Origin of the sequence: Tenacibaculum discolor, from assembly GCF_003664185.1 — a bacterium.
GTDB lineage: Bacteria > Bacteroidota > Bacteroidia > Flavobacteriales > Flavobacteriaceae > Polaribacter > Polaribacter discolor.
The window spans coordinates 288,356-346,026 of the sequence record NZ_RCCS01000008.1 but is presented as its reverse complement, the minus strand read 5'-3'; the positions used below and the strand labels follow the sequence as shown (position 1 = coordinate 346,026).

Here is a 57,671-nt window from a genome sequence, read left to right as displayed (position 1 = left end):
AATATCTCCAGTTTTTGTATCAACGACCCCTGTAATAATTCCAATATCACCAGTTTTAATAGTAGCGTCAATATGTTTGGTATGATGGAAGACCTTTGATTGGTTTATTTTAGTTTCTAAGGCTTGGGTGTGGTTGTAAATAACCGATTTAGAAGATAACTCACCAGAAAATACTTTTACATATGCCATAACACCATGAACTTTATGATGCTCTATTTTGTATACATAAGCAGAGGCTTCTTGAGAAGTATTGTTTTTGTTGGGTTTGATAAAACTTGTTAATCCGTCTAGTAATTCTTTTACACCGATGTTATTTTTAGCAATTCCTGTAAATACCGCTGAAATTAAAGCTTTAGAAGTGTTTTTTATGATAGCTTTGATGTAGGTTTCATCAGTAATAGTATTGCCATTTAAGTATTGTTCAAGCAAGTCTTCATTAGTTTCAATTAACTCTTCTAAAATGGTTTCTTTTTGTTCTTTGGTAACTGAACTATTATGAAAAACAGGACTAATACATGCGGAATCTAACCCTTCATTATGAGCAGTATAAATTGGGGCAGTTTTAAATTGAAGCTCATTTTTTATTTGTTCTAAAACACTCTCTGTATCTGCACCTTGTCGATCAATTTTATTAATGAAAATTATTGTTGGAATTTTCAGTTTTTCCAAAGCGTCTACAATAGTTAGGGTGTGAGCTTGTACACCTTCAACAGCCGAAATAACTAAAACAACTGCATCTACCACACATAATGTTCTTGCAACTTCACTAGAAAAATCTACGTGCCCAGGAGTATCAATTAAGTTAACTTTGGTGTCATTCCAAATAAAAGAAGTGGTTGCAGCTTTTATGGAAATTCCACGTTCTTTCTCAAGTACTAAACTATCAGTAACAGTAGAACCTTTATCTACACTTCCTATATTTCTTATAGCTCCTGTATGATATAGTAAATGTTCTGTCAAGGTAGTTTTACCAGCATCAACATGTGCTAAAATACCTATGTTAAGAATGTTGGAATATTCCATTAATCAATAATGTGTTATAGAAAAGAGAGGAGTAACTTATTAAAATTTCTCTTTTACTTTTGTTCGTAGTTGTTTTATGTCTTGTTCTTCTTTACGTGGACAAATAACCAAGACATCGTCTTTTTCTACGATAATAAAATCTTGTAAACCTTGAACCACTACTTTCTTGCCATTTTGAGTGCTAATCATATTTCCATTAGCGTTTTTAAAAATAGTATTAGCTCCAACAGTTGCATTTTGATACTTGTCTTTACCTAGTTTGTTGTATAAAGAACCCCAAGTACCTAAATCATCCCAACCAAAATCAACAGGGAGCACATGTACTTTTTCTGAGCGTTCCATAATTCCGAAGTCAATAGAAATGTTTTCACACTTTTCATAATTATTCTTTATAAAATCGCCTTCAAGATCTGTGTTGTATACATTATTTCCATGATCTAAAATGTCAACCATTTCAGGGAGGTACTTTTTAAAAGCAGCTAAAATACTTGAAACTGACCAAACAAAAATGCCGGCATTCCACAGATAATCACCACTTACTAAAAATTGAGTAGCTTTTTCAATGTTTGGTTTTTCGGTAAAGGTTTTTACTTTTTTTATTTCAGAAGAATTTTCTTCAAACTGAATATAACCATACCCTGTATTGGGATGATTTGGTTGAATTCCTAAAGTCATTAACATGTCTTCTTTAGCACAAACCTTAAAAGAAGTCTCAATATTCTTAATAAATTCAGTTTCGTTTTCTATCCAATGATCCGATGGAGCAACTAACATCACTGCATTTTTATTTTGCTGATGAATTTTTAAAGCAGCATATAAAATACAAGGAGCAGTATTACGCATTACAGGTTCAAGTAATAGCTGTTTGTTGCTAATTTCAGGAAGTTGTTCTAATACTAATTCTTCGTAACGTTTATTAGTGGCAATTAAAATATTTTCTGCTGGAATTAATTGATTAATTCTGTTAAAGGTTTTTTGTAACAAAGACTCTCCAGTTCCTAATAAATCATGAAATTGCTTAGGGTACTTTTCAGTACTTACAGGCCAAAGGCGAGAACCTACGCCACCCGCCATAATTACTGCGTAATAATTAGTATTCATACAAGTATTATTTGTTTAAAGCTACTAGTTTCACTTCTGCATTTTGGTTGAATAAATATACACGCTTGTTTTCTAAATTTAAACATTCATAGCGTGTTCTTCGTTTATCACCTCTTTTGTATAGTTTATCCTTGAATTGAAAAACGCTTCCATTAGGTATTTCAAAGATAAAGTTCTTTCCGTCTTCTGATTTTCCACCTCGCAACGCCAGTGATAAATTTACATCAGCATCGGTACTGGCTTTTGGGTTTTTTAAGTAGTTGGCTAAATATGGTAGAATGTTTTTTGGATAAATTTCGGGTTGTAAAAAAGGGAGCATTAAATGCTGAAATACTGTTTTCCATTCTTTACCGTGGGGTTGTACTCTTCCAAATTTTTGATATGTTACATGGTGTGCAATTTCATGAATTAGTGTTAGTAAAAACTGATATGGATTCAAATTATTGTTGACTGTAATTTGCATGTGTCCATTTGGTAAGCGACGAAAATCACCGTGTTTAGTTTGACGTTCACTTACTATTTTCAAATTGATACGGTGTTCAATAATTAAATATTCAACTAACGGAATTGCTTCTTCAGGAATGTATTTAATCAATGTCTTTTTCAAATGTAATACTTGAATTTAAGGGGTAGAACTAGAAACTTGTAAAACTTTACCGTTGTAATACTTACTACCTGTTAAAGCAAAATCAAAAATGTAGTTAGCCATTTCTTTAGCCGATAATGGAGCTTCATAACCAGGGAAAGCTTCCTCCAGCATTTCTGTTTGTACAGCACCTAAGGCTAAGACGTTAAAAGCTATTTGTTGTTCTTTATATTCTTCGGCTAGTAATTCAGATAAAGTAATTACTGCACCTTTGGCAGAGCTGTAGGCAGCTAATCCAGGGAACTTCATACTTCCTTGAATTCCACCCATGCTACTTACAGTTATTACATGACTTCCTTTTTGCATAAACGGTAAAAGGTTTCTAGTTAATTCAGCAACTGCAAAAACATTTACTTTATATACCTCTTCAAAATCTTGTGTTGTTAATTGTTCAAAAGGTTTATTAATCAATTTTCCTGCGTTATTGATGAGAATATCTACCTTTTTCCATTCGGTAGTAACAAAACTAACCGCTTTTTCTATATCTATTTCGTTAGATAAATCAACAGAAATAGTTGTGATGTTTGAATGATTTATTTGCTCTAAAGGTTTTGTATTTCTAGATAATGCTAATACCTGATGTCCTTGATTAGCAAACTGCTGTGCTAATTCAAAACCAATACCTCTACTGGTTCCTGTAATAACAACGTTCTTCATGTAACTGTTAAAATTTAAAAAGGCAAGCTACATAAAAATCACTACATTTATTGCTTAATCATTCTTAAATTATCATGAAAAAAAGATTTTTTTTAGTACTGTTTTTAACGATGTCGATTGTTTCATTTGCTCAGAATACCTATATATTCTGCGGAAAGTTAATTGATACAGAAAAAGGTAAAATAAATAAAGAGCAAACCATTGTAGTAAATGGAAATAAAATTATTGATGTATTAAAAGGATATGTGAGCCCTGAAAATTCAGAAGATGTTGTTATAGACTTAAAAGATAAGGTAGTAATGCCAGGGTTAATTGATATGCACGTGCATATTGAAAGTGAACATAGTCCGAAATCAAGGTTGGAAAAATATATTTTGAATGAAGCTGATAGAGCGTATAATTCTGTAAAGTTTGCAGAAACAACCTTATTAAATGGTTTTACGACAGTAAGAGACTTGGGAGGAACTGGAGTGAATATATCATTAGCAAAAGCAATTAAAGCTGGAAAAATAACTGGTCCACGAGTGTTTACAGCTGGGAAATCTTTAGCGACTACAGGTGGGCATGCTGATCCAACAAACGGTAGTAGTAGAGAATTAATAGGTAATCCAGGTCCGAAAGAAGGGGTTGTGAATTCGATTGAAGATGCTAAAAAAGCAGTACGTCAACGTTATAAAAATGGAGCTGACTGTATAAAAATTACAGCAACAGGAGGTGTGTTAAGTGTGGCTAAAAGTGGCGATAATCCACAATTTAATATTGATGAAATAAAAGCGATTTGTGAAACAGCAAAAGATTATGGGATGCACGTGGCAGCTCATGCTCATGGAGATGAAGGAATGCAGCGAGCTATTATTGGAGGTGTAAAAACTATAGAGCATGGAACCTATATGAGTGATATTACCATGGAGTTGATGAAAAAACATGATGCATATTTAGTACCAACTATTACAGCAGGAAAAGAGGTTGAAGAGAAAGCAAAAGTAAAAGGATTTTACCCAGAAATTGTAGTGCCTAAAGCATTGGCTGTTGGTCCGCAAATACAAGGAACTTTTAGTAGAGCTTACAAAAGAGGAGTAAAAATAGCTTTTGGTACTGATGCTGGAGTATTTAAACACGGTAAGAATGGAAAAGAATTTGGATATATGGTAGAAGCAGGAATGCCAGCTATGGAAACCATTCAATCTGCTACAGTAACTAATGCAGCATTGTTAGATATGAAAAATGAGTTAGGTCAGATTAAAAAAGGTTTTTTTGCAGATATCGTCGCAGTAGATGAAGATCCTACTCAAAACATCCATACGATGGAAAACGTGGTTTTTGTAATGAAAAATGGAGAAGTATATAAAATGAAATAATTAGCGGAAGAAAGCCTTAATTACAAGTAGCAAAAAAGGAATACTTAAGTATTCCTCTTTTACCCTGTATAGATTCCTCAATCTATTAGTATTGCCCCCCGACAAATATTTTTATATATATTATTTTTCTTCTAAAAAAAAGAGCTATTCATTGCAGTTAAGAAGAATAGCTCTCAACTAACCAAACTAATTAATCTATTTATTTTATTACTATGAATGAAACAAATACATTACAAATATATATTTACTTAGTAGTGTACTTTATTATAATTCGACGAATGGATTGTTTTAATCGTTAAATGGAAGTGTTTTTGTAGATAAACCTTATTAGCTTAAAATTCAGTGTGTTGATAAGCGCCAATATCTGGCATAGAGTTTCGAGGAGTACCTAAAATATCTTCAGAAACAGCGGAAGGTTTTGCTTTATTAATAGCACCACTATTTTTACCAATGATAAATTCATTTTTAGTAACATCTTTAAAGTTAGGTTCTCCGTTTAAAATGTTGTTTTGATAATGTGAAGTGTCATCAAAATTTAATTCATTATTATCTACAAATGAATTATTAAAATCATCAAATTTGATTAAGCAATTTTCAACCATGTAGTTAAAAGTTGTTCCATCTATTTTATCAAGTATAAACTCTATATTGTTATTTCCTTCAATAATGCAGTTTGTAAAATTAGCGCTAACTAAATCATTAACTTCAGTAACTTCTTGGTTACTATCGTTGATATAAGAGATATGGTTATTTACTAAAACTGAAGGTAACTGACGGATACTATTATTCCAAAAATTAGCAAAAGTGGCATGGGTAAAATTATACTTTCCTCCAAAAGTACAAGCTAATGCAGATTGTCCTGCACTACCTATTACTAAGTTCTCTCCTTCAATATGAGTATTTCTACCTAAAACACCATAATTTGAGCTGTTATATATCTCAGTGTTTTTTATAGTTAGCGTAGGAGAGGAAGTATTTTGTCCGTCAACAAGAAGTCCAACAGTTCCATTTTTAATTTGAGTATGATTTAGCTCGTTGTTATAACTACCTTCACGTATCCAAATAGCTCCCCATTGTCCTGGAATTTCACTAAACTGATGTTCTAGTCGGTCACCTTCAAAAATAATTTTTTCATCTAAAGTTCCATTGGTTTTTAAGCTAGCGCCTTTATCAATAATTAATCCAGAATTGTTGTGAAAGTGAATTTTAGCTCCTGCCTCAATTGTTAGTGTTTTACTAGAAGGTACTGCTGCATAACCGTAAATAACATAGGGTTTTTCATTGCTAAAAGTGAGTTCTTCATCAGTTAAAAAGCGACCTTGAATCTTAGTTTCTTTACCATCAATAGTTAATGTCTCAATACCCGAACTGTTTTTAGTAGGAAAAATAAAATGAGCGTCTTGTACTAAAGTAACTAAATCTACATCTTGTTGATTTTCTCCATTATCAAACAATATTTTATCAGTATATAAAGGATCGGTAACGGTGTTAACATCAATAGTAGTTTCTATAAATACATAGATACTATCATTTGCTAAAATATCGATGTTATTAAAGTTATCACCAGCTAAACCATCTACATTTAATCGGTAATTTGAAGTACTTCCATTCTCTAGTTTAATCTCTGGAATAGTAATGGTTTTGTTACTCTTATTATATACTTTTAAGTTATAGGTTGCAGAGCCTATATTACTAAAAATAGTATCTAGAAATACTGTGTCTTTTGAAAATTGTAGCTTCCCATAACTAGGTACTGTAGTGAAGTCTTTTCTACAAGACATTACAATAATAGATAAAATAAGCGCTAGTATGGGAAGGGTATTTTTCATGATTTTAGGTAGTAGATTATTGTTTGATTAATTCTATTTCAAATAATTTTCCCCAATGTTTTCCTGTAACAAATAAACGGTTGTTTTCAGCATCATACGCAATTCCGTTTAATACATCATCTTGAGGTTCTAAAGTTTGATCTTTAGCAACAATATCTCTTAACCCATTTAAGTTAGCTACACCTTCAACAACACCTGTTTCTGGATTGATAATAACTATTGAGTTTTGTTGCCATTTATTTGCGTAAATTTTTCCGTTGATAAGTTCGATTTCATTTAAATTATCAACAGGGTATTTGTTAGTGTATACTTGTACACTTCTTTTTTCTTCTTGGGTGTTTGCATCTAAAAACCAAACCTTGTTACTACCATCTGTTTTAATAAGTTCAGAACCGTTGTGCGTTAAACCCCATCCTTGATTACTATTTGTATAGTTAAAGCTACCAAGTTGTTTAAATGTTTCAAAATCGTAGATAAATCCTTTTCGAGCATGCCATGTTAACCAATAAATTTTATTGTTAAAAATGGTCATTCCTTCACCAAAGTACTTTTCATCCAAATCAGTTTTTTGTAAAACTTTTCCAGTTTCTAATTCAACTTTTCTTAAAGTAGATTCACCATTACGACCTGTACTTTCGTATAAATAACCGTTTTTGTATTCTAACCCTTGAGTGTATGCTCCTTTATCGTGCGGATAAATATTTGCAATTTTATAAGAATATACAGCAGGAGCTTCTTTGGCTAATACCTCAATAGAGTTGTTTAGCTTTTTTGATTTGTTAGGATAAAAAGCTAAAGCAGTAACAGCATGTTTTCCTACACCAAAATCAGCAGTGTTAATAGTAACACTTGTTTCGTTAGTATTTACACGCTTGTTGTTTACGTAAAGTTGTACAGAATCTATCTGTTCACCCTTTAATTGTTCAAACTTAATAGCAGCTTTTTTACCTAGGGTAGTTTTTTTAGTAGTGTCTAGTTTAAATTTGTAATTAGTTTCGCTACAAGAAGTTATAAGTAAAGTAGTTAATCCTAAAGTTAAAAGTTTATAAAAACGCATATATAAAATGTTATTTTCTGTAGTTTATAAAGATGTTGTACAAATTAAAGCAAATTATTTGTTTGCAAATTAAAAAAAAGGGTTAAATTTGCACCCTCAAATAGCCATTGCAGGTTTTTGATATATGAAACAACTATAAAGCTTTACCAACTTTATAATTTTTTCAACAAAAATAAAAGATTTTAAATTTACAAGAGATGAAAAAAGGTATACATCCAGAAAATTATAGAATGGTAGCGTTTAAAGACATGTCTAACGGAGATGTTTTTTTAACACGTTCAACTGCTAACACAAAAGAAACTTTAGAAGTAGAAGGAGTTGAGTATCCATTAATCAAATTAGAAATTTCAAGAACTTCACATCCTTTCTACACTGGTAAGTCTAAGTTAGTAGATACTGCAGGGCGTATTGATAAGTTCAAAAATAAATACGCGAAATTCAAAAAGTAATTTTAAGTATTTAAATATAAAAGAAAGCTCTGGCTATATGTCAGAGCTTTTTTTATGCTAAAATTGTATTTTTGCCAGAAAAACAAAAGAAATGAGAGATACCATTTTATCTGTTATTATTGTAATTAATATATTATGTGGTGTGTTGGTTTATTTCATGCCAGATATGGGAAATTATATTTTGTTAACTGTTGCTTCAGCGGTAACATTATTAGCAATATATGATGCCTTTATTCAAAAAAAGCACTCACTAATGCGTGCTTTTCCTGTAATTGCTCGTTTGCGTTGGGTATTTGAAGAGGAACGAGAAAAAATTCAGCAATATTTTATTGAAGATGATTTAAGCGGTAAACCTATTAACCGTGAGAAAAGAAGTATTGTTTATCAGCGATCGAAAAAAGAAATAGAAACAGTTCCTTTCGGTACACAACACAATGTATATGCAAAAGGATATGAGTTTGTAAAACATTCATTATTCCCTAAAGATCATCATCATATTAATGGTGAAAGAGTACTTATAGGTTCAGATAAGTGTACACAAAAATATAATTCTTCTATCATCAATATTTCAGCAATGTCATTTGGTTCGTTGAGTAAAAATGCAATAATGGCATTGAATCAAGGGGCAAAAATGGGAGGCTTCGCACATAATACAGGTGAAGGAGGTATTTCTCCTTATCATTTGCAAGGTGGAGATTTAATTTTTCAGGTTGGTACAGGGTATTTTGGAGCGGGAAAAAGTGTAAACGGAAAACGTACTTTTGATGCTGAGGTTTTTAAGAAGAATGCAAACAGAGAAGAGGTGAAGATGGTTGAAATAAAGCTTTCACAAGGAGCTAAACCAGGCCACGGTGGAATTCTTCCTGCAAAAAAGAATACAAAAGAAATTGCTGAAATTCGTTCTGTAGAGCCTTTTACAAGAGTAGATTCACCACCGGCACATGATGCATTTTCAAATTTTGATGAAATGGTTGCGTTTATTCAACAAGTAAGAGATCTATCTGGAGGGAAGCCAATAGGAATTAAATTTTGTGTTGGAGACAATGATGAAATTGAAGCGATGATTAAAGCTTTTGCAGATGCTAATAATTATCCTGATTATATAGCTGTTGATGGAGGAGAAGGAGGTACAGGTTCAGCTCCTTTAGAGTTTTCAAACTACATTGGTACACCGTTGCTAGAAGGATTGTCTTTTGTGAATAAGATGTTGAAAAAATACGGACTAAAAGATCAAATAAAAATTATTGCAAGTGGAAAAGCTATTGATGCTTTTGATGTGATTAAATACTTAGCCTTAGGAGCTGATGCAATTGGAATGGCTCGTAGTTTTATGTTAAGTTTAGGGTGTATTCAGGCACGTGAATGTAACTTAGATACCTGTCCTGTAGGTGTTGCAACACAAGAAAAAGATTTGGTTAAGGCGTTGGTAGTTAAGTATAAAAATATGCGTGTAAAGAATTACCATAACAAAACAATTAGTGCAATTAAAGAAATGGTTGCAGCTATGGGTAAAGAGTCAATAGAAGATGTGGAGCCAAAACATATTTTTAGAAGAAATAGAGCTGGGGAAATAACTTCATTAGATGAAATCTACTATGCTAAAGAAAAGACTTTAGTAAATTAAACGTAGGATATTAATTGGATACTACAGTAAAAATACATTCAAAAACATATCAATTAGAGCGTTATCCCAAGACTTCCGACAAAAGTTTACGAGCTTGGAGTAGTGCTGAACTATTAGTATTAGATTATATAGCTGAAAAGAATATAGAGCACTTGCGTCTTTTTAATGACCGTTTTGGGGTGTGGAACTGTGCTTTACAGAATAAAAAAGTAACTACTGTTTGGACGTATGCTAGTCAGCAAAAAGCAATTTGTCAAAATTTGAAATTGAATAATTTTTCTACGGAAGTTGATTTTAAAACTCCAATTGATGATTTGCAGCATGTAGAAGTGGCCTTGATTAAAATTCCTAAGTCTTTAGAGTTATTTGAGTTATTCTTACAACAAATCCATAAAGCTTCACATGAAAAAACTGAGGTTATTTGTGGGTTTATGACTAAGTATTTTTCTCCTTCTTACATAAAGGTTGCCGAAAAATATTTTGAAGAAGTTACTCAGTCAAAAGCATGGAAAAAGGCACGTTTATTAATTTTAAAAGCACCTAAAAAAGAAATTCAAAAGAAAAATCTAATTAATACTATTCAGAGGGAAGACAAAACTTTACAGCAATATTATGGTGTGTTTTCCTCTGGAAGTGTAGATATAGGAACGCAATTTTTTTTAGAAAATTTAGAAGTTAAAACAGAAGAGTTAAAAGTATTAGATGTAGCTTCTGGTAATGGAGTTATAGCTTATGAAGTTACCGAGCAAAATCCACTAGCAGAAGTAACTTTGTTAGATGATTTTAATTTAGCTATTGAGTCATCTAAAATTAACTTAGAAGGGAAAAAAGCAGAATTTTTATGCGATGATACCCTAGAGGAGTTAAAAGAAAATTCTTTTGACTTAGTAGTATCAAACCCACCTTTTCACTTTGAACATGAGAATAATATTGAGATAGCACTAAATCTTTTTAAAGGAATAGAAAATTGTTTGAAAAACAACGGAAGGTTTTTGTTAGTTGCTAATTCACATTTGAATTATAGTACGCACCTAACAAAACTTTTTACTTCGGTAAGTGTGTTACAACAAAATAAAAAGTTTCAAATAATAGAATGTATAAAAAAACGCTAAGAAAATTCTTAGCGTTTTTTATTTGATTTGTAAAGTTTAATACTACCAATAATATGATAAACCGAACATTAAATCAGTTGAGTTTATATTAAATTGAAATGAATCAGATTCTCTGTCAGGAAAACTACTTTCATCTTGGTCTGTTTTAGAATAACCTAAGCTACCTATATTAGCTTCTAAAGCGATGTTTTTATTTAAAAAATAAGTAAGTCCAGGTCTTATCCCTACAAAATATTGGTTGGTGCTTCTTTCGTATGGAGTAGAATTAATATTGCTTGAATAATCAGCATAACTATAACTAAATTCTCCTTGTAACGAAATAGTTAATTTCTTTCCAAGTGGAAAGTGTTTTTTAACATAAGGAAAGATTTGGTAGGAATTACCTTTTCCAATTTGACTCCCTGATTCACTTTTTGAATATCCATATCCTACACCTAAACCTATAATTAAGTTGTCGTTAATAGTGTATCCTACCTTAGGAGAGAAATTAAAGTTAAAATATTTAGAAGTTTCAGGAGAACCCTCAAATTCATTACTATTATGTCCTATGGAAAAATTTGCACTAGTATACCATGTACCTTTTTCAATAGTTAATTTTTCTTTTTTTTCTTGCCCATAAACAAATGACAATGCAAATAGCATTGTACTTAATAATAATTTCTTCATAATTAAATTTTCTTTTAAAGCAATCAAAAGTACTTGTCTTAGATTAATAAAAGGTTAGCTTAATGAAAAATCATAGGAAAATTCCTCTTCAATAATCTGTTCTGTACAATTTTTTAAATCGTTTACAAATTCATCAATTTGAGTCTTTGTTACGTTAGGCATACAAATAACATGAGAAATGTTCCCTTCAGTAGCTAACTGCCATTTATCTTTAATACTTTGTGGAGTTTTTGGTAATACCACAGTAATTGCATTAGGATTTCTCCAAGCATTTACTCCAATTTTTTGTAACTCAGCTTCGCAATATTCAGCTACAGCTAAACTATGTTGGTAACGTTGCTGTAAACCCTCAACACCTAATTGCTTTAAGGCATACCATAAGAATAAAGGAGAATGTCCGTTACGAGAGCCTGTAATAGTAGTATCAAAAGAACCGATGTACGAAATTCCTTTAGCAATTCTGTCTCTGTTCGATCGCTTTGCCATTAATACCCCAGTCGGTATTGGTGAACCGATAAATTTATGTCCACTGATAGAAATACTGTCAGCCCCATCCATAAAATCAAAAGGAAGACGAGGTTGCATAAAGGGTCCAAATGATCCTGCTAAAGCAGCATCGCAGTGAATATAATGATCTTGAATAGCTAGGTTATGTAAGATACCTTTAATTTTACCTATGTCGTCTTTAGCTTCTTTCATAGTAGTACCAAAAGTTGCTAATACTATTACAGGTTTATGACGATTCATACGAACAGTATTTTCAAAATCTTCATAATCCATTTCACCATTTTCTTGCGATTTAATTACAATACTTGGAATATTTAATAAATGGATGTTTTTACGTACACTGTAATGAGTAGATTCAGAATAATATACCATAGCTTTTGGAAACAGCTCACGAGCTATATATAAACCATATAGGTTACTTTCTGAACCACCATTGGTTACATATCCCCAAAAATCTTTTGGGTTAGCTCTAAATAGTTTTGCAAAAAAGGCAATAACCTCACGTTCCATTTCATGGGTTCGTACACGATAAGTGCCTTGTTCAAAAGGATCACCAAGGTTGTTAATTGGATATTGAAAAAACTTATTTAATTCTGAATAATCAAAATCTTTTGATACAGGATACCCTAAAAAAGTATCACGAGCAGAAGCTAATTCTTCTTGTAACTTATCTAGTTTTTGTTGATTTTCTAATGATAATTTCCCTTCGTTAACCATAGTATTAAAATTTAGGCGGGCAAATGTAAACGAAGCAATGTTATTTATCAGTTAAAAAACTAATCTTTGGATTATTTTTCTAATTTAAATTATTTTATAGATAAATAATCTATTTAAGGTTGGTTATTGTAAGGAAAGGGGATATATTTTAGGAATGGTATTTAAGTTAAAAGTAAATAAAAAGCCCATCTAATTTTAGATGAGCTTTTAAACTTTATAATTTAAATTTGATTAGACCTTATTCTGCGGCTTTATCAACCACAACACGATTCTCACGATTCGCAACTTCCCAAGCAGTATGGAAAACCAAACGGGCTCTATTTTCTAACATTTCGTAATTGATTTTGTCAGGAGTATCAGTTGGTCGATGATAGTCGGCATGTGTTCCATTAAAATAAAAAATAATAGGAATGTTGTGCTTAGCAAAATTATAATGGTCAGAACGATAATAAAAACGGTTAGGGTCGTTATCGTCGTTGTATTTATAATCTAAATCGATGTTTGTATATTTTTTATTCATCGCTTCAGAGATATTGTGTAATTCAGTACTTAATTTATCAGAACCAATTAAGTATACGTAATTTGGATTTCCTTTATGACGGTCGTCAACTCTACCAATCATATCAATATTTAAATCAGCAACAGTATTAGCTAATGGGAAAATAGGGTTTTCTGTATAATATTTAGATCCTAATAAGCCTTTTTCTTCACCAGTAACATGTAAGAATAAAATAGAACGCTTAGGGCCTTTGCCAGCATCAGCAGCTTGTTTAAAAGCTTCAGCAATTTCTAAAATGGCTACAGTTCCTGATCCGTCATCATCTGCACCATTGTATATTTCTCCATTTTTAACTCCTTCGTGGTCTAAGTGAGCAGAAATAACCACTATTTCATCTGGTTTTTCTGTTCCTTTGATAAAAGCAACAACATTTTCAGAATCTTTTAAAGTCATTCCTCTACGGTTGTTACTTAAGTATTCAGAAGGTACTTCTTGAAAGTAATCATTTCCTCCTAAAGGTGATGCTATTCCTTGACTAACATAAAAATCTTTTAAATACTTTACCGCTTTCTTTTGTCCAGGTTCACCAGTGTTTCTTCCTTCAAATTCATCAGAAGCATAGATAAATAGATGTTTTCCTAAATCTTTTGCGGTAATGGTTTTTGCATATTTTGCAGCTTGGTCTGTGGTTACATCATTATCTGTATTTGCAGTCTCTTTGCTTGAACCACATGCTACCAGTGCAACTGCACTAGCCATATAAAGTAATTTTCTCATCAATAATTAAGGTTTGTTTAGTTTGATTAGCTTCAAAAGTAACAAAATGTTACAATCGTCCAAATTTAATTTTTCTTGATAACGAATTGTTCTAATGTTTTGTTAAAACTTATTAATTCTTTAGGAAAAAGTTCATCAAAAGCATTTTTAGCAATTAATTCTTGTGAGGTGCCAGTATATAATTGTTTTTCAGAAAGTAATATGAATTCATCAGCTAGTTGAATTGCTATATTTACTTCGTGAGTGGAAATAATAATAGTTTTTCCTGTGTTTTCTACAAGCTTTTTTAATAAAGAAAATACTTTAAATGTGTGATGTATATCTAGATGTGCTGTAGGTTCATCTAAAATAATGATTTCGGTGTCTTGAGCTAAAGCACGGGCAATAAGTACACGTTGTAATTGACCATCGCTTAATTCATAAAATCGTTTGTCTTTTAAATGTGTAATTTCTGTTTGTTCAATTGCCCAGAGAATTTTCTTTAAGTGGTCTTGTGTGAGTTTGTCAATCCAGTTGGTGTAGGGTTGACGCCCTAAAGCAACTAATTCAAAAACAGTTAACTGACTTAAAGGTAAACGTTCGGTTAATACTAAACTCAACGTGGTAGATAATTCTTGATTAGTGTAAGATGAAAGTTCTTTTTGTTTGATTTTTACAACACCTTTTAAAGGTTTTTGAACTTTAGAAATAGTACGAAGCAAGGTTGATTTTCCTATTCCGTTTTTACCTAATAAAGCAACAAATTTTCCTTTTTCAATAGTTAAATCAATATTTGAAGCAATGAGAGTTTCTTGCTTTTTTGATTTGTAACCTATTGAAAGGTTTTCTGTTTGTAAGACAATATGTTTTTGTTGTTGCTTGATGTTTAACTGTTTATGTTTTTAGTTTTATACGTATATTTTCTTCTTCCTAATTAATAACCATATAACTACAGGTGCCCCAAATAATGATGTTATTGCGTTAATAGGTAAGGTAAACTCGCTTGTAGGTAACTGCGCTATACTGTCGCAAATTAACAGAATAATTGCTCCAATTAAAGCAACCGCAGGCAATAATACTTTATGGTTTGAAGTAGAGAAAATCATCTTAGCAATATGTGGAACAGCTAGTCCAACAAAAGCAATAGGACCTGAAAAAGCAGTAATTACCCCTGTAAGAATACTTGTGATTAGTAAAATAATATTTCTACTTTTTTTGATGTTGATTCCTAAGCTTTTTGCATAGTTTTCACCCAATAAAAAGCTGTTTAAAGGTTTAATAACTGAAAATGTTCCAAGAATTCCTACCAGGTAAATAATTCCAAAAACCGAAAGTTCTGTCCAAGTTAAATTCCCCAAGCTTCCAAAGCTCCAAAATAAATATTGTTGTATTTGTTCAGCTTCACTAAAAAAAGCTAAAACACTAATAACTGCTGATGTTAAAGAGCCAAACATTAATCCAATAATTAAAATAGACATCGTATTACGAACTCTATTTGCAGCTATAATAACAGCTGATAATACTAAAAAAGATCCTGCGCTAGCAGCAATGGCTAATGCCCAGTTAGAGTATATAGCTACAAGAAAAAATCCTCCAAAAACACTAGAGCCTAAAATGAGCAATGCTACACCAAGGCTTGCACCAGAAGATATTCCTAACACAAAAGGACCAGCAAGCGGATTTCTAAATAATGTTTGCATTAACAATCCACTTATAGCTAAACCTGATCCTACTAAAATAGCAGTAATAGCTTTTGGTAATCGGTAATTTATAATAATGGTTTCCCAACTATCTTTTGCTACAGGGTTACCAAATAAAGAGTTGAAAATTTCTTTTAGAGGAATTGATACGGAACCAAAACTAATGTTTAGTAGTAAAAAAACTATCAGTAAAACTGATAAAAGTAAAAAGTGAACTGTGTATGTTTTTGATAAATTCAATTAGCTAATTGATTTTAAAAAAGCTACTAATTGTTGAATAGCTAATCCTCTATGACTTATTTTGTTTTTTTCTTCCGAAGTCATTTCTGCAAATGATTTGTTGTATCCTTCAGGCTGAAAAATAGGATCATATCCAAAACCTTTTTCACCTTGTTTAGATGTTAAAATAGTTCCTTTACATACTCCATCAAATAAAAATTGTTTTTCGTCTAAATTTAAACAAATAGAAGTCCTAAACTGAGCATTTCTATTGGTTTTATGATTTAATTCTGTTAATAGTTTTTGCATGTTGTTTTCTGCATTAGCAGGTTCACCTGCATAGCGAGCTGAATAAACACCTGGTTCTCCGTTTATAGCTTCAACTTCTAAACCTGTATCATCAGCAAAACAATTGTATCCAAACTTTTCGGTAATGTAATTTGCTTTAATTTTAGCGTTTCCTTCTAAAGTTGTTGCAGTTTCTTCAATATCATCAAGACAGTTGATATCTTTTAAAGAAAGTAACTCAATAGAGCTAGGTAGCATTTTTTGTACTTCAGCAAGTTTATTTAGATTATTGGTAGCAAAAACTAGTTTCATGTGTTGAAAATTAACAAAAGCAAATGTATTCAATTTTTATCATCTTTGCTGGTGTTTTTATTTTTTATAAAAAATGAATTCGTCTTGAAAGCATTGTAAATAAAGAGATGTCGTGTAAAAGTCGGGTTAAAAACCATTAAATAGTTTTATCAAATTTAGAATCAAAAGTAATATTGTATGAGAAATAAAAATTTACTTACCATGAAACAACCAGATTTAGGAAAAAAGATTCTTGAATTAAGAAAACAAAAAGGATTAACTCAAGAAGAGCTTGTTGAAAAATGTAATATTAATGTTCGTACAATACAACGTATAGAGGCAGGGGAAACTATGCCAAGAAGTTTTACGATTAAAACTATATTAGAAGCATTGGATGCAACTATTAATTTAGAAGAATTTACAAACGAGGTTGTACTTACAAATCAAGATAAAAAGAAATTAAACTTAGCTTGGATTTTTGGAGTTATTTATTTTGTTTTTGGTTTTGTTGAAACTATTGCTGATGTATATCAGTTTACAAAGGATGAATCAATTTTTAATGGATTGCTATATACTAGTATTAAAGTAATTTCTTCTATGGCTTTTGTATTATTCTTTATGGGGTTTTTAAGAATAGCTAAAATTTATGCTCATAAATTATTAGAGATAATAGTTTATGTCTTTATGATAGCTTATGTACTATTTGAGTTCTATGATATATTTTTAATAAACTTTAGTGAAGAGGTTGTTGGAGTATCTCTTATAGTAGAGCTACTTGTTTTTGGAGTCGTTCAAATAATTTTTGGTATTGGCTTATTACAGCTAAAGAGTAGGTTAGGAACTTTAGTACAAGTATGTGGTGTTTTAGAAATAATAACAGGAGTTTTATTGTCTACTGTAGTCTTGGCTAGTTTAGGTTTGTTCTTATTGATACCTACTATAATAATTGAAATTATAGTAATTTATAAGATAGCCAGGAAATAAGTGAGGTTAAATAGTTTTAGAGACTTAAAAAGTCTCTAAAACTTATAAAATATAATTTCTAGATTTTTAAATAGATTAGAACTAAGTATGGTTAGCGTAAAATTTTTTCCATTTTACGACCTTTAGCTAATTCATCTACAAGCTTGTCTAAATAACGAACTTGCTTTGTTAAGGGAGTTTCGATTTCTTCTATTCGATAACCACAAATAACACCTGTAATTAAATGAGCGTTTAGATTTAAGTTGGCTTCTTTGAAGAAGGTTTCAAAAGTTACTTTTTGATCAATTAAGTTGTTTAACATCTTATTATCAAAACCAGTTAACCATTCAATTACTTGGTGTAACTCTTCTTTAGTTCTATCTTTTTTCTCAACTTTCGTAACATAGTGTGGATAAACAGAAGCAAAAGTCATGTTAGCAATTCTTTCGTCGTGCTTTGGTGTTGTTTTCATATTAAAACTGCATTCCTAGTTTAAAGTTCAGGACTCTACCTGTCATATAATTAGGAATACCATATTGATTTTTACTGTAGGCATCACGCACCCATGTGTTTGTGTTGGAATTACGAATGTCAAAAATGTTAAAAAGTTCTAAACCAGCAGTAAGCTCTTTAAAACTTCTTAAGAAGCCTGTTTTATGTTGTTTGTTTGCATCTGCAAAAACATAAGAAATTCCTACATCAGCACGTTTATAATCGTTTAAACGGTTTTGAAATTGATATACATCTGAATAAGCAGGAGCTCCACCTGGCAAACCTGTATTGTAAACTAAGTTTAAGTAGGCCTTTAAATCAGGTAAGTTAGGTACATAATCTTGAAATAGTACTCCAAACTTTAAACGTTGATCGGTTGGTCTAGCTATGTAACCTCTATTGTTAATATTTTCTTCAGTTTTTAAATATCCAAAGCTTACCCAACTATCGTTACCCGGAACAAACTCACCATTTAAGCGAACATCTAAACCATAAGCATAGGCATCAGTAACATTGTCTGCGCGATAACGAATACGTACATTATCTACAGAGTAAGCATTTACATTAGATAAGTCTTTATAATAAAGTTCAGTAACTAATTTAAAAGGACGTTCCCATAAGTTGAAACTATATTCATTCCCAGCAACTAAGTGAATTGATTTTTGTGCTTTTACTTCGGGATGTACTTGTCCGTCATAATCACGTAATTCTTTATAAAAAGGAGGTTGTGAATACCATCCACCAGATATTCTAAATAGCATATCGCTCTCCCAATCAGGTTTTATAGCAAATTGCGCTCTAGGACTAAAGATTGTTTGAGAATAATTATTAGTAGAAGCTGTTTTTATAGACCAATAATGAGAACGAACTCCAATATTCATCCAAACTTGGTGATCGTTCCACATTGCTTTTTTACTAAATTGTAAAAAACTAGTAATACGGTTAATGTCTGTTTCATTTTCTGCTCTCACATTTCTGTAAGGCTCAATAGGACCTGTAAAAGGTTCGTATGGTTGATTATTTGTGGTGTGGTGTGGTGGACGAACAGAAAAACCTAAAGAGTCTATTACTTCCCATTCACGAATACGATCTTTAATATTTTCTTTTTGGTATTTGATACCGGCTTTCCATTCATTGTTACCGTCTTTTAAAGTAGCTTTTAGTTGAATGTTACTGATTAAAGCATCCAAGTCGTTACGTGCATGATTAATTTGTGAACCAATACCTTGAGAAAATTCAACTTCACCAAAATCTTCAGAACCAATATTACTATTTACTTCTCCTATTGCATAGGCAGCAGCAATATCAAAGTATTCTTCTTCTTGTGTGTTAAAAGATGAAACAGTACCAGTAAGTTTTAGGTTATTGTTAACTTGATAATCAGCAGAAAAAGCTCCAAATAAGGTTTGAAAACGATCTTTTTCTTGTCCTTGATAAAAAACGATTAATTCTAGCGGATTCGTTAAAGTTCCAAATCGAGTTTTGCGAGTTAATGGTTTGTAATTATAGTTGTTAAGAGAAAAATTTCCTAAGAAATTTAATGTAAGTTTACTAGTTACTTGGTAGCTTAAAAATGATTGGACATCTGTAAATTGAGGTCTAAAGTTTATTTCAGTTTGTTTACTGTTTACAAATAAGCTATTATCACGATAACGAACACCAACAATTGCACTTAGCTTATTATTAGCAAAAGTGTCTTCAATAGTAAAACTACCTCCTAACAAACTTAAATCTAGTTGAACACCAAAGTTGGTCGGCTTTCTATAAGTAATATCTAGTACAGAAGATAACTTATCACCGTATTTAGCTTGAAATCCACCCGCAGAAAAATTAATATTCTGAATCATATGAGGATTGGTAAAACTCAATCCTTCTTGTTGACCAGAACGAATTAAGAATGGGCGATATACTTCAATTCCGTTAACATATACCAAGTTTTCATCAAAGTTACCACCACGAACATTATACTGAGTACTTAATTCATTGTTGTTACTAACTCCAGGTAGTGTCATCAATATATTTTCAACACCAGCATTGGCGCCAAGTATGTTTTTTACTTTTTTAGTTTTTATTTTGGTAATTCCTTGGGCTTCTTTTTGTTGGTTTTTAACGATAACTTCTTCTAATTCTTCACTCTTAATTTGTAAAATAGGTGAGAAGTTAAAGTTTCTTTTTCCTCTGGAAGTGAATTTTTTTACTAAAGTTTTATAAGAAACATGTGTAAATGTAACGGTAATTGTTTTGCGGATAGGAATGGTAAATTGATACATTCCGTTAGCATCGGTAGTAGTTCCTTTTGATAAATAAGAAATCGCAACTCCTTCAATTGGTGTATTGAATTTATTGGTAATGATTCCTTTTACTGTAGCTGTTTTTTGTGCAAAAACTAGTGAAGGGAACAGTAATAAAAGAATAAATTTTTTCAAGCTTGTTTAGTTTACTTTTCTGAAAAATGTTGCTGAAACTGTTTCAGTATTACCCACATTATCAGAGACTACAAGTTTAAAAATATGTTTGCTACCTACCAACTTTTTATCATTAAAATCGTACGTAAGTATTCTTTTTTTATGGTTATACTCCATTAAAATCCATTCACCATCAATAGTAGCACGGTAATTTTTAATACCAGTTTCTTTATCTCCAATTTTAACTTTAAGTGTTTTATTTTTAGAAATCCACTGGTTATTGCTAAAATTATATAGTTGAATGGTCGGTTTTTCAGTGTCAAAACGTAAGGCATAACTACCTAAACGTTTAGTAGTGGTATATACTTTGTCTATTTTCTTTTTAGTAGATGTATATCTTGGGTATCTAGGATTTGTAACATTAGCAATGTATACATGTTGTTTTTGATCTTCTGTTAAAAATGAAGTTTCAAAAGTTAGTGTATAACGTTTGTCTAAAGGAATTATAGGTTCGTGAATTTTAGCAGTACCATTTTCAACCTTAAAGTCGATAAAACAATCTTCATAAAAGGTGTTTTTAGGAAAAGCGACAGTTACATTCTTTTGATGGAATTTATTAAATTCAGTTGCTATAATTTTGTAGTTAGTAGTGTCTTTTTGTTTAAAAACCAAATTACTTGTAGTTCCTCTAACAGGTATTCTTACTTTAGAGGTGTTGTGTTTAAAATCTTTGGCTATAATTTCAATATTGTAATTAGCTCCGTTTTCTATATGAATCTTTCCATTGTTTACTAAATCTTCATATAAACTAAGTCTGTTAGCTCTTACTTTATGTGTTCTTTGTACTCTGTTTCTATACTTTTTATAGTGCTTATAATCTATTAATAAGTTAATATATTTACTTTCAGCAAAAGAAAAGGTTTCAACATCATGATAATACACACGCTTGCCATTAACCTTCATTTCTAAACTATAAATTCCATTTTTATTCAATGCTCCGTTTAATCGGTCAAATACACTAATACCAAAACCAATAGTACCACTAGCGGTAATTTTTTCAGCTATATAATTACCATTACCGTTGTTTTTAAAAGAAATAACAGATTCTAATGCAGAATTATTAATTCTTGCGTCGTCACTTAAAGGATATGCTATTAATTTTTGAACTGTTGGGTCTTTATCATCTTTAGCTGTTAAACCAAAATGCATTGGGTTAATAATATGTTCTGTTTCAGTATTTCTAATTTCATAATGTAGGTGAGGGCCTCCAGAACTACCAGTATCACCAGTGTAACCAATAAGTTGTCCTTTTTTTACAGGAAATTTATCTGATTTTAAGAAAAGATTTCCTGTACTATATTTTTCTTTTTTATACTGGATGTTTTTTACGTATCGTTGAATATTTGGTTCAAATCGTTTTAAATGAGCATATACGGTAGTGTAACCATTAGGGTGTGTTATATACAATGCTTTTCCAAAACCATATTGCTGTACTTTTATACGAGAAACATATCCATCTGCAGGAGCATAAATAGGAATACCTTCTTTTCCTTGGGTTTTAATATCTACTCCAGAATGAAAGTGATTACTTCTCAATTCTCCAAAAGTACCAGCAAGTACTACTGGAATTTTTAAAGGATTTGAAAAATAATTTTGTGGATATTTGTTTTGGGCATTTCCACTAATACAAAAGACTAATAAAATAATAGAAAAATAAAATTTCAAAATGCAATAGTTTTAAAGCAAAACTAGTAAAATTCTAACAAAAACCTTAAAGGTTCAGAATCAGTGTTTTGGTAAAAAACAATAAAAGAGTTGCTAATTATAAGTTATATTAATAACTTTGTGAACATAGTTTTATTCTCAAAAATAAATGAGTAACCCTTTAAAAGCAATTCATTTACTGGAAGATAAGTTAAAGAACTTACTTTCGAACTATGAGTTTTTGAAAGAAGAAAATAAAGTTTTACTTCAAAATAACGCGGAGTTACAAGTTTTATTACAAGAAAAAGAGAGGCAATTAGAAGAACAGCAAAAACAATTTAATTTGCTTAAAGTTGCAAAAACTATTGAGGGCAGTAACGAAAATACAAGAGAAACAAAACTCAAAATAAATGCTTTAGTTCGAGAGATTGATAAATGTATTACTCTTTTGAACACATAATACAAAGTTCTTTGCATGGCAAAAATAAAAGTTAATGTGGTAATTGCTGGTAGAACGTATCCGTTAAGTGTAAATAGTACCGATGAAGAGGAAGGATTACGAAAGGCAGCGAAAAGTATTAATGAATTGATCGCCAAGTTTGAACAGAGTTATGCGGTAGCAGATAAGCAAGATGTTTTAGCAATGAGTGCTTTACAGTTTGCGTCAAAAGCAGAAATAGTATCGTTAAAAAATACTAAAGAAAAAGCCGAAGTATTGCAAAAGATAAATGAATTGACTAACTTGCTAGAAGATCATTTATAAAACGTTCTTTAAAATATATTATTTAATATACTGCCTACATTAGTACATTGTTTGTTAAACTCAACGTTATTCAATTATAAAGGATGAGTCGTGGTTAGTAAAGCAAGCCGATTTTACCTCGGATCCTTGATCAATCAGTTAATCCTAAACTTGTTATTTTGGAGTTTTTAAAACCCTATTAATGTAGGCTTTTTTTATACAATCAAATCAAAATTATGGAGGGAATATTATTTCCTGTTTTAGCAGGAATTATAGGTGTAGCAATAGGTTTTTTTATTGCTAAAATGTTAGAGAAATCTAGTGCAAATAAATTAATACAAGAAACGAAGAAAGAGGCTAATAGCATACTTAAAGAAGCTAAAGTAGAAGCCGAAGCAATAAAGAAGGATAAGATTTTACAAGCAAAAGAAAAGTTTATAGAACTTAAGTCTGAGCATGAAAAAGTAATCCTGTCAAGAGAAAAGAAAGTTTCTGATGTAGAAAAAAGAGTAAGAGATAAAGAAAGTCAAGTATCATCAGAGCTAGATAAAACCAAAAAACTTAATAAACAATTAGAAAAAAAAGAAGCTGATTTTGATTATAAATTAGAATTCTTAGAAAAGAAAGAGTCAGAATTAGAAAAAATGCACAAGCGACATGTAGATATGCTTGAGCAGATTTCTGGATTATCTGCTGATGAAGCCAAAACCGAATTGGTAGCGTCATTAAAAGACGAAGCAAAATCTGATGCTATGTCTTTCATTCAAGATACTATTGAAGAAGCAAAAATGACAGCGCAACAAGAAGCTCGTAAGGTAGTTTTAAATACTATACAAAGAGTAGGAGTGGAGCAAGCTGTAGAAAACTGTGTATCTGTATTTAACTTGGAGTCGGATGACGTTAAGGGAAGAATTATTGGTAGAGAAGGAAGAAACATCCGTGCTTTAGAATCAGCAACTGGAGTTGAGATTATTGTAGATGATACACCTGAAGCAATTATCTTATCGTGTTTTGATCCTGTTCGTCGTGAAATTGCTCGTTTATCAATGCATAAACTAGTAACAGACGGAAGAATTCACCCAGCAAGAATTGAAGAAATTGTAAAAAAGACCGAAAAACAAATTACTCAAGAAATTATTGAAGTAGGTAAACGTACTGTAATTGATTTAGGAATTCACGGTTTACATCCTGAATTGATTAAAACAGTTGGACGTATGAAGTATCGTTCTTCTTACGGTCAAAACTTATTACAACACTCACGTGAAGTAGCAAACCTTTGTGGTATTATGGCTGCTGAAATGGGCTTAAATGCAAAAGCTGCTAAACGTGCAGGTTTATTACATGATATAGGTAAAGTACCTGAAACAGAAAGTGAATTACCACACGCATTATTAGGAATGCAATGGGCTGAAAAGTATGGAGAAAAACCAGATGTGTGTAATGCCATCGGTGCGCACCACGATGAAATAGAAATGAAAACGATGTTAGCTCCTATTGTACAAGTTTGTGATGCGATTTCAGGAGCAAGACCAGGTGCACGTCGTCAAGTATTAGATTCTTATATTCAACGTTTAAAAGATTTAGAAGATATTGCTTTTGGATTTAATGGAGTACAAAAGGCTTACGCTATTCAGGCAGGACGTGAATTAAGAGTTATGGTAGAAAGTGCTAAAGTAAACGATACTAAAGCAGCCGAATTATCATTTAATATTTCTCAAAAAATTCAGAATGATATGACCTATCCGGGACAGGTAAAAGTTACTGTAATTAGAGAGACAAGAGCAGTAAACGTAGCGAAATAATTATTAAAATAATATAATAAAAAAATCCCTCATCAAATTTGATGAGGGATTTTTTGTTTAATCATGGTTTCTTCTTGATTTACCTTTTTGTTCAGGCTTTCCTTTTCTGTATTTATTTTTATATTTTTGTTTTTGAAAGCTTTGTGTTTACGTCTTTTTATAATTTTACTACGCTTTCCAATTTTTGCATTTGGTAACGCTCTGTAGTAGTAAAAATTATTATCTTCTCTAAACTGACGATATTTTCTTCCAAAATCTTTTCTGTAAAAATAAACGTCATCATAATCAAAAATATCACCTATGTTTATATCGATATTTACATCAAATCCATCATCGTAATAATAATGATCATCGTCATGGTGATGGCGGTGTCCTGGTTTTACAAATCCTCTGAATCTTGGATTACCCCATCTATCGTATTGAATATGTAAGTTTCCTACTTTAAATAAGTTTCCAAACTTATACCTCATAAATACACTACCAATTCTTTTTACATTTCCTCTAGCATCGTAGTTTATGTAAACGTTTCCTACACTTCTAACACGACCTCTTCTATCACGTTTAATACGAACACCATAATCTGAGTATCTATCATAGTGGGTATTGAAGTCGAAATCTCCGTTTAAAAATACGTGAAATTGAATTCCTCTTTCCACAAAGGTAACAGCGTCATTATAACGGTTTGTAACCCCAATTTTGCTAGTTGATTTTTCAATGTTGTCGGCATTTACAGTTGTTAATGACATCATTGCTAATAATAATAGTATCCCTGTTCTCATAATTGCTAATTTTAGGGTTATGCTTACTCTATATGCTTTTCGGCTTCCGCAGTTGATGTATAATTTTCAAAGAGCGTGCCAAAAAATATTTTAATATTAATTTTAAGTTGAACTTTAATTCTTTGTTTTAGTTTATGTTTTTGGTTTTCAGTGTTTTAATTTGGTTTTAAAAAATAATTTATTTCTCCAAGTAAAAAGTTCTATATTTATACGACTTACTTGAAAACTTACACTTACGAATGATAGCAGCTATTGATAAAAATTTACAAAGAGGAATTAAACTATTAGAAGCGATTAGTGATGAACAATACAGTGATACATCAATTCCACCTTATTATTCGAGTATAGGAGCAAATATGAGGCATATTCTAGATGTTTTTGCCTGTATATTTAATGGACTGAATAAAAAGTGCGTTGACTTTTCTGATAGAGAGCGTAATCAATTAGCAGAGCAAAAAACTGAGTCTGGTATTGCATATTTTAATGAAGTTATTGAGCAATTATATTGTTTAGAAGCAGAAGATTTTGATACAATTATTTCTGTTACAGATGATTTAGGGACAGGAAAAGTAACAGCAAATTATACCTTGGGTAGTGCCTTAATACAAGCACATAGTCATGCAATACATCATTTTGCTAGTATAGGTTTTATCATAAATCAATTAGGGATAGAATTACCAGATGCAGATTTTGGTTACAATCCTACTACGCCAAAAAAAGAGCTGGTAAAATAATTATCGGTTAATGTATACCCAACCTTTTTTTAGTTTTTGATACGCGTTTGGTTCGTCACCTAATTCTAGGTAGTAAAAGTAAGTAGCTGCAGGAAGTTTGTCTTCTCTGTTAATAGTTGATCTTCCGTTAGAAGTACCATCCCAGTCGTTTATGTAATCTTCAGTTTGATAAACAATATTTCCCCAGCGATTATAAATTACCAATTTATTGTGAGCGTATTCATTTACTTCATCAAAAAATAAGAAGTCGTTAAGGTTGTCTCCATTTGGAGAGATTAAAATATTGTTATTATTTGTGTTAATCTCATCATCTAATAGTGAGCCAATTGTAATTACTTCGTACTCGTTAGGGACAAATGAGGCAGATGTAATTGTTCCTTCAAACAAGTCTCCAGTAACTTCTAATACATCTAAATTTACCCATTGATTTTCAGTTTTACTCCAACCTACTACAATTAATTGTGAAATTTGATTAGCTAATGAAGCTATATCACTACGACTATTCCATGTTAATGTAATTTGGGTTTCATTTTTTCCGTCTAAATCCCAAAATTCAATATTGCTAATATTTTCAATTATAGCTTGCTTTTGGTCTGTTAAAAAATTAGCAGTAAAATTAGTAGGGAAATTCGGATCCTCATAAAAATAAGCTCCTTTAAAAAAGTAGTATTTATTGGTGTGAGGTAAACTCATAGGACGTAACATTACTCCATCTCCTACAGGAAAGGTAAAGTTTGATGTATTTTTATTTCCTTGCTTTAAAGAGACGTAGCCGTCTATATGTCGCTCATTATCTTCACCTGCGTAGAAATCATAATCAATGAAATCGAATGAAATATCCGTATTATTCCTTGGTGTAATTACTTGTCCGTTGATAAAGCTTAACTGATTGCGTACACCTAAAGAATTGTATAGTTCTAGGTTTTGTAGTGCATCAATTTCTACATTAAAAAAGATGGTTTTGTTAGTGCCAGAAATAGTTCTGGTTTCGTTATCAGCATAAAAACCAGCAAATCCAGTATTATTGTTTAAAGTACCGTTATTTATCAAGTTTGTATGAAAACCAATTTGAGCACCATCGTGTAACTGTACGTTCCCCGAATTATGAAAGGCTGTTTGGGCTTTTATAAAAAAAGAAGTAAAGAACAGGAATAATGAAGTTAAAAAAAGTTTCATAATACTTCAGTATTTATAGTTATATATTATAAAAGCTCTTACAATAAAGTAATTTATTATGTTTAGTTAATCTTTTTAATTGTCATACCTGTAGCATTAGCATCAATAACAACATCACCAGAATTATTTATGTCTTTTTCTCTAATTTTTATTCCATAGCTTTGATAGGCGGTGAGGTTTAATAAAACAGTTCTAGAAGCGCTTACATATCTTTGGTTTGTATTTCCTATAAGAGTTACTATACTACCAGTATTAGGTATAGGGTTATTATTTTGACATACAACTATTTCAAAAGAGTTATTAGTTCTATTATTGAAGTCATTTCCGTTTTCTTTTCTCAATGAAACAGTATATGTAATTTCATATAAACCTGTTTCAGTAATTTGTACTTGACTATTATTTCTATTATTAATTGGCCCGCTATAAAGCCTAACAGAATTCAACGGTATTAAAGTTCCGTTTGTGTTAAAATCATTTACTCTTACTGTAGAGTTTACATTGTTGTATTTATCTATATATGTTAAAGTTGAAGTTGCACCTCCACTAGTCGTAGTGGCTGAATTGTTTATTTGATGCCAATTAGACCCATTACTTTGAATTTTTAAAACTGTATTGGCTTCTATTAAACTTGTATTTACATTTGATAAATTACGATAACTAGAAATATTAATACTATTGCTAGTTATATTTTTAAGAACATATTCTCTTCCTTCACAGGTAGAAGCATTAGGTAATGTAATGGTATGATTACCATTAATGATTATAGAATAATGATCTTCAGTAAGTGTTAAATTATTTGTTGTAGTTAAAGTAGATTTTGAAATAGAACCTTGAACTTGTAAAGTAGAGTTTGCAATATTAAAGCTTCCATTATTATAATTTACGTTAATATCACCAGAAATAGGTATTTCTTGTTGGTTGATGTTTATTCCAAACCTTGTTTTAGCATATCTCCCAGTTGTACTACCTTGAACTCTAAAGAACTCTTTATATATTTGAGGAGAATAGAAATAACGTTTAAATATCATAGGTTCATTACCATCATCACCAACAATAAACTCTAAACGGCCTTCATTTGCAGGACCTGCTGATCCTATTTCAAATAAATCTGTGTTTCCAGAGCTTCCTTTTAATCTAAAGCTACCATTAGTAGTGGTATAAAACATAGGTTTGTAAAAAGAAGCGCCAGAAGCTGCAAATTGTAGAGCAGAAATACTATTGTTACCTCTTAAGTACATTAAAGGTTGGTCAGGATCGTCATAATCTGGATAACTTTGTACTAAATTAAGTGTAGCTCTTCTTCCAAACTCAAGGATAGGAGTGTTGTTCGAGCGAATTTGCATTCTTACATCATCAATTGTCCCTAAAAAATTAGTACTAGAGTTTGTTCCTGTATTTCCTGTAATTAACCAGTTATCAAGAGCAGGGTTATTTATCCAATTAACACCTGTACCAGTAGAGCTTAGTATTTGACCAGAAGTTCCGGCAGAGTCGTTAACATCTAATAAGGTGCTGTTAAATTCTGTAGGACTCTGTAAAATAATATTATTGGGGGCTGTTAATTGCATTGAAGTACCTGCAGATACCTGCATAGTATCTCCACTACTTATTTGTGTACTGTTAGTACCATTTATTTGAATACTATTGTTGCTAAATAGTTGAAGATAATTTAGGTTTTCTAATGTTAAACCAAAATTATTTACACCACTTAAAGTACGATTTGCAGTGAGATTACCATTAGCTGTGTAAATATTTTGAGAAGCTAATGTAGAGGTGATTAATTTCCAACCGTCTACAGTATCATATATTTTTATTTGATTGTTGGTTGTATCAAACCAAACGTCATTCTCAACAGGGTTAGTTGGTGTAGTTGTAGAGGTGGTTACAGTATTATTGTTAACCGTTTGTATAGTTCCTTTATTATTAACAACCCTAACTTCTTGTGCATTGATACTAAAAGTAAATAGTACCAATGCATAAGTTAGTATAAATGTTTTTATATGTTTAATGTTTTTAGACATTAAAATTATTTAATATATTGAATTTCTACGATGTCACCTGAGTACATTGGTAACTCAGCAGCATCATAATTAATGGTTACGGTATCAGCAGTAACAGAAAAGTCAGTACCAAAACGTAATTTTACACCGTTTCTATAAACAAATAATTTTGCTGCAGTAGTAGCTGCTGTTAAAGTAGGTAAACCATTTACTGTAATATCAACATCAGCAGAAGCATCAGCCCCTTGAGTGTGCTCAACTCTAATACCTTCTACTTTTAATAAGTCTGTAGCTAATATTTTTTCAACATTTCCAGTTTGCTCATTTCTAACTAACACAGTCCATTCATTTGCATTAGTAGCGTCAGAAGCTGTTGTTGTAGCTGAAGCAGCAGTACCAGTTGTTTGCGCAATATTTTCAATTTTGTAGTTTACACCATCTATCGTGAATTCGTTTGTACCTAAACCAATTGAAGTGTTTGTTTCTAAGGTACCTCCTAACTGCCAAGTAGTAACAACCCCACCTGAAGGCGTAGTGTTAGTAAAAGAAGTTAAACCGTTAACAGCTTGTAAATATTTGATAGTACCTTTATTGTCTACAACTTTTACTGCTGTACCTGTAGAGTTTAACGTAGCATTTGCTTGCTTAGTTATATCTCCTGTTGTTGTTTGTGCACTAACAGTACCTAAGGATAAGAGACCAATAGCAGCTAATGCGATTTTAAATTTGTTTGTAATTGTTTTCATAAATTGATAGTTAAATTGTTTTTAAGATTTTTAAATTGAGGATTATAATTAATAAAGTTGAACTATTCGTATTTCATCACCTGCATAGCATACGGCATCAGGTTCTATAGTAATTGTTGTAGCGTTATTAACTGTAAAATCTATTCGTACTCCGTTTCTGTATACGTTAATTTTATCAGTTGTGTATAGTGTAAGACCAGTAAAGGTTACTTGTCCATCTGTAGCTGTAATTTCTGTAACTTCTTCTCTTAGTAAGTTAGAGCTAGTTATTTTTTTTAAAACTCCAGTAGTTCTATCCACAGTAACTATATCATCAGATGTAGTGTCTCCATTTTCTAAACCTGTAACAGCTAGCGTGTTTGTAGTATTGGTTTCAATAGTAGTAGGTTGAATTAATACACCACCTAATTGAATAGTGTTACTTGCGTTTATCAAAAGCCCATTATTAGCAGATGCTGTTGAGTTTGATGTTACCCATGTTGTACCGTCGTAGGCATAAATTATACCAGTGGTTGTATCTACATAAACATCTCCAGGTGTTGGGTTAGGAGCTGTGCTAGCATTAGGACTTCCGTTACCTTTTCTTGGGTTGTTATCTATAGAAATCCAATTGGTTCCATCCCAAATACTAGTAGTATTGTTTAGAGTATCGTTAATCCAAAAATCACCTACGTTATTGTCAGTTGGAGCAGTAGAAGAGGTTGTAACTTTAATAGATTCTCTTGTGTTTCCAGAATCACCATCACATAAGCTTATCCACGAAGTTCCATCATACATAAAAACACAGTTTTGATCAGTATTGAAAACTAAGGCACCTCGTAAAGGTTGGATAGTGTTCATTTGAGTATCTGTCATTCTACTAATAACTAATACCTTGTCTGAACTTTCCAATTCTAAAATAGAGCTTGAATGTATAGAAGAAGGATTCTCCCCAACTTTAACTTGAGAAAAAGTTGGGATAATAATAGCACAAAAAAGAATCAAAGAAAAAAGTAATCTTCTTCTCATTCAGTTAAATAATTAATTGCTCTTAAGACTCGGGGGGATTCTTAACAATACATGAACATGTATTCGCTTACAAAGATAGAAAAGATTTTCTATTTAGATAGACGTTTAATTTTTTTTGTATATTTTTTTAATAAAATGATCTCATTAAGAAAGCTTATAGAATCTTTGTATGGGGTGTTAAAGTTTCTGTGGTTTGTAATAGCAATAGTAAAGAGTGACTTCCAATGTGTTCTTATAGCTTTTAAGGCTTTTAAGTAGGTGTAATTTTGCGAATCGTAAATGTGAGTAGGCTCTGCTATTATTCCGTTTATTTCTAGTATCTTAAAATCGATTCCTTCTTCTAATTCTTCAAAAGTATTGTATTTTAAATCAATTCGACCATAGTACCAACCAGGTATTGATTTACTTAATTTGTCAAAGGTTGTAGTTAATTTATCACTTATTAAATGATTACCGTTAATAAACTGTGTTCCTTTTGAATGATTACCTATAGCCGTAAGTTTAATAACCTTGTTTTTAATAGGGATTTCTGTAAGTTTATCTTGATGGATTTTAGAAAATAACTCTATGTATAATTTAGCTCTTTCATCAGCTAGGATAAGTTCTTTTAATGTAGAAGTTCCGTCTCCTGTAACAGATAAAAAACGTTTTAAAGTTAATGAAGAAATTTTACCAGAATCATTTTTTGGGTTTCTATGGTAAAATATACCACATTCGTTTTCATAATCTAAAAATTCTTGAATAATAATATCAATAGTATATTTTTCAAGATAGTTTTTTAAGGCGTCTTTTGAAGTTATTTTCTCAACCAGTAACCCACGAAAACCTATATCAGGTTTCGCAATTAAAGGAAAGTTGATTTTTTGTTCTTGAATATTTTTACAAACGATTTCAAAATCAGTATTTGGTTTAATTAAAACTGATTTTGGGCGGTGTTTTTCAGGAACCAATAATATAGTTTCGTATTTGCTTTCAGTACCATTTCCAGAGCTTTTTATACATGGGTTAGTAGCACTAAAAAAAGCCAAATGTTTTGCTTTATAAGCTAAATAAAAAGCATATGGAACATTAGGGAGATAAAACATAGCGGATGGCCAGTGTTCCCAATCTGTTATTTTTTTTATGGAATTGCTTCTAATCAAAAGTTATTTGCTGAAAAGGTGATCCAATATGGTTTTAAATGTTTTAAAGCCATAATATACGGTAAAAAGTATTAACAAAATACCAATTACAAGCAATCCGTAAGCAATAAAAACTTTAGGAGATTCTTTAAAAGCTCGTAAAGCTTTAAAAGCAATACTTAAAACTAAGGGAGAAATAATAAGTAACCCTAAGAAAATTAATAGTTTTTTTATTCCAGTTTCAAAAGTAGTAGGTTTATTCATTAGTAAAGTTTTTTATAGCTTCACGAACACTTCCGTATTTTTTTAATAAATCGCTAGCGGTTTTTTGGTCGATATTTAATTCAGAAGCTAACATTTTTTCTCCTCTATCTACTAATTTGTTGTTGGATAGTTGCATGTCAACCATTTTATTTCCTTTAACTCTTCCTAATTGAATCATACTAGCTGTAGAAAGCATATTTAATACCAGTTTTTGTGCTGTTCCAGCTTTCATTCGGGAACTTCCTGTTACAAATTCAGGGCCTACAACGACTTCAATAGGGAACTGAGCAGTTAATGCCAAGGGGCTTCCTTGATTACAAGTTATACAGCCTGTTACAATATTATTATCATTGCATTTTTCTAAGGCAGATATAACATAAGGGGTAGTACCTGATGCAGCAATTCCTACAACAACATCTTTTGATGATATTTTATATTCTTGTAAATCTTTCCATCCTTGGTTTGTTGAATCTTCAGCAAATTCAACAGCTTTTCTAATAGCGTAATCGCCACCTGCAATAAGTCCAACAACTAATTCGTGAGGAACACCAAATGTTGGGGGGCACTCACTAGCATCTACAATTCCTAATCGTCCGCTAGTACCAGCACCTATGTAAAATAACCGTCCACCTTCTTTTAGTTTTAGAACAATTTGTTCAGTAAGTTTTTCTATTTGTGGGAGTGCTTTTTCTACAGCTAAAGGAACTGTTTTATCTTCTTTGTTTATGTTAAGCAATAATTCAGAAATATTCATTTTTTCTAAATCATTGTAGTTAGAGTCTTGTTCGGTTGTTTTTGTAAACTTCATGCTTCAAATTTACTAATTAAAAGTTTCAAGAAATTAGAATGTGACGATTATAATTTTGTCGTGTCATAACTATGTGCCAAACAATGTTATGAGAAGTAAATAGTAATTCGGGGGACATTATTGTTTAATAATTTGTTTGGTTTAATTGTTTAAACAAAAAAGCAGGTGATTTTATCACCTGCTTTTGAATTTTATATAATTGTTTAATTATATGTTTTGTATAATACTATTAAGAGTTTTGCTTGGCTGCATTACCTCATTAGCTAAAGTATCATTAGGTTCATAATATCCTCCAATGTTAACAGCTTTACCTTGTACAGAATTTAATTCTTCAACAATAGTAGTTTCATTCGTAGCCATTTTTTCTGCAATAGGAGCGAATTGAGCTTTTAAATCAGCATCTTTATCTTGAGATGCTAAAGCTTGTGCCCAATACATAGCTAAATAAAAATGAGAACCTCTATTGTCTAATTCTCCAGTTTTTCTTGAAGGCCCTTTTTTGTTGTCTAATAACTTATCTGTAGCATCATCTAAAGTTTCAGCTAATACTTTTGCTTTACTATTATCATTTGTTTCACCTAAGTGCTCTAAAGAAACAGCTAAAGCTAAAAATTCACCTAAAGAATCCCAGCGTAAGTGGTTTTCTTCAACTAATTGTTGAACATGCTTTGGGGCAGATCCTCCAGCACCCGTTTCAAACAATCCACCACCATTCATTAATGGTACGATAGATAACATTTTTGCTGAAGTTCCTAATTCTAAAATAGGGAATAAGTCAGTTAAGTAATCACGTAATACATTTCCTGTTACTGAAATAGTTTCTTTACCTGCTTTAACTCTCTCTAAAGTATATTTAGTAGCTTCTACTTGAGATAAGATTTTAATTTCTAATCCAGTAGTATCGTGATCTTGTAAGTACTTTTCTACTTTTTTAATAATCTCTCTATCATGAGCTCTTTCTTCACCTAGCCAAAAAACTGCAGGTGCTTCTGTAGCTCTTGCACGAGTAACAGCTAATTTTACCCAATCTTGAATAGGTGCGTCTTTTGTTTGACACATTCTCCAAATATCGCCAGCTTCAACAGTATGCTCTAATAAAGTAGTTCCGTTGGCATCAATCACTTCAACTTTTCCATTAGAAGTAATTTCAAATGTTTTATCATGAGAACCGTATTCTTCAGCCTTTTGAGCCATTAAGCCTACGTTAGGAACTGTACCCATTGTAGTAGGATCAAAAGCACCATTCTTTTTACAGAAATCAATAGTTTCTTGGTATAAACCAGCATAAGAACTATCAGGAATTACAGCTTTAGCATCTTGAGGCTTTCCTTCTTTATTCCACATTTGACCTGAAGTACGAATCATTGCCGGCATAGAAGCATCAATAATTACGTCAGAAGGAACGTGTAAATTGGTAATTCCTTTGTCAGAATTTACCATTGCAACATCAGGGTTACTAGTGTAAATAGCTTCAATATCTGCTAGAATTTCTGCTTTTTTATCAGCAGATAACTCTTCAAGGTTACTTAGTAAGTTACCAAAACCGTTATTTACATCTACACCAATTTCTTTAAAGGTATCACCATGCTTAGCAAATAAATCTTTAAAGAAAACACGAACAGCATGACCAAAAATAATAGGGTCAGAAACCTTCATCATAGTTGCTTTCATATGTAAAGAGAATAATACTCCTTTGTCGTTAGCGTCTTTAACTTGTTCTTCTAAGAAAGTTAATAATGCTTTTTTACTCATTACAGAAGCATCAATAACTTCTTTCGCTAATAATGATAAGTTATCTTTTAATATAGTTTTGTTTCCATTATCATCTGTATGTACAATTTGTACATTAGTTGCATTTGGTACAGTAACTGATTTTTCACTGTGTGCAAAATCACCTTCTGTCATTGTTGAAACGTGAGTTTTAGAGTCGGAACTCCAAGCTCCCATTGAATGAGGATTCTTTTTTGCGTAGTTTTTTACAGCTTTTGGAGCTCTACGGTCAGAGTTACCTTCACGTAAAACAGGGTTTACTGCAGATCCTTTCACTTTATTATAACGTGCTAAAATTGCTTTTTCTTCATCAGTAGTAGCTTCTTCAGGATAATCAGGTAAAGCATATCCTAAAGCTTGTAGCTCTTTTATAGCCGCTTTTAATTGAGGAACAGAAGCTGAAATGTTAGGAAGTTTAATAATGTTAGCTTCTGGTTTTTTTGCTAAATCTCCTAAAAAAGCTAAAGCGTCTTCAACTTGTTGTTCTTTAGGTAAAAAGTCTGAAAAATTAGCAAGAATACGACCAGCAAGAGAAATATCTTTGGTTTCTACTTCTATGTTAGATGATTTTGTAAAAGCTTTTACGATTGGTAAAAACGAACGAGTAGCTAATGCTGGAGCTTCATCCGTTTTTGTGTACATAATTTTAGCAGTCTTATTCATATTTATAAGTAATAAATTAAATTATATTTTGAAGTGATGCAAATTTAAGAATTACGGGTGAGTTTTTTGATAGTAAATTATTATTAATTGGGGTGTTTTGTTGTGAATATGATAATTTAGAAAAGAGAAATGGAGATTTTGTTATTAAAAACAAAAGCCATATCAAACAATTTCTTGTAATTGACATGGCTTTCTTGAAATAGTAAGAGGTACTGATTTGTATTACTACATAATCAAATAAAACAGTGTTTATGCTTTTTCCTTAGAAAAAGCTACGTTACCATCTCAAAAAGAAACTCCACTTTATAAATTATACCATTCATAAAATAAAAGCTTCAGTGTTTTTAAACAGGTTAGTTAAGCTAAATATAAACCAATAATACTTATAAACTTATAACTAGAAAACTATAAATTATTAATAACTTACAATTAATCAAAAAATTATGATGATTGTATTTAGTCTTGATTCTGTTTAAAAACAAAATATATAAAGAACGTTACTTTAAAGGTTTACTTTTGGTGATTAATATAGCTAACTATAACTCTGACGTCACTTACTTTGTAAACTCTTTTCCAAAGATAAGAAATAATTATCTCTTTTTGTTGGATTTAAGTGTTTTGTTATCAACAGTTTAAATAAGTGTGTTATTAACAAATGTGAATAAAAAAACACCATGATTATCATGGTGTTTTTTAGTTTTCTTAATAAGAAGCTTTTAACGTCTTCTTTCTTTAATTTTTGCTTTTTTACCAGTAAGACCTCTAAAGTAGTAAATACGAGCTCTACGTACTTTACCTGTTTTATTAATCTCAATCTTTTGGATAGATGGTAAGTTGATAGGGAAGATACGCTCAACACCTACAGTACCAGACATTTTTCTGATAGTAAATGTTTCTGAAGCACCACTTCCTCTTTTTTGGATAACAACTCCTCTAAAGAACTGAGTACGAACTTTGTCTCCTTCTCTAATTTCGTAGTATACTGTAATAGTATCTCCAGCTGCGAATTCTGGTAATTCGTTTTTTGTTACAAATTCGTCTTGAACAAATTTTACTAAATCCATTTCCTTGTTATTTATGGTTGTATAAAAGCAACATTCACGATTTTCGTCAGAGGTTGATTTTGTGGCTGCAAATTTAAAACTTTTCTTTTGATAAAAAAAATAAATAAATTGTTGATTATTAGTTAATCTAACAAATCAGGACGTATTTCTTTAGTTCGTTTGTATGCTTGTTGAGAGCGCCACTCTTCAATTTTAGGAAAATTACCCGATAATAATACTTCAGGTACTTTCATTCCCTCATATTCAGAAGGTCTCGTGTATACAGGAGGTGATAGTAGGTTGTCTTGAAAACTATCTGTTAAAGCAGAAGTTTCATCACCTAAAACCCCAGGAATTAAACGGATAACAGCATCACATAAAACTGCTGCAGCCAATTCTCCTCCAGTTAATACATAATCTCCAATAGAAATTTCTTTGGTAACAAATTTATCACGCACACGTTGGTCGACACCTTTATAATGCCCAGTTAAAATAATAATATTTTCCTTTAATGAAAGAGTGTTTGCTGTAGCTTGATTTAGGGTTTTAGCATCGGGGGTCATATATATGATTTCATCATATGTTCTTTCTGATTGAAGTTTTTCAATACATTTTGCAATGGGCTCAATCATTAAAACCATTCCAGCACCTCCGCCAAATTGGTAATCGTCTATTTGACGATAGTTGCCAAAACCATATTCTCGTAGGTTATGAAAATGAACTTCAGCGAGTCCTTTGTCAATAGCCCTCTTCATCATCGAATTTTCAAATGGGCTTTTTATTAAGTCGGGTTCAACCGTAATAATATCTATTCGCATGCGGCAAAGATAGATGATTTAAAGGAGATTTATTGTGGAAAATTTTTTTTGAATTTCTTAGGAAGTTCTTTTGTAATATTGATTGTTTCTTTAGTAAATGGATGTGTAAAGGAAAGGGTAGATGCATGTAAGAACAATCCCTTTCCGTTTAAAACCAAATCTTTTATAAAGTATTCTTTATCACCTAAAATTGGATTACCGATAGTAAACAAATGTTTGCGTAATTGGTGTTTTCTTCCAGTTTTAGGAGTTAATTTAACTAAGTTCAAAAAATCAAATCTAGGTGATTTAACAGTTTCAATAACATCAAACGAAGTAAAAGCATTTTTATCACTTATAGGAGAATCTATTTCTCCATTTAGTTTCATTTTACCAATACAAATAGCATGATATATTTTATGAATTTCTTTCTTTTCAAATAGTTGGTTTAACGCAATAATACTTGTTGTAGTTTTTCCAATGAGCAAGAGTCCGCTTGTAGGATAATCTAATCGGTGTACAGGGCGTGGACGAGTAGCATCAGCTAGTGTGCTTTTTTGCAGGTTTTGTGTAAGAGCATTGTCAATTGTAGCAAAAGAATTTCCACTTACTAAGATTCCTGAAGGTTTATAAATAATAGCTAAGTAGTCATCTTCGTAAAGAATTTCTAAAGGAAAATTAAATTGTTTTTTCTTAAGAATTTCTTCTGTTTGAAATAAGTCAATAGTTTCTCCTCCGTTAATATATAAAGCTGTTGTAGCTGTTTTACCATTAACATTTACTAATCCTTTTTTAATAGCTTTTTTTATGCCAGATTTTGTAGGAATAGTTTTGAAAATTCCAACAGCATATTCTTGTAGTCGAATAGGGGCTATTATATTTTTTACGTTGTGAGTTTCAGAAATTTTCAAAAAAGAAGGACTTTGTTTTGTTCAAAACTAGTCAATAAAATTAAAATGAGATGTTATTTATAGCCATAAAAAGAGAAAAATAGTTACGAATGGTGACAAATGTGAGTAAATAATAAGGTAAAACAATTCTTTTAAAGTTGTATGTTGGAAGTATAAAGGACATACTTGAAAGATTGATGAGGAATTAGGAACTACCTTTTTTTGTTTTATAAAATAACTCTCTTACCTCATTTTTATACGTTTAAAGATGTTTTTAAAAAAAGATATTAAAGATGTAGTAATTTTAATAATCAAACAACAAAAACTAATTAATAATGAATCATTCAATATTTAAATCAATTATAGGAGTTAATTTTAGTAATACTTTTCAAAGTGCAGGAAAACAAGTAAGTGCAACAAAAGCAGCTGTGCAAATAAAAGCAACTGGCGTTAAAACGGTTAAGATGTTTACGTACAATCAGGCAGATTGTATTAGTGCTTTTGCTAAGGAAGGATTGCAAGTTTTAGTTGATGTGCCAAATGGAGATTTAAAAGCTTGTGCTAAAAATGATTCAACTACCATTAATACAATTGTAGATGTGTTATCTAACAACGCTAGCTCCATTCCTATGATTTGTGTTGGAAACGAACCTTTAGGAAGTTGGTGGAATAATGCATACGCCCCATATCTTGTAGAAGCTATAACAAATATTAAAACAGCTATAAAAGCAAAAGGATTATCTGCCAAAGTAACTGTTCCTTTTAACTATGCTATTATGGGGAATTCATATCCGCCTTCAGCAGGAGCTTTCAATAGTAGTCTTAAGAATACAATTTTAGATGTTTGTGCTATTTTAAAAGAAGATAATTCAGTGTTTATGGTTAATGTATATCCATTTATTACTCAAAATAATCAGCCAAATAATGTTCATTTAGATTATTGTTTGTTTACTGCAGGTGAAAAGCATTGGGTTCATGATGGAAGTTATACATATAAAAATATTTTTGATGCAATGTATGATGCATTATATGTAGCATTAGGAAATAATGGATATGGAAGCTTACCTATTGTTATTGGTGAAGCAGGATGGCCTACAGGGCCTACAGTTACTTACTCTACAGCAACAAAAGCAAATGCACGAACATTTAATCAAAATTTAATTAATCATTGTAAAAGTGGAAACGGAACACCACGTAACCCTAATGTTAGAATTCCTTGTTTTATTTTTGAAATGTATGATGAAGATAAGAAGCCAACTGGTGCTGGTCTTTTTGAGCAACATTGGGGAGTTAATGGATATAATTCTCAAAATAAAAATTATGAAGCTAAGTATAGTTTAACTTGGTAACTAGTTGTATGATAAAAAAAAGGATAGTTAATTAACTATCCTTTTTTTATTTTTAATACCCATCAGGTCTTTTCCATCGAACAGGTGGAGCAGGCTCAGGCTTAGGAATGAATTCATTAGTTTTTAGTAAGCGTAAAGCTTCATTAACAGCCTTTTCGAGTTGAGGGTCTTTTCCTTTTAAAACTTTACTAGGTTCTTGGTGTACTTCAATATCAGGAGCTACACCTTCACCTTCAACAGCCCAATTACCATCTAAATCAAAAAATCCACCACGAGGAGCAACCATTCTACCACCATCAATAAAAGCAGGTGTATCCCATGTTCCTACTAAACCTCCCCACGTACGAGTTCCTACTAAAGGCCCTATTTTTCTTTCTTTAAACATGTAAGGGAAAAGGTCCCCTCCAGAGCCAGCACGTTCGTTAATAATCATCACTTTTGGTCCCCAAATACCAGCAATTGGGGTTGTCCATGGTTTTCTTTTATTAGCCTTACTGTTAAAATATCCAAAAGGTTTTCTAGATAATATATCAATCATATAATCGGCTGCGCTACCACCTCCATTATTTCTTTCATCTATAATAACTCCTTTTTTATCTTGCTGAGAAAAATAATAGCGATTAAAAGAGGTAAATCCGTTGTTTGATGTGTTCGGAACATATACATACGCTAATTTTCCGTTAGACAGTTTATCAACTTTCCTTCTGTTTTCTTCTACCCAGTCTATAGAACGTAAACTTCTTTCGCTAGCAACAGGTTTTACCAAAATGGTTTTTGCTCCCTTAACTATAGGTTTAGAATTTACCTTAATATAAATTTCTCTTCCAGCTGTTTGCTCTAAGGCTTTATATAAATTGTCTTCTGAAGTAAGGGTAACTCCATTAACTTCTAATAAATAATCTCCTTCTTTAACATCAATTCCAGGAAGCCCTAATGGGGCCTTAATAGAAGGATTCCAACGCTCTCCTTTGTATATTTTAGAAAACTTGTATAAACCATTTGCTTTTTCAAAATCACAACCTAATAATCCAACAGGAACATAGTTGGTTTTAGGAGTATCACCTCCGTAAACGTATGAATGACCAATAGCAACTTCACCACTCATAATGTCTACAACATAGTTTAAGTCAGTTCTGTGTCTTACATGATCAATCCATGGAGCGTACCATTGGTAGATTTTATCCCATGGGGCACCGTGTACATTGTCAACATATAAAAAATCTCTCATATAGCGCCAACCTTCTTTAAAGATTTGATGAGCTTCAGCTTTTGGATCGACCTTAATTTTTAAATTGGTTTTTATAGAGCCTTTACCAGGTTTTACTGGAGATTTACTACTAACAATACTCCAGTTTCCTTTACTTGATAGTAATACAGATTCTCTATCTTCTGAAACTGTTATTGAACGAGCTTCTTTGGTAAATTCAGTCGCTTTTTCTTTTGAAATATCATAGTCGTGAATAGTAGTACTTGGGCTGTTTTCATTTGCTTCTGCTACAAAAACATGATTTTTTGGAGCTTTGTATAAAGCTGTATAATTTTTAGCAGGCAATTTTAAAGCAATAGCTCTATTGAAAATGCCTTCTTCATCAATCACAACTTTTATTTTATCAGCTTCTTTTGATGTTTTTTTATCGTTTTTTTCTTCTTCTTTGCTCTTTTCTTCAGAATCTTTTTTTTCAGCCTTCTCTTCGTCAGTTTTCGGTAGGTTAGGAGCTTTGTCTTTGCTGTTCAGAACAATTGCATATAAACTACGTGTTACTGAAGGGTCGTAAGAACTCATGTCTAGCCATCCAGATGCTAACCCGTAGTTGGTGCTAGCCAAGGTGTAAATATATTTTCCTGAAGCATCCCATACAGGAGAAATAGCATCTGCTAAAGGATCTGTAATTTGAACTGTTTTTTTAGAACTGATTTGGTATACGTAAATAGACTTAAAATGATTTTCGTTTTGTTTTGCATAAGCAATCCAATCACTATCAGGTGACCATTTCGGATTCATGGTTCTATTCGGATGAGCAAAATTATCGGTAGCTATTTTTTCAGCCTTCTTAGTTTCTAAGTTAAGAACCCAAATATTAAAATGCGTATCGGTAAACGATACATATTTTCCATTAGGAGACCAATCAGGTTTGAAATAAAAAGTAGGATTAGGAATTTTAATATATGATTTATTATCTCCATTTTGGTCGGCAATTATTAACTCGTATTCTCCATTTTTGTCAGAAAACCAAGCTACTTTATCTCCTTTTGGAGACCAAATAGGGTGCCTATCAGCAACACCTGAAGAGTTGGTTAAGTTTCTCCAAGTACCATTTTCTTTAGGAACAGTAAAAATTTCACCGCGGTATTCAAAAATGGCTCTTTTTCCTTTAGGAGAAATATTAGGGTTCGTTAAATTTCTTCCTTTTACATCCATCCAACGCGTTCTTGCATAGTTTAAATCACCATGAACTGTTATGGGTATTTGCTTGGTAGCTGAGGTGCTAGGGTTTAAAAAGTGGATGTACCCTCCTTGTTCATAAACAATCCCGTTTGAATTAGCATCCAGACTTTTTACGTCGAATTTTTTATGAAATGTAAGTTGTTTTTCTTGTTTCGTTGTTAAATTATATGACCAAATATTACTAGTGTAGTCTCTTTCAGAAATGTAGTAAACACTACCGTTATACCAAACAGGATCTAAATGCCTTTCTTTATCTTTTTGAGGAGTTTTAACTAGTTTTTGATTTTGCATATTCAAAATCCAAATAGGCATTGCTTGACCACCACGATAGTTTCTCCATTCTGCATCCCAACTAGTAATAGGAGTATAGGCGAGATATTTACCATTTTTTGAAAATTCTCCATAAGCAGCTCTTGGAACTTTTACAGCTTCAGGTAAGCCTCCCTTTAATGAAACAGTATAAAACTTATTTGTTTGAGTAGGTCTGCTTTTTCTAGAAGAACGGAATACAATTTTGTTGTCAGGTGTCCAGCCTTGTACAAAGTCACCACTTGGATGATAAGTTAAACGTTTGGGTTCACCACCAGTAGCAGGAATTACATATACATCAGTATTCCCATCGTACTGTGCGGTAAACGCGATCATAGTGCCATCATTAGAGAAATGCGGGTTTGACTCATAGCCATCATCGCTGGTAAGTCGTATGGCATCTCCGCCTTTAATCGGAGCCTTCCAAAGGTCGTTTGCATAAACAAAAACAACCTCAGAATTAGATATCGTAGGTTGTCTTAATAAACGTGTTCCTTGAGAGAAACCAGTATAACAAACTGTTAAAGTAAGTAAGGTTAGTATTTTTTTCATGTTTTTTGAAATTTTAAACTTTAAAGCTACTTAATTAGCTGTTAAAGGAAGTGAAAAATTTGTTAAAACATGAAAGTCTAAAAAAAACTAAAAACCAATAGCGGTATCATCACCTCTAGGATCTGCACCGCCTTCTAGTTTACCATTAGGAAGTACTAAAATAGCATCTACTTTTCCGATAACAGGTGAGTTTGTTTCATCTAATTTGTATCCTAATTGTTGTAATTCTTTTTTTACTTTTTTGTTAAAACCTTTAGGCTCCATTTTAATAACATCAGGTAGCCATTGGTGATGGAAACGTGTTTGATTCACGGCTTCTTGTATTCCCATGTCAAATTCATGAACATTTAAAATGGTTTGTAATACGGAAGTAATAATTGTTGAGCCTCCAGGAGTTCCTACAACCATATGTAGTTGACCATTTTTCTCTACAATAGTAGGAGTCATAGAACTCAACATACGTTTTTCAGGTTCTATTTTATTAGCTTCAGCTCCAACTAAACCGAACATGTTTGGTACACCTGGTTTGCTTGAAAAATCATCCATTTCGTTGTTTAAGAAGAACCCTAAGTCAGCGCAATATAGCTTAGAACCATAAGCACCGTTAATTGTTGTGGTAGCAGAAACAGCATTTCCAAATTGATCAACAATAGAGTAGTGGGTGGTTTCATCACTCTCAATCATAGTAATGCTTCCATGAGAGACATCGGTAGAAGAAGTTGCTTTTTTAAAAGAAAAATCATTCATTCGATTTTTTGTGTATTCTTTACTTTTGAGAGTTTCAATTGGAATTTTTACAAAGTCTGGATCACCTAAATAAAAACTTCTATCTGCGTAGGCTCTACGTTCTGCTTCTGTGATAACTTGTATGGACTTTGTTGAGTTATGCCCAAACTTGTCTAAGTCAAAAGGTTCAATTCCATTCATAATTTGTGCTAAACAAATTCCGCCACTGGCAGGTGGGGACATAGAAATGATACGTAAATTGTCGTAGGTAAAGGTAATTGGGGTTCTCCATTTAGCTTCGTATTTAGCCAAATCTTCTTCAGTTATAATTCCGCCATTTGCCTGCATAAAAGTAACGAGACGTTTTGCTGTTTCACCTTTATAAAATTCGTCTCTACCATTTTGTGAAATACGCTCTAAAGTTTTGGCTAAAGCAGGATATTTTATAGTGTCACCCTTTTTCCAAGGTTTATCAAAAAGAATAGGGTTTTTGTTTACCTCTAAAAAATAATGTTGGTATTTTTTTATACGGTCTTCTTGTTTTTGAGTAACAATAACTCCTTTTTTAGCTAAGGCAATGACTGGTTTTAAGATTTCTTGAATAGGTAATGAACCGAATTTTTTATGTGTAGCAAAAACACCAGCAACTGTTCCTGGGATTCCTACTGCCATAGCCCCTAATGTACTTTTGTTTTTAATTACATTTCCTAAGCTATCTAAATACATATCTTTATGAGAAGCAAGAGGCGCTTTTTCACGATAATCTAATGCGCCAATTTCTCCTGTGTTTTTTCGGTATACCATAAATCCACCACCACCAAGGTTTCCAGCGTATGGATATGCTACAGCTAACGCTAATTCAGTGGCAACCATAGCGTCAAAAGCATTTCCTCCTTTTTGTAGAATATCGGATCCAATTTTTGAAGCTTCTTTACGAGCAGAAACTACCATAGCTTTTTCAGTAATTAGACCTACAGCTTTTTCTTTTTTACAGTTGCATAGTAATATTAATGCTGAAAGAAATAAGAATGTTTTTTTCATATGTTTTAGCTTAATTCTTTTAGTTTTTGATGAGAAAATTCGCGTAAATCTTCAAAAAAGGTAGTAAAATCATTTTCAAAAATTTGATAATGCTCTAATAAATCTCCAGTAGCCAAATTCATTTTTGATTTACCATTAGTGCGCTTATTCATTCCATTTAAGACTTCTTGAATTCCCTTAGCAAATTGGTAGTTATATAACCAATTGTATTGTACCATATAAGGAAGTATTTTCTGAGTTTTCTCAGGAAGAATATCAATGTTTTCTTGAAGCAATTTATAAACTGAGTTTACATAAATGTTTAATGGGATTTCTGAGTAATTTCTCCAGTTTTTTGCTAAATAATGATCGTAAAAAATATCAATAATTACACCATCATAGTGTCGGTAACGTTCGTGTAATCTTCGTTTGCTAATTCTAACAATTTTGTGCGCATCTGTATAGGTGTCAATTTCTCGATGTAGTAATATACCTTTTTGAATGTCTTCATGAAAGTGAGAAAACTTATTACCTTTTATATGGTCAGCTATGAAGTTACCAATCATAATATTGGTGTTGCTTTCAGAAAGGTATAAATGCGCTAAAAAATTCATTTTATAAATGTAAACAAAAAACCACAACTGCAACGTTGTGGTTTTAAAGTTTATGTGTAAGTTTTTAATTCTTTACGGGAGTGTTCTTTAAAATTTCTAATAAAAACTTCCAGAATTTTTGTGTTGATGATATTTGTGCGCGCTCATCAGGTGAATGAGCACCTTTAATATTTGGTCCGAAAGAAACCATATCCATTTCTGGATAGTTTTGACCTAAAATACCACATTCTAATCCTGCGTGACATGCAGCTACGATAGGTTTTTCGTTGTGTAATTCTTCGTATAAGTCAGTTACAGTTTTTAATATTTCAGAATTTACGTTTGGTAACCATCCTGGATACGAACCAGAAAATTCTACGTCAAAACCAGCTAATTCAAAAGATGAACGTAACGAGTTTGCTAAGTCCCACTTATTAGTTTCAGAAGAAGAACGTGTTAAACATCCAATTTTAATAGCTCCGTCTTTTACAATAATACGAGCAATATTATTTGAAGTTTCTACTAATCCTTCAATATCAGGACTCATACGGTATACACCATTTAAAGCAGCGTAAACAGCTTTAATCAATCCTTCCTGAACACCTAAGTCCATTACGTTTTCTGGAGTATTAATCTCTTTTAATTCAATAGTAAGGTTAGGTTCTAATGTTGAAAACTCAGCTTTAATATTGTTAATAAGCTCATGTATTTCAAATAAGAAAGGTTCTTTAGAAACAGCATCAATAACTACAGTAGAAAAGCTTTCACGAGGGATAGCGTTACGTAAACTACCTCCATTAATTTCTGCAACACGTAATCCGAAGTTAGTAAAACCGTCAAATAATAAACGGTTCATAATTTTATTCGCGTTTCCTAAACCTTTAATAATATCCATTCCTGAGTGACCACCATTTAATCCTGTAACAGAAATTTCATAGGCGATTGTATTTTCAGGAGTAGCCTCTTCGTTATAGTTTCTAGTAGCCGTAACATCTACACCACCAGCGCATCCCATTCCTATTTCATCATCTTCCTCAGTGTCAAGGTTCAATAAAATTTCACCTTCTAATAATCCACCTTCAAGCCCCATGGCACCAGTCATACCTGTTTCCTCATCAATTGTGAATAAAGCTTCGATAGCTGGGTGAGCAATATCAGTAGACTCTAAAACTCCCATAATAGCAGCAACACCTAAACCGTTGTCAGCTCCTAACGTAGTTCCGTCAGCTTTTACCCAATCACCATCTACAAACATTTTGATCCCTTCAGTGTCAAAATCAAAAACAGTATCAGCATTTTTTTGGTGTACCATGTCTAAATGACTTTGCATAACGACTGTTTTTCTGTCTTCCATTCCAGTTGAAGCAGGCTTGCGAATAATTACATTCCCAACTTTATCAACCATGGTTTCAAGATTTAATTTCTTACCGAAATCTACCATAAACTGAATTACTCTTTCTTCTTTTTTAGAAGGGCGAGGTACAGCGTTTAAGTCGGCAAAATTTTTCCAAACAGCTTTTGGTTCTAGGTTTCTTATCTCTGAATTCATGTGAATTGAAGTTTTAATTTTAAAGCTACGAAGATACTTAATCCTTATCGAAAAATTGTAAATTCGCAACATGGATTTTTCGTCGAAATTATTAGAAAATGCAGTAAATGAAGTAAGTCGGTTACCAGGAATTGGTAAGCGTACAGCACTTCGTTTGGTGTTACACTTATTAAAACAACCGAAAGAAAATACGAAGTATTTAACAGAGGCTTTAACGCATTTACGTAACGATGTAAAATCGTGTAAAAAATGTCATAATATTTCTGATACAGTGTTATGTGATATTTGTAGTAATCCGAAGCGAAATGCTGAGATTGTATGTGTGGTAGAAGATATTCGTGATGTGATGGCGATTGAAAATACAGCGCAATACAGAGGTTTGTACCACGTGTTAGGGGGGAAGATTTCTCCTATTGAAGGGGTCGGTCCTCAAAACTTACAAATAGAATCTTTAGTAGAGAAAGTAAAAGAAGGCGAGATTAAAGAGTTGATTTTTGCTTTAAGCTCTACCATGGAAGGTGATACCACCAACTTTTATATTTACAAACAGATAGAACAATACGGAGTAACAACATCAACCATTGCTAGAGGAATCTCGGTAGGAGATGAGTTGGAATATGCAGATGAGGTTACGCTTGGACGAAGTATTGTGAATAGAATACCGTTTACTCAATCATTAAAAGGATAAAAAAAACAGCTTTGAAATTACTTCACAGCTGTTTTTTGTTGTTAAATGTAAATAGATTATTTTCTCTTAAAAACAGTTATGTCTGTAAGAGTTTCACCATTATATTCTTGTTTGTATACAGATGTCATAGTGTTACCGTTATCAGAAAAAGTAATGCTTGAGTCAGATGATTCACCATTATGAATTCTTGAATAAACTCCATTTCCTTTGTTTGCCCATGTAGCAGAAAATTCATCCTCTATAATACATTTGTCCTCAATAGACTCATATGATATTGAGTTAAAGGTTCCGTTTTCGTTAAAAGTAACAGAAGATTTTTTTTCACAGTCACTTGCTTCTATGCCTTCTTCAGAAAACTTATACCAAGTACCCACTATAGGATCTAAATTGTTTTCATCGTCAGAAGAACAAGCGAATAAGCTAAACATAGCAATTGTTAAAACTAAAATTTTTTTCATAGTTTAATGTGATTTAATTTAAGATTTATAATTTTGCAGCGAAAGTAGTAAAGTGGTCTATTAAAAGAAAAATTAATTGTTATTTTTTTTATCCTCATCCATCAACTCTTGTTCGTATTTATCCCACGATTTTTTAGCTCTTACTTTTTTATAATAACGAATACCAATCATCAATAATACTCCAAATAAGATAATTCCTACCACACCCCAAATCCAGTTAATTGCACTTTTTAAAACCACTAAAAATACAACAGCAAATAAAATTACAGTTGGAATTTCATTAAACATTCGAAGTTTATTAGGTGTGTATTTAATCTCATCACGTTGTAGTTCTTTGTAGATTTTATGGCAAAATCCGTGGTAAAAATACAGCGCTAATACAAAAGCTAATTTTACATGCATCCACGGCATTTTTAAATAATAAGGATTTTTATATAGCATCCAAAAAGCAAAAAAACTTGCTAAAAATAAAGAAGGCCAAGTAATAATATACCATAAACGTTTAGACATTAACTTGTATTGGGTTTGTAATATAGACTTGGCTGGTTCGTCTTTTTTTTCTGCCTCTACATGGTAAATAAACAGACGGCCTATATAAAATAATCCTGCAAACCAAGTTACTACAAATATGATGTGTAATGCCTTTACGTATAAAAAGTCCATAATTAATTTTTATTGAAATCGTCAATCCACCCTGCTAAAACATCTACCCATTCATCATTATCATTAATACAAGGAACAGTGTAAAACTCTTCACCACCAGCTTCCAAAAATTCATGTTTACCCTCCATTGCTATTTCTTCTAAAGTTTCTAAACAATCAGAAACAAAAGCGGGAGTTACTATCGCTAGTTTTTTTATGCCTTCTTTTTCGGCTTTGTTAACAATAGTTCTATCGGTATAAGGTTGTAGCCAAGGATCTACACCTAAGCGAGATTGAAATGAAGTTGATACTTTATTTTCGTCTAGACCTAATTCAGAAATCACATTTTTAGTGGTTTGATAACATTGGTGACGGTAGCAATATTTATGAGCTTCAGAAGAAGTATTACAACAACTTAAATTTCCTGCCTCAGGGTTACAGTGCGATTTTGTAATGTCAGATTTTCTGATGTGTCGCTCAGGTACTCCATGATAAGAGAATAAAATATGGTCGTAATCTTTATCAGATAAATAATCTTTTATGCTATTAGATAATGCTTTGATGTATTCTGGTTTGTTATAAAAAGCAGGTACATCGGTAATTTTCATGTTAGGAAAGAATTCTTTTCTTAACTCTTCAGCTAATACCAAAATAGTTTCAGTAGTTGCCATGGCAAACTGAGGGTATAACGGAACTAATAAAACTTCAGTAACCCCCTTATCATGTAATTCTTGTAATCCACTTTTAATTGATGGATTCCCATAACGCATTGCTAAAGCAACAGGGAGTTCTGTTTTTGCTTGTACTTTGTTTTGTAAACGTTCTGATAGTACAATTAAAGGAGAGCCTTCTTCCCACCAAATTTTTTGATAGGCTTCTGCCGATTTTTTAGGACGAGTATTTAAAATAATACCTTTAACAATAAATGTTCTTAACCAATAAGGAACGTCAATAACACGTTCATCCATTAAAAATTCCCCTAAGTATTTTTTTACGTCTTTCGGGTTTGTACTTTCTGGTGATCCAAGGTTTACTAATAAAACTCCTTTCATATTTTGGCTGAATTTATTTCAGAATCTTTTTATTTAATTGGTTTGTTGTTTCGTATAGAGCAATAGCTAAGCTATGAATTACATTCATGCTAGAGTTACGCCCATACATTGGTATAGCTACAGTTGCATCTACTAAGTTAACGTTTTCTATACCATTTCTTTCGCTACCCAAAAGTAACACAATTTTAGAATGTGAAGTAAAATCGTAATCGCTAATGTTTATACTTTCATCGGTAATTTCAATACCAATAATAGTGTTTCCATCTTCTTTTAATTGATGGATAAGTTGTTCAAAATTCCCATAGGTATCATATGGTATTTGTTGAATAGTATTTCTAGCAGTTTTCTTAACAATTCTGTTATCTATAGAAGGAGAACTTTCATGTAAATAGATTTTAGACACTCCAAAACTTTCAGAAATACGAAAGCACATTCCTATATTTTCAGGAGTACGGATAGCATCACATACAATAGTTACTGGAAAATCTTGCTGATTGTTTTCTATATCATAATGAGTTAGTTGTTTCATTTTGTAAGTTTTTAATTTTGTCTACTGTCTACTGTCTACTGTCTACTGTCTACTGCAAACTCATTACATATTGTTTAGGTGTAGTGCCAAATTTCTTTTTAAAGGCAGAAATAAAGTGGCTAGAAGTACTATAACCAACTTGTAACCCAACTTCATTTACATTGTACTGATTGCTTTCTAATAGTTTACGAGCATGTTCCATTTTATAATCAAATAAAAAGCTGTACACTGTATCACCATAAATTTGCTTAAAACCTTCTTTTAGTTTTTTTAAATTCAAGCCTACTTCATTTGCCAAGTCTTGTAAGCTTGGTGGTTCACTCATTCTAGAAATAATAATATCTTTTGCTTTTCTAATTTTTAAAACCTCACGGTCATCAACTAAGAAAGGACAGTATTCTTCATTGGTGTTTTCGCCACTGTCAAAATGTAAACTCAATAATTCATATGTTTTACCTTTTATATAAAGGTCTCGCATTGAACTCTGGTTTTTTGCAGTTAAAATTTGTTGAAGCACTAATAAAACATTAGCGTTTATTTCTGCATTGTCGTAATATTTCTTGTTTTTATTGTTTTCACTTAAAAAAGGGATATAGCTAGCTTCTTTTGAAAAAAATGTATGAAATTTTTCAATAGAAATTAGCACGGATACCAAAGAGGTTTTTGGTAATATTTCTAAGTTAATTGGTAAATCTTGTTGTGGATTATATAAGAAAATTGAATGCTTGTCTAAAACATTAAAAGTGTAACTGTTATTGTTAAAATGAAATTTACAATTACCTTTAACACAGTAGTGTAGTTGTATGTAAGAGTTGTCAATATCTCTTTTGAAAAACTCTGTTTCGTCAGAGTTATTCTGAAATTTTAGTACAAAAAAGCCCTGTTCTATAGGAACTTCCCTAAATGTACTTTCTGCGATGTTTTTTGACATGGATTCAGTGGTTTTTATAAAACTTACTATTTAGAATGATTCTAAAATAAAATGTTTCTCCTAGTCTATTTTACTGCAAAAATACACTTTTGTGTAAGTTTTTAAGGTGTTTTTGAGTGAAAAAACGAATAGCGACATTAAAAGTTCTTTTAGCGATACTTTTTTTTGTTCAATATTTATATTTTTGACCGACTTTTTTGAAGAAGACTCAATGACAGTAGAAAATAAACATCATAGTAATTTATACAACATAGGCGTTAGTTATAAAAAAGCTGATGCTGCGATTAGGGGGAAATTTAGTATTTCTAAAGAAAATCAAAAACAACTTTTAGAAGAAGCAAAACAAAAAGGAGTAGACGGAATTTTTGTATTGTCTACTTGTAATAGAACAGAGATTTGTGGTTTTGCAGAACACCCTTTTCAGTTAATAAGTATGTTGTGTAAATACTCAAATGGTTCTGTAGAAGAATTTGCCAACGTATCAAACGTATATAAAAATAAAGAAGCCATTAACCATTTGTTTAGAATGGGAACAGGGTTGGATAGCCAAATTTTAGGAGACTACGAAATAGTTGGGCAGTTACGTCAAGCATTTAAGCAAGCTAAAGAAGTAGGAACTACAAATGCATATTTTGAGCGTTTATTGAATCATGTAATGCAAGCAAGCAAGCGAGTTAAAAATGAAACTAAATTAAGTTCAGGTACAACTTCTGTATCGTATGCAGCTGTTCAGTATTTAATTAATAATTTACCAGATTATAATTCAAAAAACATTTTAGTATTCGGTTTAGGTAAAATGGGAAAACATACCTGTAAAAACTTAGCAGAGTATACTCAAAATAAATCGGTAAGTTTAATTAATAGAACCGAAGAAAAAACTTCAGCGTTTGTAAAAGAGCATAGTTCCATAATAAAAGCATCATATGCAAATTTAGCAGAAGAAGTTCATAAAAGTGATGTACTAATTGTTTCTACTGGAGCTAGTTTTCCAACAATTACAAAAGAACATGTTCCTGCAGATAAAGAATTGTTGATTTTAGATTTATCAATGCCAGCGAATGTATCAAAAGAAGTTGCTGATTTAGATAATGTAACGATGGTGAATGTAGATGATCTTTCGAAAATTACAGATGAAACATTAGCAATACGTCAACAAGAAGTACCAGTAGCCGAAGCGATTATTGAAACTCATAACCAAGAATTTCAAGAATGGTTAAATCACAGAAGATTTACCCCAGCAATTACCGCTTTAAAAGAATCATTACAAAACATTCAACAAGGAGAAATAGCCTTCCATAAGAAGAAAATTAAAAATTTTGATGAAGAACAGGCAGAAATATTAACATCAAGATTTATTCAAAAAATAACCACACAATTTGTTAAACACTTAAAAGACGAAGAAACTTCAGTAAATACAAGTATTGAAGTAATGGCTAAAGTGTTCGGAGCAAATTTAGAATCCATCCATGCAGAAGATAATTAGAATAGGTACACGCGATAGCCAATTGGCTATGTGGCAAGCAAAAAAAGTTCAAAAACTTTTAGAAGAATTAGGTCATCAAACTCAATTAATCCCCGTTAAAGCAACGGGTGATTTAGTTTTAGATAAACCCCTTTACGAATTAGGAATCACAGGAATTTTTACTAAAAATTTAGATATCGCCATGTTGAATGACGATATTGATATTGCAGTACATTCCATGAAAGATGTTCCTACAGTATTGCCAGAAGGTATTATACAAGCAGCTGTATTAAAACGTGCGAATTATAACGATATTTTGTTGTTAAAAGACAATGAAGAGTTCATGGCACAACCTAATGGAGTAATTGCTACAGGTAGTTTACGTAGAAAAGCTCAGTGGTTAAATCGCTACCCAACACATACCGTAGAAGGCTTACGTGGAAACGTAAATACACGTTTACAAAAGTTAGAAGATAACGATTGGAACGGAGCTATTTTTGCAGCGGCTGGACTAGAAAGAGTTGGTTTACGACCTAAAGGAGCAGTTAATTTAACGTGGATGATTCCAGCACCAGCTCAAGGTGCGATTATGATTACAGCTTTAGATAAAGATGAAGAAATCAAAGAGATTTGTGCAGAGTTAAATGACAAAGACACCGAGATTTGTACTGGTATAGAGCGTGAGTTCTTAAATCGTTTAGAAGGTGGATGTACAGCACCTATTGGAGCGTTAGCTTTTATAAATGAAAAAGAAGAAGAAATTAACTTTAAAGGAATCTTACTAAGTAGAGACGGTAAAAAGAAAATTGAAGTTAGTAAAAAAGTAAAAGTAGGAAAGCATAAATATGTAGCAAAAGATTGCGCTAATTATGTGATTGATAAAGGAGGGAAGTTAATTATGATGGAAGACGAAGGAATTGAAAAAGAGTTTTCAATCTATTCGACAAAAAAACTATCTGAAGCGCAAAAGAAATTATTACCAACACACATGAGTGTTCAGGATAGTGATTTTATCAAAATTCGTTTTAACAGAATTGCTCCTAAAGTAGTAAAAGAAGAAATAGAAAATGTAATTATTACAAGCAAAAATGGGGTAGAAGCACTTTTAAACTCTTTTACTTCAGACGAATTACAATTTAAAAATATTTATTGTGTTGGAAGAAGAACTAAAAAGTTAATTGAACAACGCATTGGTAAAGTAACACACTCAGAAAGAAATGCTAAAAAACTATCAGAGTATTTATCTAAAGAATTAAAAGGACAAGAGGTAACTTACTTCTGTAGTAATTTGAGATTAGATACGTTACCACTTATTCTTAAGGCGAACGATATTGTTGTAAACGAAGTCGAAGCTTATAAAACAATGTACAGTCCAGCAAAAGTTGATGAAAAAGTAAACGGAGTATTATTTTACAGTCCATCAACAGTTGAAAGCTACATGGAAAAAAACACTGCTGATAAAATAGCTTTTTGTATTGGAGATAGTACTGCTAATGAAGCAAAAAAACATTTTAAAGAAGTACAAATAGCAAAGATGCCAACCGTAGAAAGTGTACTAGAGTTGGTAAACCTTCACTTTGTAAAAGAATAAACTATGTTTAGAACACGCAGACTAAGAAAAACAGAAAATATCCGTCGTTTAGTTCGAGAAAACAAACTATCGGTAGATGATTTTATATACCCATTATTTATTGAAGAAGGAACAGGTATTGAAACAGAAATTCCTTCTATGCCAGGAATCAATCGTTATTCGTTAGATACCATTTCTAAAGAATTAGACGAAGTTGTAGCCTTAAAAATTCCAGCAGTTTTACTATTTGGAATACCATCTAAAAAAGATGATGAAGGCACCGAAACTTGGAACGACAACGGAATTATGCAACAAGCAATCCGATTCATTAAAAAGAACTATCCAAGTTTGTATGTAATTACAGATGTATGTTTCTGTGAATACACCTCACATGGTCACTGTGGAGTTATACACGATAACGATGTAGACAATGATGCTACCTTAGTAAACTTAGCAAAACAAACAGTTTCGCATGCAAAAGCAGGGGCAGATATGGTAGCACCATCAGGAATGATGGACGGAGCAATCGCTATGATGCGTGAATCATTAGATAATACTGGTTTTGCAAACTTACCAATCATGGGATATTCTGTAAAATACGCATCAGGATTTTACGGTCCTTTCAGAGAAGCGGTAGATTCAGCACCATCATTTGGAGATAGAAGAACTTATCAAATGGATCCTTCTAATAGAGATGAAGGATTACGTGAGGCAACTTTTGATGATGAAGAAGGAGCAGATATTTTAATGGTAAAACCAGCCTTATCATACTTAGACATCATTAGAGATTTAAAAAATAATTTCGATAGACCAATCGCTTGCTATAATGTAAGTGGAGAATACTCAATGATAAAAGCAGCCGCTGAAAAAGGATGGATTGATGGTGAAAAAGTAATGATGGAGAGCTTACTTTCTATGAAAAGAGCGGGAGCAGATATTATCATAACTTATTTTGCCAAAGAAGCTGCTAGAGTTTTAATGAGATAATTTAAAAATGAGTTTATCAACTAAAAACTCATAATTAACAACTAATAATTAGCGAAGAATGAGCTTTAAAAAATCACAAGAATTATATAACAAAGGATTAGAAAACTTAGTAGGAGCAGTAAATTCACCAGTACGTGCATTTGCTTCTGTAGGAGGGAATCCTTTATTCATAAAAAAAGCGAAAGGAAGCAAGATTACTGATGTAGATAACAATTCATACATCGATTTAGTATTGTCTTATGGTCCAATGATTTTAGGACACCGTCATAAAAAAGTAGAAAAAGCCATTAGAAAAGCTTTGAAAAAAGGATATTCTTTTGGAGCATCAACAAAAGGTGAAATTAAATTAGCAAAAATTGTTTGTGATGCTTTCCCAGGAATGGACAAAGTTCGTTTTGTAAATTCTGGTACTGAGGCGGTATTAAGCGGAATTCGTTTAGCGAGAGCGTTTACTGGAAAAGACAAAATTATAAAGTTTGCTGGTTGCTACCACGGACACCAAGATGCCTTATTAGTGGCAGCAGGTTCAGGTTTAGCTACGTTGAGTTTACCAGGAAGTAAAGGAGTGCCAGAAGGAGCTGTGAAAAATACGTTGATTGCAAACTACAATGACTTAGAAAGTGTAAAAGCACATTTTGAAGCTCATGATGATATTGCAGGAGTTATTTTAGAACCTATTGCAGGAAATATGGGAGTAGTAACTCCACAAAATGATTTCTTAAAAGAATTAAAAGAGTATGTAAACTCAAAAGGAGCCTTGTTGATTATTGATGAGGTAATGACAGGTTTCCGTTCTAAGTTCGGAGGAGCACAAGAAGTATTAGGTGTTGAAGCTGACATTACTTGTTTAGGAAAAGTAATTGGGGGAGGTTTTCCAGTAGGAGCGTATGGAGCACGTAATGAAATCATGGAAACAGTAGCTCCATTAGGAGGAATGTACCAAGCAGGAACTTTATCAGGAAATCCAATTGCGATGGCAGCGGGAATTTCAACTTTAACAGAATTAAAGAAACAAAATCCGTACGAAAAGTTTAACGAGATTGCTCAGATCATTGAAGTATTTTTGTTAGAATCAGCAAAAAAACATGGAGTTGAAATTACAGTTAACCGATTTGGTTCGATGATAAATCCATTCTTTACCAATAAAAAAGTAACTAACTTTGAAGAAGCACAAACTTCAGATACAAAGAAATATGCTACTTTCTTTTGGGAGATGACTAGAAATGGTGTGTTTTTACCTCCAAGTCAGTTTGAAGCTTGGTTCTTATCATCAGCTTTAACAGAAAAAGATATTCAAGAGATAGCGAACGCCATTGATAAGTCGATGGAAGCAGTATCAAAAATGTAGAATAAATAATTGTCATTACGAGGAAGGATGACATAAAGATAGACATGATAAAAAACGATTTATTTTTAAGAGCTTTAAAAGGAGAAACAGTTGACCGTCCACCAGTATGGATGATGCGTCAAGCAGGAAGGTATTTGCCAGAGTTTATGGAAATTCGAGAAAAGTACGATTTCTTTACACGTTGTAGAACTCCAGAATTAGCTTCAGAAATTACAGTACAACCAATTCGTAGATACGGAATGGATGCTGCGATATTATTCTCAGATATTTTAGTAATTCCACAAGCAATGAATATTGAAGTGGAAATGAAACCTAACTTTGGACCTTATTTGCCAAATCCTGTAAGAGATAAAAAAGGGTTAGACAACGTAATTATACCTGATATTCATGAAGAATTAGGATATGTGATGGATGCTATTAAAGCAACCAAAGAAAAGCTAAACGATGAAATACCATTAATAGGTTTTGCGGGGTCTCCATGGACAATTTTATGTTACGTTGTACAAGGACAAGGGTCTAAAAATTTCGACAAAGCAAAAGAATTTTGTTTCACTCAACCAATTTTGGCACACGAATTGCTTCAGAAGATTACAGATACCACAATTGCATATTTAAAAGAAAAGGTAAAAGCAGGTGTAAACGCTGTACAAGTTTTTGATTCTTGGGGAGGAATGTTATCTCCAACAGATTATCAAGAATTTTCATGGCAGTACATCAATCAAATAATAGAAGCATTGAAAGATGATGCTCCAGTTATTGCTTTTGGTAAAGGGTGTTGGTTTGCCTTACATGAAATGGCACAATCAAACGCCTCAGCTTTAGGAGTAGATTGGACATGTTCTGCAAGAAATGCTCGTTATTTAACAGGAGGAAATATTACCTTACAAGGTAACTTTGATCCTTCAAGATTGTTGTCTCCACCAGCTGAAATAAAAAAGATGGTACACCAAATGATAAATGAGTTTGGTAAAGACAAATATATTGTTAACTTGGGGCACGGAATTTTACCGAACATCCCGCTAGATAATGCAAAGGCATTTATTGACGCGGTTAA

52 protein-coding genes and 1 other RNA gene (2 of these 53 running past the window's edge) are annotated in these 57,671 nt (G+C 32.0%); 17 read left to right on the top strand and 36 right to left on the bottom strand.

Annotated features, from left to right (window positions below):
- The 4 genes in view from C8N27_RS12035 to C8N27_RS12020 are tightly spaced (at most 39 nt apart) and all read right to left on the bottom strand, a layout consistent with a single transcriptional unit that may run on beyond the window.
- On the bottom strand, positions 1-1,023 hold the 5' portion of the coding sequence (locus C8N27_RS12035; RefSeq protein ID WP_121147556.1) for a GTP-binding protein. It extends 963 nt beyond the left edge of the window; only the first 1,023 of its 1,986 coding nucleotides appear in the window; its start codon is at positions 1,021-1,023; its stop codon lies beyond the left edge, outside the window.
- A gap of 39 nt (positions 1,024-1,062) precedes the next feature.
- Positions 1,063-2,124: a mannose-1-phosphate guanylyltransferase gene (locus tag C8N27_RS12030; RefSeq protein ID WP_121147555.1), complete on the bottom strand. Its 1,062-nt coding sequence runs from the start codon at positions 2,122-2,124 to the stop codon at positions 1,063-1,065.
- Positions 2,125-2,131: 7 nt separating this feature from the next.
- Positions 2,132-2,731 (bottom strand): SprT-like domain-containing protein, encoded by a 600-nt coding sequence (locus C8N27_RS12025; RefSeq protein ID WP_121147554.1) that lies wholly within the window; start codon positions 2,729-2,731, stop codon positions 2,132-2,134.
- A gap of 15 nt (positions 2,732-2,746) precedes the next feature.
- A complete protein-coding gene (locus tag C8N27_RS12020; protein ID WP_121147553.1) occupies positions 2,747-3,427 on the bottom strand; it encodes an SDR family NAD(P)-dependent oxidoreductase in 681 nt (226 codons plus the stop codon).
- A gap of 74 nt (positions 3,428-3,501) precedes the next feature.
- Between C8N27_RS12020 and C8N27_RS12015 the strand changes: the two genes are divergently transcribed.
- On the top strand, positions 3,502-4,785 hold the full coding sequence (locus tag C8N27_RS12015) for a metal-dependent hydrolase family protein (protein ID WP_121147552.1): 1,284 nt from the start codon (positions 3,502-3,504) through the stop codon (positions 4,783-4,785).
- 332 nt (positions 4,786-5,117) lie between these two features.
- Here the strand turns inward: C8N27_RS12015 and C8N27_RS12010 are convergent, their stop codons facing one another.
- Both C8N27_RS12010 and C8N27_RS12005 read right to left on the bottom strand, forming a co-directional pair.
- The gene (locus C8N27_RS12010) at positions 5,118-6,614 is read right to left on the bottom strand and encodes a beta-helix domain-containing protein (RefSeq protein WP_121147551.1); all 1,497 of its coding nucleotides are present in this window, start codon (positions 6,612-6,614) and stop codon (positions 5,118-5,120) included.
- Positions 6,615-6,630: 16 nt separating this feature from the next.
- Positions 6,631-7,671, bottom strand: a complete 1,041-nt coding sequence (locus tag C8N27_RS12005; protein WP_099213809.1) for a glutaminyl-peptide cyclotransferase — start codon at positions 7,669-7,671, stop codon at positions 6,631-6,633.
- A gap of 197 nt (positions 7,672-7,868) precedes the next feature.
- Between C8N27_RS12005 and C8N27_RS12000 the strand changes: the two genes are divergently transcribed.
- From C8N27_RS12000 to C8N27_RS11990, 3 genes are all read left to right on the top strand, one after another.
- Positions 7,869-8,120, top strand: a complete 252-nt coding sequence (locus C8N27_RS12000; protein WP_047789607.1) for a type B 50S ribosomal protein L31 — start codon at positions 7,869-7,871, stop codon at positions 8,118-8,120.
- A gap of 91 nt (positions 8,121-8,211) precedes the next feature.
- A complete protein-coding gene (locus tag C8N27_RS11995) occupies positions 8,212-9,744 on the top strand; it encodes an FMN-binding glutamate synthase family protein (RefSeq protein ID WP_099213808.1) in 1,533 nt (510 codons plus the stop codon).
- A 14-nt stretch (positions 9,745-9,758) separates the two neighbouring features.
- Positions 9,759-10,856, top strand: a complete 1,098-nt coding sequence (locus C8N27_RS11990) for a methyltransferase (RefSeq protein ID WP_121147550.1) — start codon at positions 9,759-9,761, stop codon at positions 10,854-10,856.
- A gap of 42 nt (positions 10,857-10,898) precedes the next feature.
- Here the strand turns inward: C8N27_RS11990 and C8N27_RS11985 are convergent, their stop codons facing one another.
- The 6 genes from C8N27_RS11985 to C8N27_RS11960 form a co-directional block, all read right to left on the bottom strand.
- On the bottom strand, positions 10,899-11,522 hold the full coding sequence (locus tag C8N27_RS11985) for an outer membrane beta-barrel protein (RefSeq protein ID WP_147431730.1): 624 nt from the start codon (positions 11,520-11,522) through the stop codon (positions 10,899-10,901).
- Positions 11,523-11,576: 54 nt separating this feature from the next.
- Entirely contained in the window at positions 11,577-12,746 is a 1,170-nt protein-coding gene (locus C8N27_RS11980) for a histidine decarboxylase (protein ID WP_099213805.1), read from the bottom strand.
- Between the two features lie 238 nt (positions 12,747-12,984).
- Positions 12,985-14,022, bottom strand: a complete 1,038-nt coding sequence (locus tag C8N27_RS11975; RefSeq protein ID WP_176550514.1) for a M28 family metallopeptidase — start codon at positions 14,020-14,022, stop codon at positions 12,985-12,987.
- A 65-nt stretch (positions 14,023-14,087) separates the two neighbouring features.
- On the bottom strand, positions 14,088-14,792 hold the full coding sequence (locus tag C8N27_RS11970; RefSeq protein WP_306460128.1) for an ABC transporter ATP-binding protein: 705 nt from the start codon (positions 14,790-14,792) through the stop codon (positions 14,088-14,090).
- 117 nt (positions 14,793-14,909) lie between these two features.
- Positions 14,910-15,941 carry a FecCD family ABC transporter permease gene (locus C8N27_RS11965; protein ID WP_121147548.1) on the bottom strand — a complete coding sequence of 344 codons (1,032 nt, stop codon included), beginning with the start codon at positions 15,939-15,941 and terminating at the stop codon, positions 14,910-14,912.
- Entirely contained in the window at positions 15,942-16,520 is a 579-nt protein-coding gene (locus tag C8N27_RS11960) for a non-canonical purine NTP diphosphatase (RefSeq protein ID WP_121147547.1), read from the bottom strand. It abuts the gene before it with no gap.
- Between the two features lie 177 nt (positions 16,521-16,697).
- On the opposite strand from C8N27_RS11960, the gene C8N27_RS11955 reads away from it, so the two are divergent.
- Positions 16,698-17,483, top strand: a complete 786-nt coding sequence (locus C8N27_RS11955) for a helix-turn-helix domain-containing protein (RefSeq protein WP_121147546.1) — start codon at positions 16,698-16,700, stop codon at positions 17,481-17,483.
- A 91-nt stretch (positions 17,484-17,574) separates the two neighbouring features.
- Here the strand turns inward: C8N27_RS11955 and C8N27_RS11950 are convergent, their stop codons facing one another.
- The 3 genes from C8N27_RS11950 to C8N27_RS11940 are packed head-to-tail and all read right to left on the bottom strand — an operon-like array spanning position 17,575 to position 22,084.
- Positions 17,575-17,934: a DUF2200 domain-containing protein gene (locus C8N27_RS11950; RefSeq protein ID WP_121147545.1), complete on the bottom strand. Its 360-nt coding sequence runs from the start codon at positions 17,932-17,934 to the stop codon at positions 17,575-17,577.
- 1 nt (position 17,935) lies between these two features.
- Positions 17,936-20,380, bottom strand: coding sequence for a carboxypeptidase-like regulatory domain-containing protein (locus C8N27_RS11945; RefSeq protein WP_121147544.1), 2,445 nt, complete (start codon positions 20,378-20,380; stop codon positions 17,936-17,938).
- Between the two features lie 6 nt (positions 20,381-20,386).
- Positions 20,387-22,084, bottom strand: coding sequence for a M23 family metallopeptidase (locus C8N27_RS11940; protein ID WP_244174752.1), 1,698 nt, complete (start codon positions 22,082-22,084; stop codon positions 20,387-20,389).
- A gap of 148 nt (positions 22,085-22,232) precedes the next feature.
- Between C8N27_RS11940 and C8N27_RS11935 the strand changes: the two genes are divergently transcribed.
- The 4 genes from C8N27_RS11935 (at position 22,233) to rny (ending at position 24,607) form a co-directional block, all read left to right on the top strand.
- Positions 22,233-22,523 carry a coiled-coil domain-containing protein gene (locus C8N27_RS11935; protein ID WP_099213797.1) on the top strand — a complete coding sequence of 97 codons (291 nt, stop codon included), beginning with the start codon at positions 22,233-22,235 and terminating at the stop codon, positions 22,521-22,523.
- Between the two features lie 15 nt (positions 22,524-22,538).
- The gene (locus tag C8N27_RS11930; RefSeq protein WP_099213796.1) at positions 22,539-22,826 is read left to right on the top strand and encodes a cell division protein ZapA; all 288 of its coding nucleotides are present in this window, start codon (positions 22,539-22,541) and stop codon (positions 22,824-22,826) included.
- Positions 22,827-22,884: 58 nt separating this feature from the next.
- Positions 22,885-22,993: non-coding RNA, 6S RNA (gene ssrS / locus C8N27_RS11925), on the top strand.
- Between the two features lie 48 nt (positions 22,994-23,041).
- Positions 23,042-24,607 (top strand): ribonuclease Y, encoded by a 1,566-nt coding sequence (gene rny / locus C8N27_RS11920; protein ID WP_121147543.1) that lies wholly within the window; start codon positions 23,042-23,044, stop codon positions 24,605-24,607.
- Positions 24,608-24,639: 32 nt separating this feature from the next.
- Here the strand turns inward: rny and C8N27_RS11915 are convergent, their stop codons facing one another.
- Complete coding sequence (locus C8N27_RS11915; RefSeq protein WP_121147542.1) at positions 24,640-25,386, bottom strand: hypothetical protein; 747 nt, start codon at positions 25,384-25,386, stop codon at positions 24,640-24,642.
- Positions 25,387-25,625: 239 nt separating this feature from the next.
- Between C8N27_RS11915 and C8N27_RS11910 the strand changes: the two genes are divergently transcribed.
- The gene (locus tag C8N27_RS11910) at positions 25,626-26,120 is read left to right on the top strand and encodes a DinB family protein (protein WP_099213793.1); all 495 of its coding nucleotides are present in this window, start codon (positions 25,626-25,628) and stop codon (positions 26,118-26,120) included.
- Here C8N27_RS11910 and C8N27_RS11905 read toward each other — a convergent pair whose 3' ends face one another.
- The 11 genes from C8N27_RS11905 to C8N27_RS11855 all read right to left on the bottom strand — a co-directional run bounded on the left by C8N27_RS11905 (position 26,121) and on the right by C8N27_RS11855 (position 38,427).
- Complete coding sequence (locus C8N27_RS11905; RefSeq protein ID WP_121147541.1) at positions 26,121-27,296, bottom strand: T9SS type B sorting domain-containing protein; 1,176 nt, start codon at positions 27,294-27,296, stop codon at positions 26,121-26,123.
- A 62-nt stretch (positions 27,297-27,358) separates the two neighbouring features.
- Entirely contained in the window at positions 27,359-29,317 is a 1,959-nt protein-coding gene (locus C8N27_RS11900) for a hypothetical protein (RefSeq protein WP_099213791.1), read from the bottom strand.
- Positions 29,318-29,322: 5 nt separating this feature from the next.
- Complete coding sequence (locus C8N27_RS11895; protein WP_099213790.1) at positions 29,323-30,042, bottom strand: hypothetical protein; 720 nt, start codon at positions 30,040-30,042, stop codon at positions 29,323-29,325.
- Between the two features lie 48 nt (positions 30,043-30,090).
- A complete protein-coding gene (locus tag C8N27_RS11890) occupies positions 30,091-31,050 on the bottom strand; it encodes a phage tail-like protein (RefSeq protein WP_099213789.1) in 960 nt (319 codons plus the stop codon).
- A gap of 89 nt (positions 31,051-31,139) precedes the next feature.
- A complete protein-coding gene (locus tag C8N27_RS11885; RefSeq protein ID WP_099213788.1) occupies positions 31,140-32,192 on the bottom strand; it encodes an ATP-grasp domain-containing protein in 1,053 nt (350 codons plus the stop codon).
- Between the two features lie 3 nt (positions 32,193-32,195).
- Positions 32,196-32,435 carry a DUF6095 family protein gene (locus C8N27_RS11880; protein WP_121147540.1) on the bottom strand — a complete coding sequence of 80 codons (240 nt, stop codon included), beginning with the start codon at positions 32,433-32,435 and terminating at the stop codon, positions 32,196-32,198.
- On the bottom strand, positions 32,428-33,243 hold the full coding sequence (murQ, locus tag C8N27_RS11875; protein WP_121147539.1) for an N-acetylmuramic acid 6-phosphate etherase: 816 nt from the start codon (positions 33,241-33,243) through the stop codon (positions 32,428-32,430). Before murQ ends, C8N27_RS11880 begins: the two co-directional genes overlap by 8 nt.
- 207 nt (positions 33,244-33,450) lie before the next feature.
- Positions 33,451-35,676: an NADP-dependent isocitrate dehydrogenase gene (locus C8N27_RS11870; RefSeq protein ID WP_121147538.1), complete on the bottom strand. Its 2,226-nt coding sequence runs from the start codon at positions 35,674-35,676 to the stop codon at positions 33,451-33,453.
- 716 nt (positions 35,677-36,392) lie between these two features.
- Positions 36,393-36,740, bottom strand: coding sequence for a 50S ribosomal protein L19 (gene rplS, locus C8N27_RS11865; RefSeq protein WP_099213784.1), 348 nt, complete (start codon positions 36,738-36,740; stop codon positions 36,393-36,395).
- 122 nt (positions 36,741-36,862) lie between these two features.
- On the bottom strand, positions 36,863-37,537 hold the full coding sequence (trmD, locus tag C8N27_RS11860) for a tRNA (guanosine(37)-N1)-methyltransferase TrmD (protein WP_121147537.1): 675 nt from the start codon (positions 37,535-37,537) through the stop codon (positions 36,863-36,865).
- A gap of 29 nt (positions 37,538-37,566) precedes the next feature.
- Positions 37,567-38,427, bottom strand: coding sequence for an RluA family pseudouridine synthase (locus tag C8N27_RS11855; protein ID WP_121147536.1), 861 nt, complete (start codon positions 38,425-38,427; stop codon positions 37,567-37,569).
- A 314-nt stretch (positions 38,428-38,741) separates the two neighbouring features.
- On the opposite strand from C8N27_RS11855, the gene C8N27_RS11850 reads away from it, so the two are divergent.
- Positions 38,742-39,755 carry a glycosyl hydrolase family 17 protein gene (locus C8N27_RS11850; protein ID WP_121147535.1) on the top strand — a complete coding sequence of 338 codons (1,014 nt, stop codon included), beginning with the start codon at positions 38,742-38,744 and terminating at the stop codon, positions 39,753-39,755.
- A 52-nt stretch (positions 39,756-39,807) separates the two neighbouring features.
- Here the strand turns inward: C8N27_RS11850 and C8N27_RS11845 are convergent, their stop codons facing one another.
- The 4 genes from C8N27_RS11845 to C8N27_RS11830 all read right to left on the bottom strand — a co-directional run bounded on the left by C8N27_RS11845 (position 39,808) and on the right by C8N27_RS11830 (position 46,950).
- The gene (locus C8N27_RS11845) at positions 39,808-43,062 is read right to left on the bottom strand and encodes a S41 family peptidase (RefSeq protein WP_121147534.1); all 3,255 of its coding nucleotides are present in this window, start codon (positions 43,060-43,062) and stop codon (positions 39,808-39,810) included.
- Between the two features lie 87 nt (positions 43,063-43,149).
- Positions 43,150-44,829 carry a gamma-glutamyltransferase gene (gene ggt, locus C8N27_RS11840; RefSeq protein ID WP_121147533.1) on the bottom strand — a complete coding sequence of 560 codons (1,680 nt, stop codon included), beginning with the start codon at positions 44,827-44,829 and terminating at the stop codon, positions 43,150-43,152.
- A 5-nt stretch (positions 44,830-44,834) separates the two neighbouring features.
- Positions 44,835-45,422, bottom strand: coding sequence for an acyl carrier protein phosphodiesterase (locus C8N27_RS11835; RefSeq protein ID WP_099213779.1), 588 nt, complete (start codon positions 45,420-45,422; stop codon positions 44,835-44,837).
- Positions 45,423-45,486: 64 nt separating this feature from the next.
- Positions 45,487-46,950 (bottom strand): aminoacyl-histidine dipeptidase, encoded by a 1,464-nt coding sequence (locus C8N27_RS11830; protein WP_099213778.1) that lies wholly within the window; start codon positions 46,948-46,950, stop codon positions 45,487-45,489.
- Between the two features lie 70 nt (positions 46,951-47,020).
- Between C8N27_RS11830 and recR the strand changes: the two genes are divergently transcribed.
- Complete coding sequence (recR, locus tag C8N27_RS11825; protein ID WP_121147532.1) at positions 47,021-47,638, top strand: recombination mediator RecR; 618 nt, start codon at positions 47,021-47,023, stop codon at positions 47,636-47,638.
- 56 nt (positions 47,639-47,694) lie between these two features.
- On the opposite strand, the gene C8N27_RS11820 is transcribed toward recR, so the two are convergent.
- From C8N27_RS11820 to C8N27_RS11800, 5 genes are all read right to left on the bottom strand, one after another.
- Positions 47,695-48,096: a lipocalin-like domain-containing protein gene (locus C8N27_RS11820; RefSeq protein WP_121147531.1), complete on the bottom strand. Its 402-nt coding sequence runs from the start codon at positions 48,094-48,096 to the stop codon at positions 47,695-47,697.
- A gap of 72 nt (positions 48,097-48,168) precedes the next feature.
- Entirely contained in the window at positions 48,169-48,759 is a 591-nt protein-coding gene (locus C8N27_RS11815) for a CopD family protein (protein ID WP_121147530.1), read from the bottom strand.
- A gap of 2 nt (positions 48,760-48,761) precedes the next feature.
- Positions 48,762-49,790: a ferrochelatase gene (gene hemH / locus C8N27_RS11810; RefSeq protein ID WP_121147529.1), complete on the bottom strand. Its 1,029-nt coding sequence runs from the start codon at positions 49,788-49,790 to the stop codon at positions 48,762-48,764.
- A gap of 13 nt (positions 49,791-49,803) precedes the next feature.
- Complete coding sequence (locus C8N27_RS11805) at positions 49,804-50,319, bottom strand: TrmH family RNA methyltransferase (RefSeq protein ID WP_121147528.1); 516 nt, start codon at positions 50,317-50,319, stop codon at positions 49,804-49,806.
- Between the two features lie 49 nt (positions 50,320-50,368).
- Entirely contained in the window at positions 50,369-51,250 is an 882-nt protein-coding gene (locus tag C8N27_RS11800; RefSeq protein ID WP_099213772.1) for a helix-turn-helix transcriptional regulator, read from the bottom strand.
- A 211-nt stretch (positions 51,251-51,461) separates the two neighbouring features.
- Here C8N27_RS11800 and hemA point away from each other — a divergent pair, with 211 nt between their 5' ends.
- The 5 genes in view from hemA to hemE are tightly spaced (at most 58 nt apart) and all read left to right on the top strand, a layout consistent with a single transcriptional unit that may run on beyond the window.
- Positions 51,462-52,733, top strand: a complete 1,272-nt coding sequence (gene hemA / locus C8N27_RS11795) for a glutamyl-tRNA reductase (RefSeq protein ID WP_099213896.1) — start codon at positions 51,462-51,464, stop codon at positions 52,731-52,733.
- Positions 52,717-54,303, top strand: coding sequence for a hydroxymethylbilane synthase (gene hemC / locus C8N27_RS11790; protein ID WP_121147527.1), 1,587 nt, complete (start codon positions 52,717-52,719; stop codon positions 54,301-54,303). The genes hemA and hemC overlap by 17 nt, the downstream gene beginning before the upstream one ends.
- Positions 54,304-54,306: 3 nt before the next feature.
- Positions 54,307-55,269, top strand: a complete 963-nt coding sequence (gene hemB, locus C8N27_RS11785) for a porphobilinogen synthase (RefSeq protein WP_121147526.1) — start codon at positions 54,307-54,309, stop codon at positions 55,267-55,269.
- A gap of 58 nt (positions 55,270-55,327) precedes the next feature.
- Positions 55,328-56,617, top strand: a complete 1,290-nt coding sequence (gene hemL, locus C8N27_RS11780) for a glutamate-1-semialdehyde 2,1-aminomutase (RefSeq protein WP_121147525.1) — start codon at positions 55,328-55,330, stop codon at positions 56,615-56,617.
- 44 nt (positions 56,618-56,661) lie between these two features.
- Positions 56,662-57,671: the 5' portion of a uroporphyrinogen decarboxylase gene (gene hemE / locus C8N27_RS11775; RefSeq protein WP_121147524.1), read on the top strand. It continues 22 nt past the right edge of the window; 1,010 of the gene's 1,032 nt are visible here — the first part of the coding sequence; the start codon lies at positions 56,662-56,664; its stop codon lies beyond the right edge, outside the window.

What these genes read in the sequence shown, in the direction of transcription:
- C8N27_RS12030 (WP_121147555.1), bottom strand. Translation starts at nt 2,124, where the DNA reads ATGAATACTAATTATTACGCAGTAATTATGGCGGGTGGCGTAGGTTCT.
- C8N27_RS12020 (WP_121147553.1), bottom strand. Translation starts at nt 3,427, where the DNA reads ATGAAGAACGTTGTTATTACAGGAACCAGTAGAGGTATTGGTTTTGAA.
- C8N27_RS12015 (WP_121147552.1), top strand. Translation starts at nt 3,502, where the DNA reads ATGAAAAAAAGATTTTTTTTAGTACTGTTTTTAACGATGTCGATTGTT.
- C8N27_RS12010 (WP_121147551.1), bottom strand. Translation starts at nt 6,614, where the DNA reads ATGAAAAATACCCTTCCCATACTAGCGCTTATTTTATCTATTATTGTA.
- C8N27_RS12005 (WP_099213809.1), bottom strand. Translation starts at nt 7,671, where the DNA reads ATGCGTTTTTATAAACTTTTAACTTTAGGATTAACTACTTTACTTATA.
- C8N27_RS12000 (WP_047789607.1), top strand. Translation starts at nt 7,869, where the DNA reads ATGAAAAAAGGTATACATCCAGAAAATTATAGAATGGTAGCGTTTAAA.
- C8N27_RS11995 (WP_099213808.1), top strand. Translation starts at nt 8,212, where the DNA reads ATGAGAGATACCATTTTATCTGTTATTATTGTAATTAATATATTATGT.
- C8N27_RS11985 (WP_147431730.1), bottom strand. Translation starts at nt 11,522, where the DNA reads ATGAAGAAATTATTATTAAGTACAATGCTATTTGCATTGTCATTTGTT.
- C8N27_RS11980 (WP_099213805.1), bottom strand. Translation starts at nt 12,746, where the DNA reads ATGGTTAACGAAGGGAAATTATCATTAGAAAATCAACAAAAACTAGAT.
- C8N27_RS11975 (WP_176550514.1), bottom strand. Translation starts at nt 14,022, where the DNA reads ATGAGAAAATTACTTTATATGGCTAGTGCAGTTGCACTGGTAGCATGT.
- C8N27_RS11960 (WP_121147547.1), bottom strand. Translation starts at nt 16,520, where the DNA reads ATGAAACTAGTTTTTGCTACCAATAATCTAAATAAACTTGCTGAAGTA.
- C8N27_RS11955 (WP_121147546.1), top strand. Translation starts at nt 16,698, where the DNA reads ATGAGAAATAAAAATTTACTTACCATGAAACAACCAGATTTAGGAAAA.
- C8N27_RS11950 (WP_121147545.1), bottom strand. Translation starts at nt 17,934, where the DNA reads ATGAAAACAACACCAAAGCACGACGAAAGAATTGCTAACATGACTTTT.
- C8N27_RS11935 (WP_099213797.1), top strand. Translation starts at nt 22,233, where the DNA reads ATGAGTAACCCTTTAAAAGCAATTCATTTACTGGAAGATAAGTTAAAG.
- C8N27_RS11930 (WP_099213796.1), top strand. Translation starts at nt 22,539, where the DNA reads ATGGCAAAAATAAAAGTTAATGTGGTAATTGCTGGTAGAACGTATCCG.
- rny (WP_121147543.1), top strand. Translation starts at nt 23,042, where the DNA reads ATGGAGGGAATATTATTTCCTGTTTTAGCAGGAATTATAGGTGTAGCA.
- C8N27_RS11915 (WP_121147542.1), bottom strand. Translation starts at nt 25,386, where the DNA reads ATGAGAACAGGGATACTATTATTATTAGCAATGATGTCATTAACAACT.
- C8N27_RS11910 (WP_099213793.1), top strand. Translation starts at nt 25,626, where the DNA reads ATGATAGCAGCTATTGATAAAAATTTACAAAGAGGAATTAAACTATTA.
- C8N27_RS11905 (WP_121147541.1), bottom strand. Translation starts at nt 27,296, where the DNA reads ATGAAACTTTTTTTAACTTCATTATTCCTGTTCTTTACTTCTTTTTTT.
- C8N27_RS11900 (WP_099213791.1), bottom strand. Translation starts at nt 29,317, where the DNA reads ATGTCTAAAAACATTAAACATATAAAAACATTTATACTAACTTATGCA.
- C8N27_RS11895 (WP_099213790.1), bottom strand. Translation starts at nt 30,042, where the DNA reads ATGAAAACAATTACAAACAAATTTAAAATCGCATTAGCTGCTATTGGT.
- C8N27_RS11890 (WP_099213789.1), bottom strand. Translation starts at nt 31,050, where the DNA reads ATGAGAAGAAGATTACTTTTTTCTTTGATTCTTTTTTGTGCTATTATT.
- C8N27_RS11880 (WP_121147540.1), bottom strand. Translation starts at nt 32,435, where the DNA reads ATGAATAAACCTACTACTTTTGAAACTGGAATAAAAAAACTATTAATT.
- murQ (WP_121147539.1), bottom strand. Translation starts at nt 33,243, where the DNA reads ATGAAGTTTACAAAAACAACCGAACAAGACTCTAACTACAATGATTTA.
- C8N27_RS11870 (WP_121147538.1), bottom strand. Translation starts at nt 35,676, where the DNA reads ATGAATAAGACTGCTAAAATTATGTACACAAAAACGGATGAAGCTCCA.
- rplS (WP_099213784.1), bottom strand. Translation starts at nt 36,740, where the DNA reads ATGGATTTAGTAAAATTTGTTCAAGACGAATTTGTAACAAAAAACGAA.
- trmD (WP_121147537.1), bottom strand. Translation starts at nt 37,537, where the DNA reads ATGCGAATAGATATTATTACGGTTGAACCCGACTTAATAAAAAGCCCA.
- C8N27_RS11850 (WP_121147535.1), top strand. Translation starts at nt 38,742, where the DNA reads ATGAATCATTCAATATTTAAATCAATTATAGGAGTTAATTTTAGTAAT.
- C8N27_RS11845 (WP_121147534.1), bottom strand. Translation starts at nt 43,062, where the DNA reads ATGAAAAAAATACTAACCTTACTTACTTTAACAGTTTGTTATACTGGT.
- ggt (WP_121147533.1), bottom strand. Translation starts at nt 44,829, where the DNA reads ATGAAAAAAACATTCTTATTTCTTTCAGCATTAATATTACTATGCAAC.
- C8N27_RS11835 (WP_099213779.1), bottom strand. Translation starts at nt 45,422, where the DNA reads ATGAATTTTTTAGCGCATTTATACCTTTCTGAAAGCAACACCAATATT.
- C8N27_RS11830 (WP_099213778.1), bottom strand. Translation starts at nt 46,950, where the DNA reads ATGAATTCAGAGATAAGAAACCTAGAACCAAAAGCTGTTTGGAAAAAT.
- recR (WP_121147532.1), top strand. Translation starts at nt 47,021, where the DNA reads ATGGATTTTTCGTCGAAATTATTAGAAAATGCAGTAAATGAAGTAAGT.
- C8N27_RS11820 (WP_121147531.1), bottom strand. Translation starts at nt 48,096, where the DNA reads ATGAAAAAAATTTTAGTTTTAACAATTGCTATGTTTAGCTTATTCGCT.
- C8N27_RS11815 (WP_121147530.1), bottom strand. Translation starts at nt 48,759, where the DNA reads ATGGACTTTTTATACGTAAAGGCATTACACATCATATTTGTAGTAACT.
- hemH (WP_121147529.1), bottom strand. Translation starts at nt 49,790, where the DNA reads ATGAAAGGAGTTTTATTAGTAAACCTTGGATCACCAGAAAGTACAAAC.
- C8N27_RS11805 (WP_121147528.1), bottom strand. Translation starts at nt 50,319, where the DNA reads ATGAAACAACTAACTCATTATGATATAGAAAACAATCAGCAAGATTTT.
- C8N27_RS11800 (WP_099213772.1), bottom strand. Translation starts at nt 51,250, where the DNA reads ATGTCAAAAAACATCGCAGAAAGTACATTTAGGGAAGTTCCTATAGAA.
- hemA (WP_099213896.1), top strand. Translation starts at nt 51,462, where the DNA reads ATGACAGTAGAAAATAAACATCATAGTAATTTATACAACATAGGCGTT.
- hemC (WP_121147527.1), top strand. Translation starts at nt 52,717, where the DNA reads ATGCAGAAGATAATTAGAATAGGTACACGCGATAGCCAATTGGCTATG.
- hemB (WP_121147526.1), top strand. Translation starts at nt 54,307, where the DNA reads ATGTTTAGAACACGCAGACTAAGAAAAACAGAAAATATCCGTCGTTTA.
- hemL (WP_121147525.1), top strand. Translation starts at nt 55,328, where the DNA reads ATGAGCTTTAAAAAATCACAAGAATTATATAACAAAGGATTAGAAAAC.